A 57,671-nucleotide genomic window follows, 5' to 3' on the forward strand; every position below is an offset into this window, starting at 1 on the left:
AGAACGGACACATTTGTCACTTCGCCAGCCCAGGAGCGTTTAAGGACGATCCCATCCAGATAGACGTAAGGAAACTCTCCTTTGATCGGGCGGTTGCGCCATTCCTCGATCTTGGCGTAGACCTTCTTGTTGAGATTACTGATGGTGCCAGCACTGACCTTGGTTCCCCACAAGGTTTCTGTTATGTCCTCGACGCGGCGAACTGACACACCAGCTATATACATCTCGATCAATGCCTCTTCTACGGACGCTTCACGCCTGCGGTAGCGTTCGATGATCGCCGTCTCAAAGGTCTGTCGCCGAAGTTTAGGCATGTTCAGTGTCACTTCTCCGGCTTTTGTATGGAGTTTACGTTGGTAATGGCCGGCTCTGGTATCGGTTCTGGCTTGATGCCGCTGGTATTTCTCAGCGTTACATAAGCGATCTGCTTCGGCATCAAGCATACGGTTAAGGGTGTCTTCGACAGTGCTTCTGACCATTTCTCCCAAATGGTCACGGACAGCATTCTCATTCAGTTGGATGATTTGCGCCTTTGGTGTATTCTGTTCTTCCACGGCAGTGTACTCCTTTCGGGTCGAATTTTCGTTTGGCGACGCAATTCTAACCGGAATCAGGCACTGCCGTGTTGCTTTTTATAAAAGCGAAAAATATTTTACGTTATCATTCGCTCGCGTCTTTTGCTGCAAAGTGGCAGGGGTTGCGCAGTTTGCGGCATTTCTTGCGTAGGCACCGGATCAACGTTGTGCTGGATGTTGGCGCAAACGAGGGGCAATTTGCCGCCAAACTACGCCGACTCGGCTTTCGGGGAAAGATTTTTTCATTTGAGCCAGATCCGAGTGTTTACACCCAACTAGCGGCACGCTGTGACAAGGACCCCCAATGGCACAGTTTTCCAGTAGCTCTCGGGGATGCCGACACTAAAGCGAACTTCAACCTCGCTCCCCGTTCCACCCTGAACTCTTTCCCCTCCCCTGTATTCTCCAGCAATGTTTCTGGTCAGATTGATGTTACGGTGCGCCGCCTTGACGGAATGCTCCCTGAGGTGGTAAAGGAATGCCACCACCCGAGAATACTGCTGAAGACGGATACCCAGGGTTTTGACCTGCGGGTATTGGAGGGAGCCGCAGGATGCCTGGACAAAATAACCGGCATACTGGCTGAGCTTTCGGTCATCCCCATATATGAGCAGTCTCCACCCATTCACGAGGCACTGCAGGCATACAAGAAGGCTGGTTTCGACATGGTGGACCTGTCTCTGGTCAACCGCACCGTTGATGGCAGGGTTCTGGAGCTAGATGGCCTCTTCATCCGCGCGGCCGCGTGACTAGCAGTCTGAGTGGAAGTGTTGGATTAGTTAATTCGGCAAATATCCGGTATGGTAGGTGACGGTATTGGGAGCGCCGTCGATGAAGGCCTGGCGGTGCCCTTTTTCCCCACTTTTATCCATCAAGCTGATGTGCGGCAATTGCGAACCGGAAGCTGCAGCATCCAATATTGAAGAAAGAGGTGATGTGCTTGGAAAATTTAACGGAGCTCTTTGACCAGCTCTATCGGGACAACTATGCGAAGGTATACCGGCTGGCTCTCGGATTAACCCACAGTTTCAGCGATGCCGAGGATATCTCCCAAGAAGCTTTTGTGCGCGCTTTTAAAGCCTACGATACCTTTAGCGGTCAGAGTTCTTTTTTTACCTGGATCTACAGGATTACCATCAATGTTGCCCACGATTACATGAAGCAAAGGAGCAAACTGCCGGTCTACGAGATTGCCGAGGAAGCAGGCTGCTCTGTCGAAGATCTGGTCGATCCCCATCCCGATTGCGGTCCCGAAACAAAATTAATGGTCAATGAAGTGATGCGGGTCTGCATGGCTGCTTTCACTGAATGCCTCCCTGTTAACCAGAGAAAGGTTTTCTTCTTAACGATAGGGCTTGGTCTACCGTACAAAACCGCGGCTGAGGTCCTGGATTGTCCTGTGAGTTCGATAAAGACCGAGCTGCACCGTGCCAAGAATAGGCTGGTCGGCTACATGGAGAGTAGATGCCAGCTGATCAGGAAGTCGAATCCTTGCCATTGTGAACAGTGGGTTAAACGCGGTCTTGCACGCGGTTGGATAACCAGGGAGGCCGTAACCAACCCTTTGCCAAGGATTACCATTCCGGACAGCGTTAAAATCTACATGCGTGACCTGCGGGATATCTACAAAAACGTTTATCTGGCAGACAACGATGACGTATTGGTTAAGCTTTTTAAAGAAGGATTCGCCCAAAAGAAGTGGGCTACCTTTTCCTGAAGATTTTTTGAAACTTTTTGCTCTTTGATCAGTCTTACCAGCAAATAAATTCACTGGGAGGCTGATTTATGGGTAATGCAAAAGAGAGCATTTTCGTTGAACCTTGGGTAATCCGGGATCTGGTGGGAGTGCTCGATGGTGAGATGGCCTATGTGGACATGGGGGAGGGAGAGCCGATTGTTTTTTTGCATGGGAATCCCACTTCCTCATATCTATGGCGTAATGTGATCCCGCATGTGGAGAGCATCGGCCGTTGTTTGGCCCCCGACCTGATGGGGATGGGGGGCTCGGGCAGGATCCCCGAGGGGAGTTACCGCTTCGTGGATCAGGCACGCTACCTGGATGCCTGGTTCGATGCCCTGGGACTAAGGCGTAACGTCACCCTGGTGGTGCATGACTGGGGCTCGGCCCTGGGTTTTCATTGGGCTTGCCGCCACCCGGAGCGGGTAAAAGCCCTGGTCTACATGGAAGCCTTTGTTCAGCCGCTCCGTTGGGAGATGTGGCCCGAGCAAGCGCGGCCGGTCTTTCAGGCGCTGCGGTCGTCCGAGGGGGAGCGCCTGGTCCTGGAAGAGAACATCTTTATTGAACGTTTTCTGCCGGGCAGTCTTCTTCGAGGTCTGACGGAGCAAGAAATGGCTGCTTATCGCCGCCCGTTCCTTGAGCGTGGTGAGGTGCGCCGCCCCTTGCTGACCTGGCCGCGAGAGATTCCATTCAACGGCCAACCGGATGATGTGCATGCCATCATGGCACAGTATGCCGCATGGCTGGCGACGAGCCCTATCCCCAAGCTCTTTATCAACGCCGATCCTGGCGTAATGTTGATCGGATCGCAACGGGAGTTTTGCCGCACCTGGCCATGCCAGCAGGAAGTTACGGTCCTCGGGCGACACTTCCTCCAGGAGGACGCTCCGGCGGAAGTTGGCCGAGCCATTGCGGGTTTCTTGCAAGGATTACCGGTCAAGGCTTGATTTCTGCTCAGTAGTTGAACAGGGCGAAAAATGATGCCAGGCTTGCAATTACGACCTTAACTGCACAGTTGCAAGTCTGGCAAATTTGGCCTGAGGTGCCCAACAAGGTTTAAGACCAGAAGCATGCCAGCCCCTCAGCGACTTTTCTCCGCGTCGTTTCACCCTCATCCGGCCTTAGGCCATCTTCTCTCTTAGCAGGCTGTTGAAAAACTGTTGCGGGTCGACGTTTTTCAGCAACCCGTTAGTGAGAAGGACCAGCAAGAGCAGTTCCGCTTACTAATGCTGAAAATACCCTGCATGATCGACGACGGTATCTGGGGCGCCGTCGGTGATGGCCTGGCGGTGGCGCTCCAGGAGAGGGGTTTTCTCCATGGTCCGCTCGTCAATGAGGACCAGGACCGATTCCACCGTGGCGAGCACTTTTTCTTCACCGGCAAGGCGGAATTCGGTGGCGAGGGTGAAGGAGGTGTTGCCCACGTGGGTGGTGCGGATGGAGGCCTCGATGACGTCGTCGAAGCGGGCTGGCGCCTTCCATTCGGTGGTCTGCTTGACCCACTGGATGCCGTAGGTGCCGGTGGAAAATTCCTTGCGCAGGCCGATGGCGCGCATGAATTCGGAGATGGCTACCGCGGTGTATTCGCCGTAGCGGGCATTGAAGACTACCCGCTGCATGTCGCATTCTGCATAGCGCACCCGCAGATAGTAGCGAAACGGTTGGTTCATGGGGAATCCTTTTCTGTGGCCGCAACAGGGGTGGCGCTTGCCGTCTCCCACTTACGGCCCATGGCGTAATAGAGCAGGGCGCAGGCCAGGACCATCAGTCCCAGAGCACCATACACCCGTGCGTATCCCAGAGCAAGAATCATTCCCCCCAGAAGATAGGCCCCCAGGCCGACTCCCCCGTCGAGACAGGTGAAGACCGTGGCTGTTGCCTCACTGGTGCGATGTGTCGGCGAGAGTTGGATGGCCAGGGCCTGGATGGCGGGTACCGCCATGCCGTAGCCGATGCCGATCAAAGCCGCAGCGGAGAGCAGGCTCCCGTTGGACCGGGCCCACCCCAGGAGCAGCAGTCCTCCTGCCATGAGCAGAATGGCCGGATAAATGACCGCATGGGGCCCGAAACGGTCATACATCCGCCCTGTCAGCAACCGGGCAGCCACCGAGGCGACGGCCATGGTTACAAAGAAATAGCCCGCTATGGCCGACAGATGGAGCTCGGCAGCATAGACGGCGACAAAGGTCAGCACTCCGCCGTAAGCAACGGCGATCATCAGGAGGATCAGCGAGGCGGGAACGGCCTGCCGCTCGTAGAGCCCATGAAAGGAGAACGGTGGTACCTGAGGCCGCTCGTCCGGAACCTTCAGGGAGCAGAGGACGAGCATGCCAAGGAAACTCACCAGGGCGCTGACCATAAAAACGGCCTGGTAGCCGAAGGACCGGGACAGGCTCAGCCCCAGGTATGGACCGACGGCACTGCCGGCAAGGACCATGGTGGTGATGTAGGCCAGCCCCTCGCCAGTCCGCGAGTGGGGAATGAGACGGCTTCCCATGGCTTGGATCCCCGTATTGGCAATGGCGAAGCAGGCGCCGCTGAAAAATCTGACCAGCATGACGGCTGTGACGGTGGTGGCGGCGAGATAGAGGAGATTGGCCGCGACGAAGAGGAAACCACTGGCCAGATAGACGCGCCGCCTGCCGAAGCGTGCTTCCAGCCGGGCGGTCTGGGCGCGGAAGAGGGCCGCGGCAACGAGAAAAACGCCGTTGACTGCGCCGGCAGCCTCCATGGAGGCATTGAGTTTGTGCAGCAGGTAGACCGGCATGACAGGCAGGTAGAGGGCAAAGGGGGTGAAGAGCAGAAACATGCCCAATGTTGTCAGGGTGAATGGCCTGGTCCAGAGTGGCGGTGGTGCGGGGGAATGGGTCAATGGTCACCTCTCGTCTCAGCGGCTGCGGTCGATGATGCGGTCGGCCGAGGCCGCCAGTGAAAACATGCTGCGGATCATGGCCAGAAGCTCGTCCACCGTGCCGATGGCCGAGCGCAGTCGTTCCCGCTCTTCCCCGGGGAGCTCATGTGGGTTGAGATAGCAGGGGTCGTCGATGATCCTCTTGCGCACCTTGTTCTGCTGCGCCAGCCGCAGGCCGGTGAGAAGATGATAGGCCTCCGTCAGGTCGCTCGCCATCCGCTCCGTGAGCATCCCCCCACGCAGGCCTTCGATCCGTGCTTGGGTTGATGTCTCTCCGATACCGGCATGGACCGCCAAAAGCCTCACGGCCATGACCAGCGGCATCCAGGCCATGACCTTCAGGTTGAATTCCCCCCGGTGCGGTCCGGCAGCTTCGACGATGAAGCGCCGGAGGAAACCTCTTGAAAGCCGCATGGAACCGGCAACGCGGGCCATCTGCCCCACTGCCCGCGGCTCGTCGCGCACCATGGATCGGACAGTTTCGCAAAGGCTAGTGCCCAGGTCACGCTCGCCGCAGATGAAGCGGATATCCATCAGGGCAATGAGCATGACCATGTCCTGCTCCCAATCGCTCCGCCCGAAGCGGAGTAGCTGCTCAAGGCGCTCTTCCCACTGCTGAAGGCTGCCGCGCCAGGAGCCATTGGCCGGCATGATGCCGCCGCTGCATTTGGGAATCCCTGCCTCTGCCATCTTCACTGCGAACGTCGAGCCGAGGCGGGCGAAGTAGTCGTCTGGCTCCTCCCCCATCTCCACCGAGACAATTTCTCCCTTCCCATGGACAAAGAGGTAATCCTGATCGGAGAAGAGCAATTCTTCCCGCCTGCCGGCACTCCCCACCGCCAGGAGCGCCAGAGGAGCCTCGCAGTGGGAGCCGGCACAGTATAATTCCCGCCGGGCCAATTCCAGAGCCCGGCCGGCGATGGCGTCCCTGACGGTGCTGCACAACTCCTGGACCATGGGGACCGAACCCGTCGCCAGGAACAGCTCACCTGCCACGACGATCAAGCGGTCATTGATGGAGCGAAGGCGACTACTGTCTTCGGCAGCTCTCGCCATGACAAGCAGGGAACGGAGTTCGCCGCGGGCGGTGTGGATCGTTTCCAGGAGCGGGTCGATGCTTTTGCCGACCTTGACGAGAAACTCTCCTCCCCGGGAAAAGCCGAGGCGTGCCAGCTGTCCGCGGACGGTATGTCCCACCTCGTCAAGGGTTTGTTCCTCCCGGAGCCGGTCCACAGGTACCTCGTTTCTTACGCTCGCTCAACGGCAGGTCAATGGAGCAGTATGCAGGTGGTCGCTCCCCCATGACCGCGTAGATGGCCCAGAGGATGTCGGCAGCAAGGAGGGCCGATGCCGATTTATTGATGCGCAGGAGGTGTTCCAGGGCGATGGCGGCATAGGCGAGGACAAAGACAGTGACGAGCGCAGCGAGCATGGGTTGCCTCCAGAAAGCCCATGACGGGGCAGAGGGAAGGGCACGGGCGGGGACGAGGCCGCCGCCCGTATTCCGACAGGTGCAGATGCCGGGATTCGCCGCCCATCAGTTGTTGTACTTCTTCAGCAGTGCCCGGGCATCCTTCAACAGGGCGACGCCGTTAGCACCCTTGGTGTTCACCTCCCGTATCCACTCCTGGTCTACTTTGCTGCAGGCTTTCACCCAGCGCTTATATTCGGCATCGCTCAGGACATTGAAGGTGTTGTGGCGATCGACGGCGATTTTCCGTGCCGCTGGGGTGAAGCTGTCGAAGGTCCTTCCGGCCCATTTGGATGTTGCCAGGCCGCTGTTATTGTCGATAACCTTCTTCAGATCAGCAGGGAGCTTATTGTACTTGGCCGGATTCATGGCAAAGACGAAGATGGAGTAGGCGTGCTTTGCCTGGCCGGGGGCGGTTTCCGTGTGGGTCTTGCAGATTTCCTGAAGCTTGAAGGCGGTGGTCACCTCCCAGGGGATGCTGGCGCCGTCGACGACGCTCTTGGAGATGGATTCGGGGACTGCCGGAGCGGGCATCTGCACCGGCACCGCCCCCAAGGCTGTCAGGGTCTTGGAGCCGATGCGGCTTGGGGCGCGGAGTTTCAGCCCTTTCAGGTCTTCCAGGGTCTTGACCGATTTCTTGCCGAAGTGCATCTGGTTGCCGTCGTGGAGGTGGGTGAAGAGCAGCTTGGTTCCCTTGAACTCATCCTGGGAATTCTTCTGGATGTATTCCCAGAGGGCCTGGCTCCCCCCCTCGGAGGTCCTGGCCATGAAGGGGAGCTCGAATACCTCCGACTTGGTGAAGCGTCCTGCCTGATAGGTGGGGAGTGACCAGACGATATCGGCGACGCCGTCCCTGACCTGATCAAGGAGCTGGGCCGGGGTGCCACCCAGCTGCATGGAGGGGTAGATCTGGCACTTGAGCCTCCCCCCCGACTCTTTGCCGATCTTTTCGCACCAGGGAAGCAGGATCTTTTGGTGGAAGTTGGAGCTGGTCGGCAGGAAATGGGAGATCTTCAGGGTGACTACCTCGGGTGCTGCAAAGGCAGTGCCGGACAGAAGCAGGGTGGCGGCCAGGGCGGACAGGATCGTGTTTTTAAACTGTTTCATGTCATGCCTCCTCTTTAGTGCTCAGGGCTGGAAAATGTGTACGAAGTACAGTGAGATGATAGGGAAAAAGAGCAGCAGGGCGATGCGCACGAAGTCCGAGAGCAGGAACGGCATCACCCCCTTGAAGGTGTCTGTCAGGGGTACATCCTTGGCCAGGCGGTTGATGATGTAGACGTTCATTCCCACCGGCGGGTGGACCAGACCGATTTCCACCACCATCAGGGCGAGGATGCCGAACCAGATCGACTTGTCCACGGCTGCCAGCCCCCAGTAATCGAGCCCCATGACGATGGGATAGAAGATGGGGATGGTGAGGAGAATCATGGCCAGGGAGTCCATGACGCAGCCGAGGAAAATGTAGATCAGAAGGATCATGACCATGATGAGGATAGGCGATAGGCCGCTATGTTGCACCCAGGTGGCCAGTTCCGTGGGCATCTGCGAGACGGCCAGCCCGGTGTTGAGCATGTCGGCGCCGAGCAGCACCAGGAAGATCATGGCGGTGGCCTGGGCGGTGCCGACGGCGCTCTCGATCACCCCCTGCAAACGCATGCCGCCGGTGACGACGGCGAGAATGCCGCAGGCAGCGGCGCCGATAGCGGCGGCCTCCGTGGGATTGGTCCAGCCCCCGTAGATGCCGACGATGACAACGACGAAGACGAGCAGCACCGGCGTGACCAGGAAGAGGCTGCGCAGCCGTTCCGACCAGGGGACGCTGGGACCGGCCGGACCCGCTGCCGGATTGATGGTGGTAAGGACGCGGACGACGATCATGTAGCCGATCATGGCGATGATACCGGGGAGTACCGCCGCCATGAAGAGCTTGCCGATGGATTCCTGGGTGAGGATGGCGTAGATGACCAGGGGCACCGAGGGGGGGATCATGATGCCCAGGGTCCCCCCTGCCGCCAGGCAGCCGGTGGCCAGGGATCCGGAATAGTTGTAGCGGCGCAATTCAGGCAGGGCTACCTGCCCCATGGTGGCGGCGGTGGCCAGGGAAGAGCCGCAGATGGCCCCGAAACCGGCGCAGGCTCCGATGGCTGCCATGGCGATACCTCCCTTGCGGTGGCCGAGAAAGGCGCTGACGCAGCGGAAGAGGGCATTGCTAAGCCCGCCGTGGGTGGCGAACTGCCCCATGAGAAGAAAGAGCGGTATCACCACCAGGTCGTAGTTGGAGAGCCGGGCGTAGGCCAGGTTTTTCAGGGTGGCGAGGAGCGGCTGGAGATCGCATCCGGAAAGGTAGTAGTAGCCCCCTGCGCCGACGGTGAACATGGCGATGCCGATGGGGACACGGATCACCAGGAGCCCCATCATGATGGCGAACATGAGAAATCCGATCTGCGTTCCGCTCATAGGGGCCTCCAGAGGGCCAGGCGCAGCTGGTGCAGGCACATATAGAATCCGGCGACGGCAAGAAGGACGAAGCCCGGTACCATCAGCGCCTGGGGAATCCAGACCGGCCAGCTGAGGATTGCCGAGGTTTCCCCCACCTCCTTGAGTGCCAGGGCGCCGGCGGCGGTCCGCCAGGCGACCAGGGCACCGAAGAGCCCTACCATCAGCGAACCGAGGGCATCAAGCAGGGCAACCCTGTAAGGAGCCATCTTGTGCGTGAAGAAATCCACCTTGATGTCGCCGTGGATCAGGTGACAGTATGCAAAGAAGGTGGAAAGTGCCAGGGCGGCGCACATCTGCAGCACCTCCACGTCCCCGGGGACGGCGAAACTGAAGAGCTTGCGGCCGACAACAGAGACAAGCGACATCACCACCAGTCCCATGAAGATAATGCCGCCGGCCAGGGCAAAGCCACGCGACAGCTTCAGCAGCAGGTTGCCGAACGGGCCGAAGCTGTCGGAGGTGGTAAATGGAGCGTAGGATAGAGGTTCTTCGCGCATTGGTTCCTCCAGGAGTGCAGGGGGTCAGTGTTCCGCGGCCTCAGCTATGCCGAGGCCGGTATTCTGCCGCACATAGATTTCCGCGAACATCTCCTCCTCTTCCCGGTTGCGGAACAGGAGTGTGCCGAAAACGGCAGCCATGAAACCGATGGGGACCGAGACAATCCCCGGGTTTTTCAAGGGAAAGAGCGGCCCATCAAGACCCAGGAGCGACTTGCCGTCCCGGTTCAGGGCATAGTCACCCCGGGCCTTGATCAACAGCCCCTGCTCTTTGTCGCTGAGCCGTATCCCCCCAGCCTGTTTTTTCTCCAGGGCCAGCACGGTCTTCTGTGCCTCGGCGGCAACCTTTTTCGGATAGGTCATGTTTGGCGAGACGAGCACCAGAGCGATGGTTGTTGTCGCGCCGATGACCAGTCCGCAGGTTATTCCGGCAGTGTTGAAGCGCTTCCAGAAAAGGGAGAAGAGGATGACCGGGAAATTGCTGGAGGCGGCAACGGCAAAGGCCAGGGTGGCGAGCACCACCACGTTCTGTTTTTCGCAGGCGATGGCGAGGAGAATGGCAATGCTGCCGACCCAGAAAGATGCGAGCTTTGCAACCCGTACCTGCTGGTGCTGCTCGCAATCCCCCTTCTTGATGATGTTCACATAGAGATCGTGGGCGATGGCAGCGGAGGAGGCCAGTACCAGTCCGGAAACGACGGCGATGACCGTGGCAAAGGCGACGGCGCAGATGAACGCCAGGAGGAGGTCGCCACCGATGGTTCCCGGTCCGCCGCCGATGAACTGGGTCATCATCAGTGCCGCCATGTTACCCCCTTTGTCGATGGCCATGATCTGCTGGGGGGTGACGTAAAGTGCCGCACCCAGACCGAGGATGGTGACGGTCAACTGGAAGGTGGCGATCAGGGACATGGCAATGACCACGCTTTTGCGGGCCTGTTTGGCGTCGGGCACGGTGAAGAAGCGCATCATGATGTGGGGCAGTCCGGCAACGCCGAAGAGCATGGCGATTCCCACCGAGATCTGGTCCAGGGGATCCTTGAGGAACAGCCCCACTTCCAGAAAAGCCTGGCCGTAATCTTTGCCCTGGACCGCCACCGGTTGCTTGAGCAGTGCCCGCACGTGATCCTGGACGGCACTGCTTGCGGCGACCTGATCCAGCAAGTGCAACGGATTCATCCCGGATTTCCAGAGCACCACCAGCGAGAGAATAACGGTGGTGGAGAGGAGCAGTGCTGCCTTGATAATCTGCACCCAGGTGGTGGCCTTCATCCCGCCGAAACTGACGTAGACGACGATCATGGCACCGACGCCGACAACGGCCAGCTGATAGGGAATCCCCAGCAGGAGCTGCATCAGTTTCCCAGCTCCGACCATCTGCACCACCAGGTAAAAGGAGGAGATTACCACGGCCGAGAGGGCCGAAGCGCCCCTGACCATTTTGGAGCCGGAACGGAGGGAGAGGATATCTCCCAGGGTGTATTTCCCCGCATTACGGCACGGTTCGGCGATGATAAGCAGGATCGTGAGAAAACAGATGGTGGGGCCGACCGCATACATGAATCCATCGAGGCCGAAGAGGGAGATGAGCCCGGTGGTGCCGAGGAAGGTGGCGGCAGAGAGGGTATCTCCGGCAATGGCCCAGCCGTTCTGCATGCCGCTGATTCCTCCCCCCGCTGCGTAATAGTCGGCGGCTGTCTTGTTCTTGCTGCTCGACCAGATGAGGATCATTACCGTTGAGGCAATGATGGCCAGGAACATGCTGACGGTCAGCTTGCGGTTGGTCTTGAGGGTCTTTGCCGGTGCCGGCTGCTCCTTGATCAGGGCATGGGCAGACGCGGCCCCAGGTTGTGCCGCGGTGGCCGGAGCAACGGTTGTAGCTGCCGGGGATGGAACGCTTGTCGGTCCCGCTTCCGCAGCGTAGGCGACCACGGAGAAGATCAGCGCCAGGGTAATGATCAGCAGCAGTCGTTTCATCACGCTTCCCCTTTCCGGATACCGTCTAAAAGAGATTTGGTCAGCGGATCGAAATCCTTGCCGGTCCGGTAGGTGTAATAGATGCCGATGGCAATGGTCATGAAAAACTGGGAGATGCAGAAGAGATAGCCGATATTCATCCGCCCCAGCACTTTGAACCTGAAGAGCTCGGGAAAATATCCCGCCCCGATGGTGAGAAAGAAATAGGGGAGGGCCCCCAGTATCCAGAGGCTGAAGAGAAAGGTTGATTTCTTGCGCTGCAGCTTGATGAAGTCGGCGTTTTTGAGGATCGCGCTCCAGTCGTATTGTTGCGTTTTCATTGTCACTCCTTTGTCCCGTTTGCCTCAGGTGAAGATCGGATGCGGAACAAACCTCGGGCGTTCCTTCACCGCAACAGGGTGAAAGTAGGGCACCCAGGGAGGGTGCCCATGGTCATCACATGGCAAACCGGGAATCTGTTAAAAGAAATAGTAGGCGGAAAAACGGACGATGTTGTTCAGCCCCTTGTCGGAACCTGCCCCAGCCGGGCTTGCGCCATACTGGGTTTTGTTGTGCTCGAACTCGGTGGCGAGCCGGATCGCGGCATTGATGTCATAGGTGACGTTGCCGTAAGCCAGCTGGTTGTACTTTTCAAAGGTGGCGCTGGTCGCCCGGTAATTGGCATAGTTGACGGCATTGCGCCTCTCGTAACCGGCGGTGAGCCCCAGGTCCTGCGTCGGATAGAACTTGAACTGCCCGTAAAGGCCGTAGCCCTTTGCTGCGGTCTGATCAGGAATCTTGTTGAGGGTGGCCAGGGAGGTGGCCCCCTGGATGTCCAATCCTGCGGCAACATAAGCCTGGGTTTCGAAGGAGAGGGTCATCGCCCGGTTCTTGCCATCCTTGGATTTGAGGAGTGGTACAAAGCCGTAGAACCCATAGCCGTAGACATCCACCGCGTGGTTACCCGCGATCTTCTGGCTTCCGGCAAGGCCGAAGAGCCCCAGTTGGAGCGGGCTCATGCCCAAGCCCATGAAGCCGGGAGAGACGCCGAGGGCCTTGCTGGAGAAGACAATTTGTCCCGCTGCATTGACCAGACTGCCGTAACCGCCGGTCTTGGACATGGAATTATCGGCTGCCGTGGCATTGTCCTGGATGGGGTTTTGCAGACCGAGAACGAATTTGAGTGAACTGTCGGTGGTCAGGCCGACCTTGTGGGTCAGGCGGATCTGGGTAACCCTCGGGTTGTTAGGGGTACCGGTGGAGCCCCCTTGGGCGAAATCGAGTGTGTCGGCAGCAGCCGGACCGAAGATATCCCAGAACTGGCCGAAGAGGACCTGGGTGTCGGCCCAGTCGAGGCTGCCGTAGGCGTGGCGCATGCGCAGGTTGGCCGTCTCGTTGCTTGAAGCGCCGCCGCCGTAGAAGTCGGTTTCGATGAGGGCATTGGTCTTGGCTCCCAGGAAGGTGGGGCCGGCAACCTTCAACCAGAAGCGGGATTGCTTGGCGGTGAAGATCGACTCGTCCTTGCTCCCCCCTGCCGGGGCGCCTCCCGAACCGACAGGGCTGCGCGGGCCGACGGCATTGGTGTTATGGGTATAATCGAGCTTTACATAACCACCGATGGAAAGGTTGAATTTGCTTTTTACCGGCGAGGCCATGGCTCCGTAAACGCCAGGGGCCACTTCGCATGAGGGGCTGTAATCACAGTTGTAAGGTGCTGCCTCTTCTGCCATGGCGGTGGTTGCAACCAACACGAGTGCTGCCGCCAAAATCCCAATTTTTTTCATCACGTTGCCTCCCTCATTACATCAGTCGATAAGTCACAGTAGTGATGGACAATTCATCCATGTTTGCAGCTCTTCGTCATTCGCCAACGAGATCGTTCATCTGTGCAGGGCCTCCCTGCTTCATTACTCCATACCCTCCTTTGCTGCCGACAAAGCCGAGAACTTCCACGGTGCCCACCGTTTCGCCCGGTGCCAGTCCCAGCCCCTCGACAACCGTGCCTCCACGATAAACCTTCAGCGTATCGCCGATGGTTATGCCCGCCTCCTGGCCGATGTTGAAATAGACCCTGTCCTTGTCAACCGTCACCACCTGGCCGAAACGGGGGATCAAAGAGGCGGGTTTGCCACCCGGAGCGACGATGCCTGCCTGTCCGGCAACAGGTGCCGGGGCCTTGATAGCTTCGTAGCCCTTCTTTACCAGTTCCCCGCCGCGGGGTACGCCGTTGTCCACATAGCTGCGGGGGACCCAGATGGTTTCCGGGGCGTTGGGGGACATGGTGTAGGCAGGGTTGGCGATCTCCACGTATCCCTGCCGACCTGCGGAGCCGGGGTTGGTGGCGGCGCAGCCGACCGCTGCCAGCATGGCCACCGCAATGATCGTGCTCTTGAATTTGTGCATTGTCTCTCCTTTTGGCTGAGCCGTTCCTAGGCTGCCGGGTCGTACACCATGTTGCGCAGCTCGAAACGCTTGATCTTGCCTGTGGCGGTCTTGGGAAGTTCATCGAGGAACCGGATCCACCGTGGGTATTTGTACAGCGCAAGGGATGACTTGACGAAATCCTGCAGCTCCGTCTCCATGGCCTCCTGGGCAGGCTGCGGCGTCTTCAGCACGACAAAGGCCATGGGCTTGATGAGGTTATCTTCGTCGGGAGCACCGATGACTGCACATTCCAAAACTTCGGGATGCTGGATCAGGCAGGACTCCACTTCGTTGGGCGATACCCATATCCCCCCCACCTTGAGCATGTCGTCGGAGCGCCCGGCGCAGTAGAAATAGCCCTGCTCGTCCTGAAAGTACTTGTCGCCGGTGTTGATCCAGTGCCCCATCATGGTTTGACGGGACTTCTGGTGCTTGTTCCAATAGCAGGCGGCGGCGCTGTCCCCTTTCACCAGCAGGGTGCCGATTTCTCCCGGAACTACGTCGCTCAGATCTTCGGAGACGATACGCGCTTCATAGCCGGGAACGACCTTGCCGGAGCTGCCGGCACGGATGTCTCCGGGGAAATTGGAGATGAAGATATGGGCCATCTCTGTCGAGCCGATTCCGTCGAGGATATCCAGGCCGAAACGGGTCTTCCAGCGATTGATGTAGTCGCCGGGAAGAGCTTCACCTGCGGAGACGCACAGCCGCACGCTGCTCATCGTACCCTCCGCTTCCAGCATCTGCCCGTAAAGGGTCGGTACACCGAAGAACAGGGTGGGGCGATGGTGGCGGATGGTGGCGTAGACCTGGTCGGGGGTCGGCCGTTTGGGCAGGTAGATCGCGGTTGCGCCGACGCCGAAGGGGAAGTAGATGCCGTTGCCGAGCCCGTAGGCAAAGAAGAGCTTCGCTGCGGAAAAGCAGCGGTCATCTTCGCGGATGCCGAGCACCTGTTTGCCGTAGGTTTCGGTGGCGTAGACCATGTCGTGCTGGAGATGAATCGTCCCTTTCGGGGAGCCGGTGGAACCGGAGCTGTAAAGCCAGAAGCATGCGTCGTCGCAGTTGGTGGGGGCTGTCTCCAGGTCTGTGGACTGGGCTGCGGTCAACTCGGCAAGGTTAAGGTCACCGGCAGGGGCATCGCCGTTGGCGACAAGGATCTGTTTGACGAAACGCAGATTTTTGCGGATCGGTTCGATCAGCTCCAGCAGAGGGGCATCCACCACCAGCACGCGCGCCCTGCTGTCGTTGAGGTAGTATTCGAAATCTTTGGGACGGTTCATGGTATTCAGGCAGACGGGGACGGCGCCGATCTTGATGGCGCCGAAGAATGCCTGTGGGTAGATTTCCGTGTCCAGCAGCAGCAGGGCAACCCGCTCTTCCATGCGGATATCCAGGGCATGCAGTGCATTGCCGAAGCGATTGACACCATCCCGGAGTTGTCCATAGGTGAGAGCCCGCTCTTCACAGAGCACGGCCGTTTTGTCGGCGCGCCCCTCACGAATGTTGCGGTCGATGAAATAATCTGCTGCATTGAATGCTTCGGGGAGATTAAGATTATGGGGCATGGCAGCCTCCTGCGACTGTTTTGCATGGCGTGGTTTCATCAATAAAAAAACGTTTTGCAAAAACGTAACCGAATCCTTCTGTCTAGAATGCTTATTTTTATAACTTACTTGATTTAAAGCCTATAAATGGAATTTGAAAAATTGTTTCGTTGTTTTATTGAAGGCTGAGCTGTTGGCGGTGATGTAAAAAAATGAGCAGAAGTGTAAAAAATTGAGGGGAGATGAACAGGAGGATTATGGCCTGTTGAGGGATGAGTTTTGGTTATGGGGCTGTTTTTTCATTGCGTTGGCGAAGGGGGGAAAGTTGAATAACAATGTTTTATTCATGGGGCTGGAGCGTGATTTGGCTGGATGTGCCGGCGGTTGCCGGCCAGGGAGGCTGCATGTGTTTAGGGTGCGGGGAGGGGATAATCGGCGCCGGTGGTAATCGCTACCTGACGCCGGAGCCGGGGCACCTTCGCCCGGTCCGACGCCTGTGCCGGTTCGGTGGCAAACGGATCAGGACGAAGCACCGTTGTTTTTGGTGGCTTCACTGCGCAAATGCATGTTTTTCAGGGCAGCGGACAGGGTGATGGTTTCCAGTATCGCCTTGGTGACGTCGTCGATCTCGTTGGTGATGCTCTGCAGTTCGGAAATGATCGGATCGGCAGCCTTGCTCCAGTGGGGAAGATCGAGCTCCGATTCCATGGTTTCGAAGAGCTGGATGATGTCCAGGAGGGTCGTGCGGTTCGGATTGCCGGCAAAGCGGTAGCCCCCGCCGACGCCGCGCATGGCCTGCACCACCCCCTTGTGCACAAGGTTGCGCATGACCTTTGCCAGATGATGGGTGGAGATGTCGTATTTTTCGGCAATATCGGTCGTCGAAAGCTGTTGCTCCGGGTCGTCGGCCAGTTCAAGCACCGCTATAAGCCCCAACAGGCTGGCTTTATTGAGTTTCATATCAGGTGTGCTCCTGTTCAGACAAGATTGATGTTTGCTTCAGTCAAGCTGTTTTTCCAGTTCAATGTAACGACCGGTCCGCAGACCCATGGCGCGAAGGAAAGACAGGGTCAGCTTCTGGTCGAGGTTGGCCATGGTCCTGACGGTGGTAACGCCGGTCTTTTTCAAGCGTCTGCAGATTTCGTCCCACATCCGTTTACCCGTTCCATGCTCGCGCGCATCGGGGGAGACTGCCAGGGCAAAGACCCACCCGCACGGCGGCGACCCGAATTCCCAGGCCCGCACTTCACCGACGATGAACCCAATTACCGTACCCCTTTTTTCTGCGACGAGAAAAATCCGGTCGGCTCTTCCCTTTACTACGTAATGCTCGAAAATCCCCCGCCAGTAATCCGGCTTGTCCGCATCGGGAGTGGTCCGGTCAAGGGAGATGATGGCGTCGAGATCGGCGGGCAGCGCGTTTCTAATCACTAACTGGTTGCTCATGGTTCACTCGCTTCTGCAATGGCTGGCAGGCGTTGCGGCGATGGTTGTCATTGCTGGCAACCACGACGGAAACGCCGGCAGCAGAATGTGGTTCGTAACTTGGTAATTAGGTACCACAATTACCATTGAATGGCAAGCGATTTTGCCGAAATCAACGTGCAGCCTGCAACAGGACTTAAAAATAAAACTACATGTCATTACCCTGTGGCCCTCTATGCAGAGGGCTTTATAACTAGCGGGCAGGAGACTTTGTCCAGGGGGGGCAAATAAAAATAGAAACGAAGAGGTAAAAAAAGCTTGACACTATATTGGTATTGTAGTACCAATTTACATAAATAATGTAACAATGTTTGTAAATGCCGGCTACCGCATATAAATAAACACCAAGGGGGAATGCAAATGGCCACAACAGACGAGATAATTTCCAAAACTGCACCGGGGCACCTGAACGACCACAACCTGATCGACAAAGACGTTGAGAGCTTGTGCGACGGCATGGTCCGATACGAGAAGCGCCCCGCCAAGCGCCATGACGGCAGCGTTGCCGAGGGGATTTACAATGCCTGGATCATTCTGAACAACCCCAAGCAGTACAACTCCTATACCACGGATATGGTCAAGGCGATCATTTTGGCCTTCCGTCGCGCTTCGGTGGACCGCGCGGTAAACGCCGTGGTTTTTACCGGCATCGGCGACAAGGCGTTCTGTACCGGCGGCAACACCAAGGAGTATGCTGAGTATTATGCCGGCAATCCCCAGGAGTACCGGCAGTACATGCGCCTCTTCAACGACATGGTCTCGGCGATCCTTGGTTGTGACAAGGCGGTGATCAGCAGGGTGAACGGGATGAGGATCGGCGGCGGCCAGGAGATAGGCATGGCTTGCGACTTCTCCATCGCCCAGGACCTTGCCAACTTCGGCCAGGCCGGCCCCAAGCACGGCTCTGCCGCCATCGGCGGAGCTACCGATTTCCTCCCGCTGATGGTCGGCTGCGAGCAGGCCATGGTCTCCGGTACGCTCTGCGAGCCGTTCTCTGCCCACAAGGCAGCCCGTCTGGGAATCATCTGCGACGTTGTACCGGCTCTGAAGGTCGGCGGCAAGTTCGTCGCCAACCCCAGCGTCGTTACCGACAAGTTCCTTGATGAATACGGCCGTATAGTCCACGGTGAGTTCAAGACAGGAGCAGATTTCAAAGCTGGCCAAGCCCAGATTAAGGAAGGGGAGGTCGATCTTACCCTCCTCGATGAAAAGGTCGAGGCGCTTTGCACCAAGCTTCTGGAAACCTTCCCCGAGTGCATGACCAAGAGCCTGGAGGAACTGCGCAAGCCGAAGCTCCACGCCTGGAACCTGAACAAGGAAAACTCGCGCGCCTGGCTCGCCCTGAACATGATGAACGAGGCAAGGACCGGTTTCCGTGCCTTCAACGAGGGAACCAAGGAAACAGGTCGTGAAATTGACTTTGTCAAGTTGCGCCAAGGCTTGGCTAAAGGCGCTCCCTGGACCGAAGAGTTGATCGAGAGCCTGATGCCTGGGGCAAAGAAGTAGCAGGCTCGAATGGCCGGTATGCATGCCCAGATACCGGCCATTCTCAGGGATAAATAACAAAATAAAATAACGTTTGACAATAAATAAGCATTGTGGTACTAAATTACCTATAGGGAATGAGCGCAGCGCCGTTCCAGCCGGTGGAGCAAATGGGGCCATAAAGAAGCTCAATGGCCAAGGGCAGATAGACACTAAATGAAATCGCACCAGGTATGTCGGTGTCTTCCGGAAAAGCGGCACGGAATAACCAGTGGAAAAGGCGGCAGGCGGGGCGCATATCAAGGTAAACTTCGAGGGGTAATAATATGAGGTATGCAGAAACAGGGTTTGTTCTTGAAGTCGATCTGACCAAGGGAAGCATAGAGAGGGTGGCAACGGATCCGAAAGACACCGAGCTGTATCTCGGCGGGCTTGGGACAAATGCCAAACTGTTGTGGGATCGGGTCCCCCCCGAAGTTGATCCGTTTTCACCCGAGAATCTTCTCATCTTCGCTGCCGGCCTGCTCTGCGGCACGCCGGCCACTGGCTGCAACCGCACCATCGTCTCCACCATATCTCCCCAGACGAAGCTCATGGCCTTTTCCATGATGGGGGGCTTTTGGGCGCCGGAACTGAAGTATGCCGGCTACGACAAGGTGATCCTGCGCGGCAAGTCCCCCAGCCTGGTCTACCTCTATATCAACAATGACAAGGTCGAGATTCGCGACGCCTCCCATTTGAAGGGAAAAGGGGCCATCGAGACGGCGGAAATCATCAAGAAGGAACTGGATGAACCGCGGGCTCAAGTGGCCGCCATTGGCAAGGCTGGCGAGAACCGCGTCTTCTATGCCTCCATCGAGCAGGGGCGCTCCTCGGCATCCCGGGGGGGCATCGGGGCGGTCATGGGGGACAAAGGGGTCAAGGCGGTGGTGGTGCGCGGCACCAAGGACCTCTGTGTCGCCAAGCCGGAGGAATATATCGGCCTGTGCAACGAGGTGCTCGATTACATCAAGTTCCGGGAGGAGAACCCGGTTCCCGACGTCATGCCGATCCTTGCCGGACTTGGTTCGCCCCAGGAGATGAAGGTCCACGACGAGAAGTGGCATACGGAGAACTTCAACTGGGGCAACGCCCGCACCCGGCGCAAGGATTTCTGGACCGAAGAGGTGGAGCACGCCTGGGAAGAAACCATGGAGAAGGCCCGCACCCGGCTGATCAGTTGCTACAACTGTCCCATGAAGTGCGGCGCCACCATCTCCATGGAGGGGCTCCCCACCTACATGATGAAATGCTTCACCAAGCTCACTTACACCATGGCCGCGTTTTCGGATCTGGACTTCGGCCTGAGAATGGCCCAGAAGGCCACCGAGTACGGTTTGGATGGTTTTTCGGCGCCCCAGGTCATGGCCTTTGCCTTCGAATTGCTGGAAAACGGCATTTTGACCGAGAAGGACTTCCCCGGGCTGCCGGAAAATAACGAAGAGAAATTCTTTTATCTCCTGGACAAGATCGTCAATCGTGACGGCATCGGCGATATCCTGGCCAACGGCACCTATTGGGCGGCCAAGGAGATCGGCAACGGCGCCGAGGAGTATGCCCACAACAACATCAAGAAGCATGAGCAGCTGCCCCTCAAGCTCTCCATGCTTAATCCTATCTACTACCTCATGTACTGCACCGGAGAGAAGATCAACATTACCCAGATCGAAGGGCAGTTCCCCCAGGCACCGTATCCCACAGTCGAGCAGCGGGAGGCCTTCGTCAAGGACTGGTTCCAGGTACCGGACGAGAAGTTCAAGAAGATCTTCCTGGAGTGGGAGCCGCGGGGGGAGAAATCCATGCCCCATTTCCCCACCGTGGACATGTGCTGCGACATCGTCGACTGGCAGGAGATGATGCACTACATCGACGATGCCCTGGGTCAGTGTGCCGGACTGTCGTCCTTCCCCCTCAAACCGCCATACCACATCCATAACTATCCCAAGTTAATCGCGGCAGGTGCCGGCATCGAGATGGACGAGGAGAAGCTGAAAAAGGCGGCCAAGCGCTACCGGACCCTGGTTCGAGCCATCAATATCAGGCGAGGGATGAGAAGGGTCGATGAGCAGCCGCCGGCCAATCACTGGAAGAACCGGTTCCCCGAACTGGAAAAGGAGCTGCTCGATTCCTACTACAAGCTCAAAGGGTGGAACGATGACGGCATTCCCACCCGGGAAACCCTCGAAGAACTGGGGCTCGGGTACGTCAGCGAGGAATTCGTCAAACGCGGCATCCTGACCAATTGATGTCCGGTAACTCAAAGAGAACTTAGTGGAGGGCGCTACCTTGAACAGCGAGACGAAGAAGAGAATAGTCAAAACCATCAATATCGATGCAGACAAGTGCAATGGCTGCCGGGCCTGCGAGGTCATCTGCTCCGCCTTCCATGCCATGCCCAAATACAGCAGCAACAATCCGGCCCGCTCCCGCGTCCGGGTCGTGCGCGACCCCCTCAGGGACATCTATGTGCCGCTCTATGCAGGTGAGTACACCGAGTCCGAATGCATCGGCCGGGACAAGTACATCATCGACGGCAAGGAATATGATGAGTGCGGCTTCTGCCGGGCTTCCTGCCCTTCCCGCGATCTCTTCCGGGAGCCCGATTCAGGCCTGCCGCTCAAGTGCGACCTCTGTGACGGGGAGCCGGAGCCCCTCTGCGTCAAATGGTGCCTGGTCGGTGCCCTCAGCGTCACGGAGCGGGAAGTGGACGTCATCCCGGAAGAGGAGAAACTGGGCGAGATGGAAATAGGCCTGGAGTCGCTTATCAGCAGGTTCGGCGCGGACAAGGTGGCCGACACGGTCGCGCAGATTTCCAAAGCGAAACGCTAACCAGAACAGGATGGGTGCTATCGTGGAAACCGTTACTCCATATAAAGAGATCATCGATGTCATAAAAGAAAAAGGTGGCGATTCGCTCAAGTACTGTTACCAGTGCGGCTTGTGCGATTCGGTCTGCCCCTGGAACCGGGTGCGGAAGTTCAGCATGCGCAAGGTGGTCCGCCAGGGGACCTTCGGTCTGACGGAAATCGAACAGGAAGATATCTGGCGCTGCAGCACCTGCGGCACCTGTCCCAGCCGCTGCCCCAGAGGTGTCAACCAGATCGAGGCGGGAGTGGCCATGCGCCGGATCGGCGCCGAATACGACGTCTATCCCGGTCATGTGGGCACTATCCGTAACGTGGTGGCGAGCCTCACCTCCGAAGGGAATTCCCTGGGGGGCGAGCGGGCGAAAAGGACCGAGTGGGCCAAGGACCTGCCGGTCAAAGCATACAGCGAGGGAATGGAGCTCCTTTACTTCACCGGCTGCTACTTGAGCTATGACCCACGCATGCGCAAGGTGGCGGCGGCCACTGCCCAGATCCTCAACAAGGCGGGAGTCAACTTCGGCATCCTCGGCGAAAAGGAAAGCTGCTGCGGCGAGAGCATCCGCAAGACCGGCAACGAGGACCTCTTCAAGAAGCTGGCCAAGGAGAACATCCGCAACTTCATCGACAACGGCGTCAAGAAGGTGCTGGTTTCCTCCCCCCACTGCTACCACACCTTCAAGAACGAGTATCCCGAGTTCATGGTCCACTTCGAGGTGGTCTTCATCTCCCAGTACATCGGCGAGCTTATCAAGGATGGAAGGCTGACCATCAACAAGGAATATGCGAAGAAGGTCACCTACCACGACCCCTGCTACCTGGGACGCCACAACGGCATCTATGACGAGCCAAGGGCTGTATTGCAGCAGGTGCCAGGACTGGATCTCCTGGAGATGGCTGATAATCGGGAAAAAAGCCTCTGCTGCGGTGGCGGCGGCGGCAGGATCTGGATGGAGACCCCCAAGGAAGAGCGCTTCGCCGACCTGAGGCTCCGCCAGGCGGTGGATGTGGGGGCCGAAGTGCTGGCCACCTCCTGTCCCTACTGTATCACCAACTTTACCGACTCGAGCCTCGACTTGGCGGAACATGAAAAGGTCGAAGTGAAAGACCTGACCGAGATCATTCTTGAAGTGATTTAACTGCACTCAACTCGAAGGACAACTTCTATGAATACTGCAGAGAGAAATATTGGTGACGTACTGATAGTCGGTGGAGGGATCAGCGGTATCCAGGCCTCGTTGGACCTGGCCAACTCCGGATTCCGGGTCTTCCTGGTGGATAAATCCCCCGCCCTCGGCGGAAAGATGTCCCAGCTGGACAAGACCTTTCCCACCAACGACTGCTCCATGTGCATCGAGTCTCCGAAATTCATCGAATGTGCCAGGAACCCCAACATCGAGATAATCACCTATACCGAGGTGGAACGGGTCGACGGGGAGGCCGGCGATTTCAAGGTGACCCTGACCAAGAAGCCGCGCTACATCTCGGAAGAGAAGTGCACTGGCTGCAACATCTGCGTGGACTACTGCCCGGTCAAGATTAAGGACCCATTCAACCAGAACCTCTCGGAAAACAAGGCGGTCCATATCTACTTTTCCCAGGCGGTGCCCCTGGTCACCTACGTGGATCCGGAAACCTGCTTATATCTCAAGGAAGGGAAGTGCCAGATCTGTGTCGGCGCCTGTAAGACCAATGCCATAGATCTGCACCAGAAGCCGGAAACCATGGTGGTGGAGGTGGGGGCGATCATCCTCTCCCCAGGCTACGAGACCTTCAATCCCAAGCTGCGCGGCGACTTCGGCTATGGGCAGATGAAGAACGTGGTCACCAGTCTTGATTTCGAGCGGATCCTCTGCGCCACCGGCCCATACGAGGGTGAGATTCTGCGTCCTTCTGACGGCAAACACCCCCACAAGATTGCCTGGATCCAGTGCGTCGGCTCGCGGCAGGTGAACGAAGGGGGCAACAACTACTGCTCGGCAGTCTGCTGCGCCTACAGCCAAAAACAGGTGATCCTGGCCAAGGACCACGATGCCGACCTCAAGGCGACCATTTTCCATAACGACGTCCGCGCCTACGGCAAGGATTTCGAGCGTTTCCATCAGCGGGCGGAACGCCTGTCCGACGTGCGCTTCATCCGCAGCTACGTGACGGTGGGGCGTGAGATCGAGAGTACCAATAACGTTACCATCAGGTATTCCACTTTTGAAGACGGGGTCAAGGAAGAGGAATTCGACATGGTCGTCCTTTCGGTGGGACTGAATCCCCCCAAGGACGTGGAGCAGCTGGCCCAGCGGATCGGCATCGAGCTCACCGACCAAAAGTTCTGCAAGAATAACCCCTACAACCCCATCGAGACCTCCCGCAAGGGGATCTTCGTCAGTGGCGCCTTCCAGGGCCCCCTGGACATTCCAGAATCGGTCGTAACCGCCTCCGGTGCCGGTGCCCTCTGCGGACAGCTCCTCTCCTACCGGCGCCACCGGCTGGAGCGGGAAAGGGTCTACCCCCCAGAGAAGGATGTCTCCCAAGAGGAGCTGAAGATCGGGGTGGTCGTCTGCTACTGCGGCGCCAACATCGGCCGGGTCGTCAATATCCCCGAGGTGATCGAGTATGCCGCGACGCTCCCCAATGTGGCCTGGGCCGGCGAAAACCTCTTCGCCTGCTCCACGGAAAACGCCAAGCAGATCTCCGACGCCATTGTCGAGAAGGGGCTGAACCGGGTGGTATTGGCGGCCTGTACGCCGCGAACCCACGAACCGCTCTTCCGCGACACCTGCCGCGAAGCGGGGCTCAACCAGTACTACTTCGAATTCGCCAATATCCGCGAGCACTGCTCCTGGGTCCATTCCCGGGAGAAGGAGGCCGCAACCGAGAAGGCCAAGGAGATTGTCAGGATGTCGGTGGCCAGGGCCGCCCATCTGGAGCCGCTACAGGAGTTCCAGCTGCCGGTGGATCATACCGGCCTGGTGGTGGGCGGCGGGGTGGCCGGCATGACGGTGGCCTTGAACATGGCCGAGCAGGGCTTCGAGGTTTACCTGATCGAGAAGGACGACGATTTGGGGGGCATGGCGCGACGGCTCCACTACACCCTCGAGGGAATGGATGTCCAGTCCTACCTCAAGGACCTGGTGAAGAAGGTCTACCGGCATCCGCAGGTCCACGTCTGGACCGATGCTACCATCACCGACGTTTCCGGCTATGTGGGTAACTTCGTTACCAAGGTGGTCTCCCAAGGACGGGTCAGGGAGGTGAAGCACGGGGTGGCAGTGATTGCTACCGGCGCCCAGGAGTACAAACCCACCGAGTACCTCTACGGGGAGAATGAGAACGTCCTCACCCAGTTGGAACTGGAAGGGGAGATCGTTGCCGGAGCCGACCGGGTGAAAAATGCCCAGAGCGTGGTGATGATCCAGTGCGTCGGCTGCCGGCAGGCGGACCGCAACTACTGCAGCCGCGTCTGCTGCAGTCAGGCCATCAAAAACGCCCACAAGTTGAAAGAGATGAATCCGGAGATGGAGATCCAGGTCCTGTTCCGGGATATGCGCACCTACGGCCTCAAGGAGACCTATTACCGCCAGGCTTCGGAGAAGAACGTCAAGTTCATCCGCTACGAGGCGGACACCAAACCGGTGGTGGCGGCAAACGGCAACGGCTTCACGGTGACCGTGCCCGACCCGGTCCTGGGGCAGATGATGGAGCTGGAAGCAGACCTGGTGGTCCTGGCCGCGGCGGTCATTCCTGCCCCATCCAGTGCCGATGCAGGCAAGTTCTTCAAGGTCTCCAACAACCCGGACGGCTTCTTTCAGGAGGCCCATGTGAAGCTCAGGCCGGTGGATTTTGCCGCCGACGGCGTCTTCCTGGCCGGTACCGCCCACTATCCCAAGCACCTCACGGAAACCATCAGCCAGGCGTTTGGTGCTGCCGGGCGCGCCGTGGGAATCCTCTCCAAAGAGACAGTCACCGCTTCCGGAGCCGTCTGCGACGTGACCGAGAGCGACTGCGTCTCCTGCGGTGCCTGTATCACTGCCTGCAAGTACGGGGCAATCAGCTTTCACGATACGCCGAAAGGAAAAAAGGCCAGGGTCGAACCGATCCTCTGCAAGGGGGATGGTCTCTGCAACGCCAAGTGTCCCACTGGGGCGATCTATCTGAAGCATTACACCGATGATGAGATCTTTGCCCAAATCGACGCGGCCCTGCCGGATCGTAAGGCTGCGGATTAAATCAATGACAAGGCGTAACCGCCTGAAAGGAGGAAACAATGGCTACCGAAGATAAACCACGGGTTGTCGGCTTCCTGTGTACATGGTGAGCGTACGGCGCTGCCGACCTGGCTGGAGTTTCCAGACTGCAATATACAACCGAAACAAAGATTATCCGTATCATGTGCACCGGCAGGGTGGACCTGGCGTTCATAGCCCGGGCATTCGCGAAGGGGGCTGACGGGGTGTTCATCGGCGGCTGCTGGCCTGGTGAATGCCACTATGTGACCGAAGGAAACCTGGATGTGCTGAAGAACGTCCACATCGCCAAGAAGGTCCTGGAGCAGATCGGCATCAATCCCGATCGGCTGCGGCTCGAATGGATCTCTGCCTCCGAGGGGATGCGCTACGCCGAGGTGATGAACGACTTTGGCAAAAGGCTCAAGGAGCTGGGGCCGCTGGGCAAAGGGGAAGGGATCGAGGAGCATTCCCTGAAGATCAGGCTGGAAGCGGTGACGAAGCTGGTGCCGTACCTGAAACTGGTGGAGCGGGAACGGTTGAGAATGCGCTTCGATACCGAGGATGCTTATAGCGAGTTCTTTGCCGGCCCCGAAGTAAAGAAGCTCTTCGACGACCTGGTGGTGAACAAGCTGATGGTGAGCCAGATCACCCTACTCTTGCGGGAGAAGCCCCTTTCCACCGGCGAGATAGCAGAGAGTCTCGGACTCAATGCCTCCGAAGTATCGCGGCATCTGAAGAGCTCCACCATGCATGGACTGATCAGGTTCGACGAAGGGCTGAAGCGGTATGCCCTGCCTTAAAAAGCTGATTGTGGTTCAACAGCAGGAATAAGAAAAGGGATGCGACCATGGACATCAAAAGAATAGACGAGATCATCGAGAAGCATGACAGCGAAGAGAGTTCCCTGATCCAGATTCTCCTGGACATTCAGAGCGAACATCACTGGCTGCCCAAGGAGGCGCTCAACAGGGTTGCCGAAAAGCTGCAGGTCCCCCTGAGCCGCATCCAGCATATTGCCACCTTTTACAAGGCCTTCAGCCTGGTGCCCAAGGGGCGTCACGAGGTCCATGTCTGCATGGGGACAGCCTGCCATGTGCGCGGCGCCCAGCGGGTTTTGGATGCGGTTCAGGATGCGACGGGCATCAAACCGGGGGAAACGGACGCCGACCTGAAGTTTAGTCTGGAGACGGTCAACTGCCTCGGCTGCTGCGCCCTTGGACCAGTCATGGAGGTGGACGGCAAGCACCACGGCAACATCGCCCCGTCCCAGATTGCATCGGTGTTGAATAACTGCGATTAAGGGTCAAACTATGACAAGGTTGAGCTCACCAGAAAAATTGGAATGCGCGAGGAAAGAAATCGTCGCTAAAATCGACCCCTCCAAGCCCTGTATCTCCGTCTGCGCCGGTGCCGGGTGTCTTGCTTCCGGGGCGGCCGAGGTCATTGCCGCCTTCAAGACGGAGCTGGAATTCCATGGCCTGACGACTGAAGTGAACACCAGGGGAACGGGCTGCCCGGGCTTTTGCGAGCGGGGTCCCATCGTCATGATCTACCCGGGGGAAATCTGCTATCTGCAGGTGAAGCCGGCTGACGTTCCGGAGATCGTCTCCCACACCATCAAAGAGAAGAAGGTGGTGGAGCGCCTGCTCTATGTGAACCCGGCAACGGGGGAGAAGGTCACCCGGGAATCGGAGATTCCCTTTTACAAGAATCAGCAGCGCAACATCCTTAGTGAGAACATCCGGCTCGATTCCAAGAGCATCGACGACTACCTGGCCATCGGCGGCTACTCGGCGCTCTCCAAGGTCCTCTTCCAGATGAAGCCTGAGGATGTCATGGGGGAGATCAAGAAATCGAACCTGCGCGGCCGTGGTGGGGGAGGTTTCCCCGCCTGGCGCAAATGGGAGGAATCCCGCAATGCGCCCGACCCGATCAAGTATGTCATCGTCAATGCCGACGAGGGTGACCCGGGGGCATTCATGGACCGGGCGCTCATCGAGGGGAATCCCCACTCCATCCTGGAGGGGCTCATCATCGGTGCCTATGCGGTCGGTGCCCACGAAGGATTCATCTATGTCCGCCAGGAGTACCCGCTGGCGGTCGTCAACATCAACCTGGCCATCAGGCAGGCGGCGGAGCGCGGCCTGGTCGGCAAGGATATCCTTGGCTCCGGCTTCGACTTCACCGTCAAGGTCCACATGGGGGCGGGCGCCTTCGTCTGCGGCGAATCCAGTGCACTGATGACCGCCCTGGAGGGGAGGGCGGGCGAACCGCGCCCCAAATACATCCATACCGCCGTCAAGGGGGTCTGGGACCATCCGAGCGTTCTCAACAACGTGGAAACCTGGGCAAACGTCCCGCAGATCATCAACAAGGGGGCCGACTGGTTCACCCAGTACGGTACCGAGGGGAGCAAGGGGACGAAGATCTTCTCCCTGGTGGGTAAGATCAGCAATACCGGGCTCGTCGAGGTCCCCATGGGGGTTACCCTCCGGGAGATCATCGAGAAGATCGGCGGCGGCATTCCCGGAGGCAAGAAGTTTAAGGCGGTGCAGACCGGGGGGCCGTCAGGGGGCTGCATTCCCGAGGCCCAGCTGGACCTGGTGGTCGATTTCGACCAGCTGACCAAGGCCGGCTCCATGATGGGCTCGGGGGGGATGATCGTCATGGATGAAGACACCTGCATGGTGGACATCGCCCGCTACTTCATCGACTTCCTCAAGGACGAATCGTGCGGCAAGTGCACCCCGTGCCGGGAGGGGATCAGGCAGATGCTCCGGGTCCTGACCAACATCACCACCGGCAAGGGCAAGGAAGGGGATATTGAACTATTGGAGGAACTGGCGGAATCCATGGGGGCAGCACTCTGCGCCCTGGGCAAGAGTGCACCCAACCCGGTCCTGAGCACGATCCGTTATTTCCGGGACGAATACGAGGCCCATATCAGGCAGCAAAGATGCCCGGCGCTAGCCTGCAAGGAAATGATCGCTTTCCATATCGATCCGGCCAAGTGCAAGGCGTGTGGCACCTGTTTCAAACAATGCCCCGCCGAGGCCATCGAAGGGGGCAAGAAGCGGATCCATGTCATCGACCAGGAAAAATGCACCAAGTGCGGCACCTGCTTCGATGTCTGCCCGAAACAGTTCGGTGCGGTGGGGAAGATCTCCGGCGAACCGGTTCCGCCCCCCGTTCCTGAAGAAAAAAGAGCCCTGTGAGTCGGCAAAACCGAGACTTCCGGCATAAGAGAGAACCAACATGAGCGAAATCCACTTACAGATCGATGGAAAAGACGTAGTTGCCAGTGAAGGCATGACCCTGGTCGATGCGGCCAAAAGTGTCGGCATCACCATCCCGACCCTCTGCCACCATGAAAAGCTCGAACCATACGGCGGCTGCCGCATCTGCACCGTGGAGGTGGAAGTCCGCGGCTGGCCGAAACTGGTTGCCGGCTGTATCTACCCGGTGGAGAAAGACCTGGTGGTCAGGACCCGGTCGGAAAAGGTGGACAAGGTCCGCAAGGTGCTGGTAGAGGAGATGCTGGCCCACGCCCCCGACTCGGAGCAGTTGAAGGTCCTGGCCGAGGAGTATGGAGCCGACAAGGACCGTTTCGACAAGCATCCCTCCTTCTGCATCCACTGCGGCCTCTGCGTCAGGTACTGCGCCGAGATCAAGAAAAAGCATGCCGTCGGCTTCGTGGACCGGGGTTCCAACCGGGAGATCAGCTTCTTTCCGGAGATCGCCGGCAAGGAATGCTGGGACTGCAAGGAATGCTTTCCGTTATGTCCCACCTCGGCACTGCAGGCGGCCTATGTACTGGCCGAGTCACTGATGAGCCCTCCGGAAGAGGCTGGTGGTTGTGGCTGTTCCTGCAGCGGGCATAAAAAATAGGTCGACCCGAGACAGGCGGTCGCAGCAGCAAATTCTTTACCCGGCACGGTACCGGTCCGGCCTTGAAAGGAGCCACATGATGTGGTATCTCTTTCAAGGCCTTTTTTCGTCGAGGTCCGTCGCTGCAGCTCGGCCACCCGATCCAAAAGCCGCGGCAACTATGGATAAAGCGAGGGTGCACCGATGAGCGCAAACGAAGACACCGTTAAACCGGCCAGGGAAAACGATAAATATAATGTCCGTGCCGTTGAACGGGCACTATCGGTCCTGGAGGTCTTTGCCGCCGAGCGCCGCAGGCTCTCCCTCGACGAACTCACCAAACTGACCCGGCTTTCCAAGCCGACCGTTTTTCGCATCCTCTCCACCCTGCAGAGCAGAAAATTCGTCCTCCTGGACAAGAACGACGGCCGCTACCGGCTTGGATCCATATTTCTCACCCTTGCCTCCACGGTGCATGGATCGGTCGGTCTCGGTGCCATCGCCCGACCGCACCTCATCGCCCTGCGCAACGCCACCCAGGCGACGGTCCTTCTCGGAGCGCTACAGGAAGATCACCTTGTCTACCTGGACCGGAATGAAGGGCGGGGGCCGGTACGCCTGGCCAACGATATCGGCTGGCGGCGGGACCCGGCCAACTATGGCATGCTCGGCATGACCCTCATGGCCTGCCTCGATTCCGCCGAGGCCGAACGTCTTCTGGATGAATTTCCCCTTTCCCCGTACACGGAAAAATCACTTACCGACCGGGCCCGGTTTTTAAGCCGCCTTGCCGAGATCCGCCGGCTCGGCTATGCCCTGGAATTGGAGGAAGCCATCAACGGCGTCTGGGGCGTTGCCGCCCCGGTCCGCAATGCTGCAGGCGAGGCCGTTGCCGCCGTCGGTGCCGCCCTTCCCATGGCAGAACTGAACGATGAACGCATAACCGAAACTATCGCCCGGGTCACCGCCTGTGCCGGGGCAATTTCTTCCGATCTGGGCTACCGGGCCTGATCAGGCTCACTCCGCCGTAGTTCCCATTCTTCTTGCCGCACATCCCATTCCCTACTGAACTGACATCTTCAGCTGTGAACCCCTTTCTTGCAACGCCTGCTGAAAGACAATTTTTATTTCCAGTACACACTTCCCGGATTTTAGAAGGGCCAAAATTTTTATTGACAAGAATCACCCATAGTGGATAATAAATTTAAAAAATAAAATAACGTTTCATAGAATGAAATTTAAGGTAATTCAGGTAAAGGTAAAAGGGCACCACAGTGGTTCGAATCATTGTTATATTTCGCCAGACAGCAACAGGTAGCGAATTTTTTTGGGAGCAATAAGGTATTTTGGTACCAAGTTACGCAAAAGGAATGGCAGAGGGAGTAGCGTATGGGATATGCGGAAACGGGCTTTGAGCTGGAGGTGGATCTTACCAGCGGCAATATCGAGAAGTCGGCAACGGGTCCGAGGCAGCGGGATCTTTATTTGGGCGGGGACGGCATAGCCGCTGCCATTCTCAGGGAACGGGTCCCTCCTGAGGTTGAACCCTCTTCCCGGAAAAACCTGCTAATCTTCAGTGCCGGTCTGCTGGCCGCCACCCCGGTTCCCGGCGCCAGTCGGACCTGCGTCAGCAGCATTGATCCCCTGTCCAGCCGCCACGTGAGCGCCAATTTCGAGGGCTTTTTCGCCCCGGAACTGAAGCATGCCGGTTATGACCGGATCATCGTCCGTGGCAGGTCCGAAAACCTCGTCTATCTGCTGATTCACGACGACCGGGTGGAAATTCGCGATGCGGCCCATCTGCAGGGGAAAAGTCCCCTGGAAACCGCGGCCCTCATCCAGCGTGAGCAGAAAGATAGTAAAGTGCAGGTGGCGGCCATCGGTCCGGCGGGGGAAAACGGCGTTGCCCAGGCGAGCATCGGCCACGCCAACAGCAGCGCCTCTCAGGGAGTGGGGAAGATCATGGGGGACAAGGGGCTGAAGGCCATTGCCGTCCGCGGCACCAGGGACATTTCCATTGCGCGCCCCGCCGAGCTCTTTGCCTTATGTAATCCCCTCTATGGCGAGATTTACGACCATCCTTCCTGTGGTGACCTCTTCCTGGACGAGCGTGACGCGGCCTGGCAAACGGCCCCATTGGAGTCGGGCCGGGTCAAGGGGTTCAGGGAAAGTGACGCAGACTGGCAGGTGCGCGTGGAACGGGAGGAGATCAGCTACCAGTGGGAAAACTACAGCCAGGAGCTTGAGGAAGTGCGGGAGATCATCGTTGAACAGAGCGAGCTCGTACGAGGCACCGGCTGTTACAACTGTCCGCGGGATTGCCATCGGGCGGTCACTCTGCCGGGTGGGCGCCGGTATTACCTGAAGTCGTATGCCAGGCTTGCCTCTGCAATGGCAGCCCATGACGAGCTGCCCCTCAATTACGAGGTCCTCTTTGCCCTTCAGGAGCATGGTCTTGACGAGGCTGCCATGGTCGAACTATATGCCGGTGTCGAAAAACTGATCGAAGCCGGTATCCTCACCGGCAATGATCTTCCCGACTATCCCGCCGAGGGTGTCGGACGATTTCTCTACCTGGTGGAGAAAGTCTCGCAGCGCCGGGGAATCGGCGAGCTTTTGGCAGACGGCATTGGTGCCGCTGTAGCACGAATCGGCAAAGGGGCGGGAAAACATCTGCCGGTCGTAAACGATGTGCAGACTACTGATGCATCCCCTGCCCATGCCGACGATATCCTCGGGATCTGCTCCCTGCTGTCGTCTGCCCGTGCCCGGTTGGACTGCAATCCTCCCTACCATCTGCAGAACCTCTCCCGGCTCGCTTCGCTCGCTTCCGGCCAGGAGCTGGACAGTGAAGGCCTGCTGGAGATATGTCGCCGGAACAGGCAGTTGATACGGGAGATGGACGCCGAGAGGGATGAGCGGAAACGATCAAAGGAAGCGAGGTAACACATGAGGTACGCAGAGACCGGATACAATCTGGAAGTGGACCTGACCCGGGGGACCGTCAAGCGGGTGCAGTCCGACCCTCGACTGACCGAGCTTCATCTGGGGGGGCAGGGGACGGCGGCGAAGATACTCTGGGAGCGGGTGCCGCCGGAAACGGACCCCCTGACACCGGAAAACTTCCTCATCTTCAGTGCCGGTCTGCTCCACGGCACCCCGGTTCCCGGGGCCAACCGCACCTCGGTGAGCACTTTTTCTCCCCTGACCAACCTCTATGTCAATTCACTGATGGGGGGATGGTTCGGACCGGAGCTGAAGCATGCCGGCTATGACAAGATCGTCATCGGTGGCGAGTCCCCTGGTCTCGTTTATCTCTATATACACAACGACAAAGTGGAGATACGGGATGCAAGCCATCTGGCGGGGAAAGGATGTCAGGAAACGGCGACGCTTCTGCGAGAGGAGCTGAAGGACCCGCGCATCCAGGTGGCGGCCATCGGACTGGCAGGAGAGAACCGGGTCTTCCAGGCGACCATCGAGCATGCCAATTCTTCCGCCTCTCGCCACGGAGTTGGCGCGGTCATGGGGGCCAAGCGGCTCAAGGCCATAGCCGTGCGCGGCACCAAGGACCTGAACATCGCCAGCCCTGCCAAGCTGTGGGAGCTTTGCCGCAATAAGTACCAGGAGATCCATGATAACAAGAACTGCGGCGATCCCATGGCCCACGACCACAACGAAAGTTTCCACGTGGACAACTTCGCCTGGGGCAATGCCAGGACGAGGCGCAAGGGATACTGGAGCAAAGAGCGGGAGGAGAGGTGGGTGGCCCAGTGGAAGGAGGTCCGGACCCGGGATTCGGGCTGCTACAACTGCCCCAAGGACTGCCACTACACCATTTCCTATCCCGGGCGCCATCCCTATTTCCTCAAATGCTTCAATAAGCTCACTTACTGCATGGCAGCCTTCGAGGAGATCGACTTCAACTACGACATCCTGGGATTAACCAGCGCCTATGGGCTGGATGGCTTCTCCACCCCCCAAGTCCTGGCCTTTGCCGTGGAATTGTACGAGGCGGGTATTCTCACCGATAAGGAGCTTCCCGATTTTCCGGCCGACGGCGCAGGCAGGTTCTTTTATCTCCTGGAGAAGGTCGTTCGCCGCGAAGGCATCGGCGACGTGCTGGCCAACGGGGTTTCGCGGGCCGCCGCGGAAATCGGCAACGGTGCCGAGGCCTTCGACCACAACACGACGAAGAAGGTCGAGCAGGTGCCTCTCAAGCTGGGGGTGATCAATTACCCCTTCTTTCTCATGTACTGCACCGGTGAAAAGATGAACATCACCCAGATCGAGGGCTCCTTTCCCCAAGCTCCCATTGCCGACCGGGAGAAACGGCAGAAATTCGTCGAAAGCTGGAATGCAGCCCCTGAACGTTTCAAGAAGTGGTTTCTGGAATGGGAGCCGAAGGAGCATATGCCCATCGAGGCGGCGGTCAACGTCTGCGACTGGAACGAGTCCATGCATTATGTGGATGATGCCATCGGCACCTGCGCCTGGCTCTCCTCCTTCAGGGGCCAGTTTGGCGGCTCGCCCCCCTACCATCTCTTTAACCTGCCGGAGATCATCTCTCTGGCTACCGGAATGGAGCTGGATTCAGACCGGCTCATGGAGATTTCACGCAGGAACCGGCAGCTGGTGAGGGCCCTGAATATCCGGCGCGGGCTGAGAAGGGCCGAAGAAAAGCCGCCGGAGGACCACTGGAAGATCCGCGACCACGAGATGGAGCAGAAGCATCTGGATGCCTACTACGAGTTCAAGGGGTGGACCAGGGACGGCATCCCCACCAAAGAGACATTGGACGGTTTGGGATTGGGTTACGTCAGCGATGACTTCGTGAACAGGGGAATCTTGCCGGACTGCGACAGCGTTCCGGTCCGGAAAGCCGGTGAATCGAGATAGCAGGAATAACGATGGAGGTGGTGGCCGTGAGCAATCAGCTGAAAAAGAGAACAGTAAAAGAGATAAGGGTGAATCTGGACAAATGCATCGGTTGCCGGGCCTGCGAAGTGGCCTGCTCAGGATTTCACGCCAAACCGAAATACAGCAGCATCAATCCGGAACGCTCCCGGGTCAGGGTGGTGATGGATCTGTTGAGCGACGTCTATGTGCCGATCCGCGCCGGTGACTATACCCAGGCCGAGTGCAGCGGCCGCAACACCTATACCATCAACGGCAAGGAATATACCCAGTGCAGCTTCTGCAGCGTTTCCTGCCCGGCCAGGGATCTCTTCAGGGAGCCTGACTCGGGTTTGCCTCTCAAGTGCGACATGTGCGAGGACGATCCGACCCTTGCCGAGCCCATGTGCGTTCAGGTCTGCCGCTGTGGTGCCCTGACCTATGCCTCGTGGGAAGAGGATGTGGCAGAAGAGTCGGTTAGAAGAGGGGAGATGGAGATCGGCTTGGAATGCCTGGTGACCCGCTTTGGCAAGGACAAGGTGGCCGATGCCTTCGATCAGCTGATGGGAGAAAAACGTTAAGAATTGGGAGGCCAGAGGCTAGGGACTTTTCGGTGTTTTTTTCAGAGGCAGCTTGGACTGGAATTTCAGTCTGAGCTGCCTTTTTTGTTCATCCTGTTTTTGATTCGTCGGACCATGTCCAGGGAAGGCAGTCGTGGCATCGGGAGAGAGCGACGAGCTACAGCGGCGAGCGGACACCCGCCGAATGTGGAACGAAGGCAATCAACCACTTAAAGCATCGTGCGCCATTGCACGGGCGGCACCGCTAGGTCCGCAGCTGTGGCGACAGAGCGAATGGACGATGTCGCGACTGCCTTTACTTCGCTGGGATTTCCGGATGAGCTTTTTCACCATTAAAGGGTTCAACTCTTGGCAAAAGTGAGGGCGGTGCGTACGTTGCCGACCAGGTTGATGAGCCGCGGGCCAATATCGTTTTCGATCAGCTGCCGCGACAGCTGGAATGATGCACCACTGCAGCTGAAGCCCATGATGGTGCCGTCATCGAGGACCAGCGGGACGGCAACGGCATGCACTTCGGTGCGCCAGTTGCCGAGGCTCGTACAGTAGCCGAACTGCCGATACTCAGCCATTGCCTGGTCGAAGCCTGCCTTTACTGTCGGCCAGTTCTGCTCGTCGTTGGCCTTGATCTGCGCCATGAGCTCATTCCGCTCATCCTCGGGCATTACGCAGAGGTAGGCCCTGCCCATGGATGTGGTGGCGATGGGAATTTGCGAGCCCACATCCAGTTGCACCGTGAGGGTGGCGGTGTTGCGATAGGTATCGATGTAGATGAGATTCAGGTGATCGCGGATGCCCAGATTGACCGAGGCCTGGGTGTGCTCGGCCAGGGCCTGCATCAGGGGGCGGGAAATACGGCGGATGTCCATCTGCCCCAGTTTTGCGTAGCCGAGGGCAATGACCGCATTGCCCAGGGAGTATTTGTTGGTGGTTTGGGAGTAATTGAGGTAGCCCAACTCCGAGAGGGTGTAGGTCAGCCGCGAAACGGTCGATTTGGGGAGCTTCGTTCTCTTGGCAATATCCTGGTTTCCCAAATAGCGGTCACTGGGGTGAAAGCAACTCAGCACCTCAAGCCCTCGCGCCAGCGCTTCCACAAACTTGCGCGCCTCCGCCGGCTCCCTGTTGGTTTTCCGGTCCATGGTCATGCCGATTGTCTCCCTTGCTTGCAGATGTTTGTGCCGAGATCCTCGGTTCATAGGGTTGCACAATGGGGGGATGGTGTCAACTGTAATTCCTGTAAAATGGTAAAAAAATTCCGCATTATGGAATTGATCTTGCTGGTGAAACTGCCACACGCTGACTGCTCGATGGCGTATGACTGGCAGTTTAGGGGAAAATTTTGAACGTTTGATAAATACAAAGCTGGTGTAAAAATTTTACTTGCAATTTATATTTTTTCGAATATCATAAATTTCAGAACAAATGTTCTGCATAGTGGAATTTAAATCGAGAATAGAGCACCTTGCTGAAAAATGCAAGATAATGGGCTGAAAAATATTTCAGTAAAACATAAGTTTGTACGAGACAGGGCGTTGGACGCAATCGTTCATCGCCATTTACACTAGACAAAATGCGCAATTAACCTGTTTCGGTAATAGCGCTTGACAAAAAATAAGCATTGCGGTACTTATTTACCAAAAGGTAAAACTGAGATTACGTTTTAAAATTACCACATGGGCAGGCAGGATGGCCATGTGGTCCAGGTTCATAACCGGTAACTAACCATAGGCAAGGAGATCACCATGAGATTCGGACTTACGGATGAGCAGAAGATGATGCAGGACATGGCGCGGGATTTTGCCCAGAAGGAAATCTTGCCCACACTCAAGGAAGATGAGGCAAACCACACCTTTCGCCCTGAACTGGTGAAGAAGATGGCCGATCTCGGCTTTTTCGGCTGCGCGCTCCCCGAGGAATACGGCGGTAACGGCTGCGGATTCCTGGAATCGGTCATTATTGCTGAGCAGCTCGCCATGGTCAGCGGTTCATCCCGCCTGCCGCTCAACATGCAGAACATCGGCCCGGCCATCACCGTCAACAAGTTCGGCACCAAGGAGCAGAAGGAGCGCTTCATACCCAAGTGGGTGAGCGGCGAATACTTCGGCTTTTTTGCCATCACCGAACCCAATTCCGGCTCCGACGTCGTCAGCATGGGGACCACTGCCACCGACCGCGGCGACCACTGGGAGCTGAACGGCCAGAAGATGTGGATCTCCAATGCCCACGTGGGTGATTACGGCCTGGTCTACGCCATGACCGACAAGAGCGCCAAATACAAGGGTATGACCTGCTTCATCGTCAACCTGAAAGGGAACGACGGGATTATTACCGCGGCGATCGAGACCAAGGTGGGTCTCCACTGCGCCCCCACCGGCGAAATCTCCTTCAACCAGGCGAAGATTCCCAAGGACTCGGTCTTGGGCGAAGTGGGCCAGGGCTTCCAGATCTGCATGTTCCAGTTGAACAACACCCGTATCAGCTGCGCTGCCGGAGCGCTCGGCATCGGCGGGGGCGCCATTGAGGCCGCCATCGGCTACGCCAACGAGCGGACCCAGTTCGGCAAGAAGATCGGCTCCTACCAGATGATCCAGGCTTCCATCGCCGAGATGGTCGCCGAGCATGAAGCGGCGAAGCTCCTCGTCTACCAGGCCGCCTGGCTCAAGGACCAGGGACTCCCCAACCAGTATCAGACCTCCATGGCCAAGCTTTTCGCCTCCGAGGCAGCGGTGCATGCGGCCACCGAGACGATGAAGATTTTCGGCAGCTACGGCTTCTCCACCGAATATCCAGCTGAGCGCTGGCTGCGCGATTCCATGTCCCTGCGGACAGTGGAGGGGACAAGCAACATCCAGAAGACCATCATTGCCGGCTTTGCCTTGGGAGATGTGACCAACCGCTGAGAAAGTCGGGCTGTAAGCTGAAGTCTTCCACCCAGCTATTTAATTACCATTGAAAGGTGTCCACTATGTCACGAAAACAAACGCCGTTGCGTCCGTATTTCGAGAAAATGGCCGATATCGGCAAGGCACTCTCTGAGGCAGAAATCAAGCGTGCCCAGGAAAATATCGATCTTGTCCGGGAGCAGGAGAAAATTCTCGCCCAGGAGGCAGAGCGGGTGAAGAATGCAGGGATTCCCGCCAAGAAGATTCACGAGCGGGGTGGGATGACCATCTACGACCGCCTGGAATACCTGGTGGACCCGGGGACCTGGTCTCCCCTGCACTCCCTCTACAACCCGCGGGACAATGAAGAGGGCTGCACCGGGGTGGTGAACGGTATCGGCAAGATCGAGGGGAAATGGGCGGTCATCATCGGTTTTGACAACAAGGTCATGGCCGGCGCCTGGATCGCCGGGCAGTCGGAAAATATCCTCATGGTCACCGACATGGCCAAGCGGCTCAATGTACCGCTGGTCTGGCTGACCAACTGCAGCGGCGTCAAACTGATGGAGCAGGAGACCGTCTACGCCGGCCGACGCTCCAGCGGCGCCCCGTTCTACCGTCATGCCGATCTCAACCACCTGGGAATCCCGATCCTGAACGGCATCTACGGCACCAATCCTGCCGGCGGCGGCTATCAGGGAATCAGCCCGACCATCCTGCTGGCCCATGATGGTGCGAACATCGCCGTCGGCGGTGCCGGCATCGTCGGCGGCATGAATCCCAAAGGCTATATTGATGCCGAGGCGGCCCGTGCACTGATCGACGGGACCAAGAGCTTTAAGGCCAAGGATCCGGGGCGGGTGGAGACCCATTTCGACCAGACCGCCTACTTCCGCGAAGTCCATGACACGGAAACCGGCGTGCTGGACGGCATCAAGGAGTATATGCGCATGATGCCCGCCTATGATCCGACCATGTTCCGGGTCGCGGCTCCCGCACCCCCCAAATTCCCGGTCGAGGATCTCAACATGATCCTGCCGGCCAACCAGAAACGCCCCTATGATGCCATCCAGATCCTGGCGCGCCTCACCGACAACAGCGAGTTCATGGAATACCGCCCCGATTACGGCCGTGAGGTTTTTGCCGGCATCGGCAAGATCGACGGCTTCCCGGTGGCCTTCATCGGCAACCGGCAGGGTGTTTTCCCAGGCTATCCGGAATACGCCAATGGTGCCTATCCGGCGGTAGGGGGCAAGCACTACCGTCAGGGGCTTATCAAGCAGGGGGAGTTCGTCACCCTCTGCGGGCGTGATAACCTGCCGATAGTCTGGCTGCAGGACACCACCGGCATCGATGTGGGGGATCTGGCCGAAGAGGCCGAACTGCTCGCCTTGGGCCAATCGCTGGTCTACTCCATCGAGCAGACCGAGCTCTCCATGATGTGCGTGGTGCTGAGAAAGGGTACCGCTGCCGCCCACTACATCATGTGCGGCCCCCAGGCCAATAACAACAATGCCTTCACCCTCGGCACGCCGCTGACTGAAATCTACGTCATGCACGGCGAGACCGCTGCCGCTGCCTCCTATGCCCGGCGGCTGGTCAAGGAAGAGGAGGCGGGCAACGACCTTACCCCGGTCCTGGACAAGATGAACCAGATGATCCAGGACTACCAGGACAAGTCACGCCCGGCATACTGCGCTAAGACCGGTTTCGTCGATGAAATCGTCTCGCTCCCCGACCTGCGCAAATACATCCAGGCTTTTACCGGCGCCAACTATCAAAATCCCCGGTCGATCACGCCGGTGCATCAAATGCTGCTGCCTCGCATCATCAAGGGATAACGGCTTTACCAGAAAGGCCCCGGACGATACTGCCCGGGGCCTTTGTCTCTCCCCTCACCGTTGTCCCCATCCATGGGGCTGAAGTGTTCAGGAAATCGTCATCAAGCGCTTTGCCTATAAAAATGATTTGAAAGGAGTTGCACATGAGTAAAGGAAAGAAGCCATTGGGTATTACCGAGGTCGTCCTGAGGGACGCCCATCAGTCCCTTTTCGCCACCCGCCTCCGTCTGGACGACATGCTCCCCATCGCCCAAAAACTCGACCAGGTCGGCTACTGGTCCATCGAGATGTGGGGTGGAGCAACCTTCGACTCCTGCATCCGTTTTCTCGGCGAGGACCCGTGGGAGCGCCTGCGGGAACTGAAGAAGGCCATGCCGAATACCCCGCAGCAGATGTTGTTCCGTGGCCAGAACATCCTCGGTTACCGCCACTATGCCGATGACGTGGTGGAGAAGTTCGTGGAGCGGGCGGCGTTCAACGGCATCGATGTCTTCCGTGTTTTCGACGCCATGAACGACCCACGCAACCTGGATACGGCCATCAAGGCGGTCATCAAACATGGGAAGCATGCCCAAGGCACCATGTCCTACACCGTCAGCCCGGTGGATACCATTCCAAAATGGGTCGATCTGGCCAAGCGCATCGAGGACATGGGGTCCCACTCCCTGTGCATCAAGGATATGGCGGGGCTGATGGCTCCCTATGCCGCCTATGACCTGGTCAAGGCCCTGAAGAAGGCCATCAAGATCCCGATCCACATGCAGTGCCACGCCACTACCGGCATGTCCACCGCCGCCTATGTGAAGGCAATTGAGGCGGGTGTCGAGAACGTCGATACCTCCATCTCCTCCATGAGCATGACCTACGGCCATTCCCCCACCGAGACCCTGGCGGCGATCTTCGCCGATACCGACCAGGCGACCGGCCTCAACATGGAACTCTTGCAGGAGATCGCCGACTATTTTACGGTGGTGCGTAAGAAGTACGCCAAGTTCGAAGGTTCCCTCAAGGGGGTGGATGCCCGCATCATCTCCGCCCAGGTGCCGGGGGGGATGCTCACCAACATGGAGAGCCAGCTGAAGGAGCAGAACGCCGCCCACAAGATGGACCTGGTGCTGGCCGAGATCCCGAAGGTGCGTCAGGATCTGGGAATGATCCCGCTGGTCACCCCCACCTCGCAGATCGTCGGCACCCAGGCGGTTATTAACGTACTGACCGGGGAACGCTACAAGTCCATGACCAAGGAGACTGCAGCGGTCCTGAAGGGTGAATACGGCGCCACTTCCGCCCCAGTCAATAAAGAGCTGCAGCAGAAGGTCCTTGCAGGGGCCGAGCCGATCACCTGTCGTCCTGCCGATCTGCTCGATCACGAAATGGACCGCCTCACCGAGGAGCTGCGTGAACTGGCCAAGGGGAAAAACCTCAAGTTCGGCGATCACGAGGTGGAGGATGTGCTCACCTACGCACTCTTCCAGCAGGTCGGGCTCAAGTTCCTTGAGCACAGGGACAATCCCGACATGTTCGAGCCGGTTCCCACTGGGGAAGAGGCTGCTCCCAAGGCCGCAGCTCCTGCGGTAGCCGGGGGAGAAACCTTCACCGTTACCGGTGGTGGGCAGACCTTCGTGGTGCAGGTTGCCAAGGCGACCGGGGCGGCAGCAGCCGCAGCGGCAGCAGCCGCCAACGCCAATGCAGGAGCGCCTGCAGCTGTACAATCAGCCGGTCATGACATCGTCTCACCCCTTGCGGGCAATGTCTGGAAGATCGAGGTCGATCCCGGCCAGGAAGTGAAGGAAGGGGATCTCCTGCTGATTCTCGAAGCGATGAAGATGGAAAACGAAATCTTCGCCGACCGGGATGGGATCGTCGGCACCATCCATATCCAGGAAGGCAACGCCGTCGATATCGGTCAACCTCTCGTCACCCTGATCGGTGACGGAGCTGCACAGGTTGCTACCGCTGCAGCTCCGGCTGCTGCAGGAGCTGCAGCACCAAAGAACGGCGTTACCGCCCCCCTGGCCGGCAATGTCTGGAAGATCGAGGTGACGCCCGGCCAGCAGGTACAGGAGGGGGATCTCCTCCTGATTCTCGAAGCGATGAAGATGGAAAACGAGATCTTTGCCCACAAGGACGGGGTCATCAACCAGATCCTCATTCAGGAGGGGAATGCCGTTGACATTGGGCAGGTGCTCCTGACCCTGGACTAACAGACTATTGAAAACTATTGCGATCCCGAGCTGCTGCGTTACCGCTCGCTCAAAACCTCAACGTACAAAGTGTACGCCTCGGTTTTTCGCTCCTTGAGCCTTGCATCTCGGCATCCTCTTGACGTTTTCCAAAGCCTGTAAGTAATCAAATTGCAACCTTAAGTTCTGTCGGGAATCTTTTCCCGACAGAACCCCCAGTCGGAGGACAATAAATGAGCAAGAAATCCGCAGCACTTGAATACCACTCGACCGGCCGCAAAGGGAAGATCGAGGTCATTGCCACCAAGCCCTGCCAGACCGCGCAGGACCTTTCCCTGGCATATTCTCCCGGTGTGGCCGAACCGTGCCTGGCAATCGAGCAGACCCCCGAAGACGCCTACCAGTACACTGCCAAGGGGAACCTGGTGGCGGTCGTATCCAACGGCACTGCCGTCCTTGGTCTCGGCAACATCGGAGCCCTGGCGGGCAAGCCGGTCATGGAGGGGAAGGGGGTTCTCTTCAAGCGCTTTGCGGACGTGGATGTCTTCGACATCGAGCTGAACAGCGAGAATCCGGATGATATCATTCGCGCCGTTCAGCTTCTCGAACCGACCTTCGGCGGCATCAACCTTGAGGATATCAAGGCGCCGGAGTGCTTCTACATTGAGGAGGAACTGAAGAAGACCATGAACATCCCGGTCTTCCATGATGACCAGCACGGTACGGCCATCATCTCCGCAGCCGGTCTCATCAATGCCCTGACCCTGGTGGACAAAAAAATTGAAGAGGTCCGCCTCGTTGTCAACGGCGCCGGCGCCGCAGCCATCGCCTGTGCCAACCTGGTCGTCTCACTGGGGGTCAAGCGGGAAAACATCATCATGTGCGACACCAAGGGGGTCATATACAAAGGGCGCACCGAGGGGATGAACAAATACAAGGAGCGTTTCGCCGTCGAGACGCCCATGCGCACCCTGGAGGAGGCAGCAGTGGGGGCAGATGTCCTCTTTGGGCTTTCTTCCAAGGGGGCATTCACCCCGGAGATGGTCCGCACCATGGCCGCCAATCCCATTATCTTTGCCATGGCCAACCCCGACCCGGAGATCACCCCCGAGGAGGCCCGCAAGGTCCGGGGTGACGTGCTGATCGCCACCGGCCGCTCCGATTACCCGAACCAGATCAACAACGTCCTGGGCTTTCCCTTCATCTTCCGTGGAGCGCTGGACGTACGAGCCACCACCATCAACGAGGAGATGAAAAAGGCGGCGGTCTTCGCCCTGGCGGAACTGGCCCGCGAAGAATGTCCCGACTCGGTCTGCCGTGCCTACGGCAACGTCAAGTTCAGCTTCGGCCGGGATTACATCATTCCCAAGCCATTCGATCCCCGGGCGCTGATGCGGGTCGCCCCTGCCATTGCCAAGGCGGCCATGGACTCTAGGGTTGCGAGACAGCCCATTGCCGACATGGATAAATATGTGGAGATGCTGGAGTCGCTCCAGGGCAAGGCTAAAGAAACCCTGCGCATGATCATCAACAAGGCGAAGTGCGAGCCGAAAAGCATCGTCTTTCCCGAGGGGGAGAACGAAAAGATCCTCCGCGCCGCCCAGGTGCTGGTTGAGCAGGGTATCGCCCGTCCGATCCTGCTCGGCAACGAGAAGAAGATCCGCTGTACCCTGCAGGAGCTGGGCATCGACCTGAACGGCGGGGTGACGATCATCGATCCGGCCCATTCGGAGAAGGTGGACGCCTACGCCGAGGAATTGTATCGTCTGCGGCAGCGCAAAGGGCTTACCCGCTCAGAATCCCAGCGCCTCATGGCCCGCAAGTCCCGCACCCATTTCGGTTGCATGATGGTACGCCAGGGAGATGCAGACACGCTTCTCGCAGGTATCGACGCCAACTATGCCGAGACCATCCGCCCGGCCCTGCAGGTGATCGGCAAACAGGAGGGGCTCTCCAGCGTCCATGGTCTCTACATCATGGTCTTCAAAAAGGGGCTTTATTTCCTGGCCGATACCACGGTATGCATCGATCCCAATGCCCAGGAACTGGCCGAAACGGCCATTCTGACCGCGGAAATGGCCCGGATGCTGGAGGTGGAGCCGAGTATCGCCATGCTTTCCATGTCCAACTTCGGTTCCGTGCGCCATCCCCAGGCAGACAAGGTGAGAAGCGCTGTGGAACTGGTCAAGCAGAAGAAACCGGATTTGATCATAGACGGTGAAATGCAGGCGGATACGGCAGTGGTCACGGAAATTCTCCAGTCGAGCTTTCCCTTTTCCTCCCTGAAAAAAGCGGCGAACATCCTGGTCTTTCCCGAACTGACTTCCGGAAACATCGCCTACAAGCTCCTCCAAAAGCTGGGGGAGGCGGAAGCCATCGGGCCGATCCTGATGGGGATGAAGAAGCCGGTGCATATCCTGCAGCGCGGCGACGACGTAATGGACATCGTCAATATGGCTGCCATTGCCGTGGTGGATGCCCAGAACTGCAATCAGTCACGGGGATGATGGTTATCGGTAAAACAGGGGTCAGAGACATGCACTCGTCCAATAAAACACTCCATAAGGTCTATGCCCACTATGCTCACCTGAACCTGGAAGAGACGATCCTGGACGCCCTTGCAGCCGACGGCAAGAATCCCGATTCCCTTGAAATTGAGGATCTCGCTCCCATAGATCAATTCCATCTCCGCGGCCGTAAAGCCACCCACGACCTGGCCCGCGATCTCGGCCTCGACAGAAATATGCAGGTGCTGGATCTGGGGTGCGGTCTGGGTGGTGCATCCCGCCATCTTGCCAAAGAATTCGGCTGCCGTGTAACCGGCCTCGATCTGAGCGAAGACTACTGTCAGGTCGCTACCACCCTCACCCAGCGGCTCGGACTTGCCTCACGTGTCTCATTCATGCAGGGGAACGCCCTTGAGCTGCCGTTTGCCGATGGTTCATTCGACCTGGTCTGGACCCAGCACATGACCATGAACATTGCCGACAAACCGGGATTTTACCAGGAAGTATGGCGTGTGCTGAAGCCCGGAGGAAGGCTTGCCATGTATGACATCCTCGCCGGACCGGGGGGGGAAGTCTTGTTTCCCGTCCCCTGGGCGAGGGACCCTGCCACGAGTTTTCTGGTCGCCCCGCAGCTGTTGCTGGACCTGCTGGCCGAGACGGGGTTCGATATCCAGATTTGGCGGGATGTGACGGAATCGGCGCGTTTATGGACCCGTGCAACACAGGAAAGGCTGTACCTCGATCCCCCCCGAACGCTGGGCCTTCAATTGCTGCTGGGGCGGGATTTTCGCAAAATGGCCCACAACCAGTTTCTCAACCTGCAACAGGAGCGCATCACCCTGATCGAGGCTGTCGTCAGGCGCCCTTTGGTGGCAAAACCAGGGACGCATGCTATGATGTCTTGACAGCGAAAGCAGAATCGGGAGGCGTTATGAATGAGAAAGCAGAGGCAATGGTTGTTCCCATACTGAAGGACTCTTCTATCCATATGGATGGGCGGATAGCGGTCCTGACATTTCAACGCAACGATGTGCGCAATGCCCTGACCGGTACGGCGCTGATCGACGACATCGTCCGGACTGTGAACTGGGCCAATCGGGAGCCGGGTGTATCGGTTCTTGTCATCACCGGGGAGGGGAAGGCCTTTTCTTCGGGTGGCAACGTAAAAGAGATGCAGTCGCGAAGCGGCAGCTTTTCCGGCTCTCCCATGGAGATACAGGACAATTACCGACGGGGCATACAGCAGATTCCGCTGGTTCTGCACCAGGCGGAGATGCCGGTCATTGCCGCCGTCAACGGCCCAGCCATCGGTGCCGGGTTCGATCTGACCTGCATGTGCGATATCCGTATCGCCTCGACAAGGGCTCAGGTGGGCGAAGCCTTCATCAATCTCGGCATCACCCCGGGGGACGGGGGTGCCTGGTTCATGCAGAGGCTGATCGGCTATCAGCGGGCAGCCGAGCTGACCTTCACCGGCAGGATCGTCAAGGCCGACGAGGCGTTGCGGCTCGGCATCTTTCTAGAAGTGGTGGAGCCGGAGGCATTGATGCTGCGGGCATTGGAATTAGCCGGAGAGATTGCCGCCAAGCCCCCCCTTACGCTACGGCTGACCAAACGGATGATGAAACTGGCCCAGCGCAGTGAGCTCCCCGATTTTCTCGATCTCTGTGCCTGCTTCCAGACCATTGCCCATCATACCGATGACCATCTGGAAGCAGTAAACGCCTTTCTGGAAAAGAGACCGCCTTCCTACAAAGGGAAGTAAAAAGGATGGATTTTTTGCCCATCTGCATGGGGCAAAAACATGAACAGGCGGGGAGCAAGGGCTGATGCCGAAATTTATAGAATGTGGTTATAAAAAACCAGATTTTTTATTGACCATAATTCAGTATTGTGGTACCTATTTACTTAAAAGTTTGTATACTGAATATAAAAACATTGTTACAAAGGATTTTGAGACGTTTCCCTGGAGAAACTGTCCGGGACCGCACCTAAGCTGAGGAGGCTGATATGAGTGAAGTTTTTGTAGTTGAGTCGTTGCGGACGCCGTTGGGATCGTTCGGCGGGGTGCTTGCCGATGTGGATGGGCCTCATTTGGCTGCCACCGTCATCAAAGCGCTGCTGGAAAGAGCTGCCCTTAATCCTGAAGCGGTGGACGAGGTGATCCTTGGCCAGGTTCTATCCGGCGGCAGCGGCCAGGCCCCTGCCAGGCAGGCGCTCCGTTATGCCGGCCTTCCCGACTCCGTTCCGGCAATGACCATCAACAAGGTCTGCGGCAGCGGCCTGAAGGCGATCATGCTCGGGGCGGACGCCATTCGTCTGGGAGACGCCCATGTGGTGCTCGCCGGAGGCATGGAGAACATGTCTTTGGCTCCCTATGCGCTTCCCAAGGCGCGTAACGGCTACCGCATGGGGAACGGCGAGGTCATCGATCTCATGGTCAATGACGGCCTGATCGATCCCTACAGCAACAACCACATGGGGGTTATTGCCGAGGCGAATGCCGGCAACAACGGCCTGACCCGGGCGGAGCAGGATGAATTCGCCATTGCCTCTTACAAAAAAGCACAGGCTGCGGTCAACGATGGAATATTCAAGGACGAGATCGTGCCGGTAGTTAAAAAGGGGCGCCAGGGGGAGGTGGTCGTTGCCGAGGACGAAGAGCCGCTCAGGGGGGATACAGCCAAGCTGCCTGGACTTCGCGCCGCCTTCGCCAAAGAGGGAACCATCACCGCCGGCAATGCCTCGACCATTAACGATGGCGCCGGTGTGACCATGCTGGCCTCCGGCGCTGCGGTGAAGAAATACAACCTGAAACCGAAGGCGCGCCTGGTTGCCCATGCCACCAACAGTATCCATCCCGACCTCTTCACCGAGGCACCGGTGGGAGCCATTGAAAAGGCGGTGGCCAAGGCAGGGCTGAAGCTTGCAGATATCGACCTTTTCGAGCTCAACGAAGCATTTGCCACTGTGCCGATTCTGGCCATTAAGAAGCTGGGCATCGATCCGGCGAAGGTCAATGTCAACGGCGGCGCCTGTGCCATCGGTCACCCCCTCGGCGCCAGCGGCGCCCGCCTGGCGGCAACCCTGGTGCGGGAGCTGCACAAGCGGCAGGCACGCTATGGCCTGGCGACGCTTTGCATTGGCGGCGGCGAGGCGGTAGCAGCCATTTTCGAGAGGATATGAAAGGCCACTTTTACGCAATATCTGCGTAAGTCTCGGGATTCCTTGTGCGGCGTAGCGCATGCTACGCCTCCGCGCAATCCTTCGACAGCCTTGATCTTGCCAAAAATTGACCTTTCTGGTGATTAAACGAACGGGGGATGATCATGATCAAGAAGGTAGGAGTGCTAGGTGCGGGACAGATGGGAAGCGGCATCGCCCATGTTCTGGCTGTCCGGGAAATAGAGGTGGTTCTCTTCGATATCGCCGAAGAGCAGTTGACCAAGGCCGTTGCCGGCATCGAGAAAAACCTGGAGCGCCAGGCGAAAAAGGGTGAGGTGGACAGCGCTGCTATCCCAGCCATCGTCAAACGAATCCACACTACCAAGGTGATGGAGGATCTGGCCGACTGCGACATGGCCATCGAGGCGGTAACCGAAAGGGAAGCGCTCAAGCTGGAAATCTTTCGCAAGCTGGACGGCATCGTTAAAAAGGGGGCGATCCTTGCTTCCAACACTTCCTCCATCCCCATCACCCGTATCGCCGCCGTTACGTGGCGCCCTGAACTGGTCATCGGCATGCACTTCATGAACCCGGTGCCGGTGATGAAGCTGGTGGAGGTGATTCGCGGACTGGCCACCAGCGAGGCAACCTTCGATGCCACGGCAGCGCTCGTGGCAAGGCTGGGCAAGGAGATGGCAGTTTCCGCCGACTATCCCGGTTTCATCGTCAACCGCATCCTCATCCCCATGATCAACGAAGCAGCCTTTGCCCTCTTCGAGGGGGTGGCGAACGTGGAAGACATCGACAAGGCCATGAAACTGGGGACCAACCAGCCCATGGGTCCGTTGATCCTGGCTGATTTCATCGGCCTCGACACCTGTCTGGCCATCATGAACGTCCTCTACGAAGGCTTCAAAGATACGAAATACCGGCCCTGCCCGCTGCTGGTGAAGATGGTGGAGGCTGGCTACCTGGGCAAGAAAACCGGCAGGGGTTTTTACACCTACGCCTGATGGGGGAGATGATGAAATACACGAATCTGCTGGTGGAAAAACGGGACGCGGTGGCGGTCCTTACGGTCAACCGCCCCAAGGCGCTGAACAGTCTCAACAGTGAGGTCATAGAGGAGCTGCTGGCGGCCCTGACCGAAATCGAAGGCAATGCCGGGCTCAAGGTGGCCGTAATCACCGGCAGCGGCGAAAAAGCCTTTGTTGCCGGGGCGGATATCGCCGAGATGTCCGGCCTGAACGTCCAGCAGGCGCTGGCTTTTTCCCGGAAGGGGCAGCAGGTGGTCAACTTCATCGGCAGGATGACCAAGCCGGTCATTGCGGCAGTCAACGGTTTTGCCCTGGGGGGAGGCCTGGAATTGGCCCTTGCCTGTGACTTTGTCTATGCCGCCGAATCTGCAAAACTGGGCTTTCCGGAGGTGACCCTGGGGATCATGCCCGGTTTCGGCGGCACCCAGAAGCTCGGCAGGATCATCGGCCGTGGCCGGGCCAACGAGTTGATCTTTACCGGCAGGTTGGTTACGGCCGCCGAGGCGCTCGACTGGGGCATGGTCAACGGTGTCCTCCCCGGGGGGGAACTCCTCGACCGGGCGATTGAAATGGCGACAAAAATTGCCGGCAACGGCCTCCTCGGGGTAGCCGGTGCCAAGGATGCCATCAGAAGCGGCCTCGACATGGGAGAGGCGGATGGCTTGAATTACGAATCGGTGCTTTTTGCTTCCCTCTTTGCTTCGGCTGACCAGAAGGAAGGGATGCAGGCATTCCTGGATAAAAGAAAGGCCGCTTTTACCGGAGCGTGATCCAGAGGAGCGGAAGGAGAGGTGCATATGGAAGCGACAAGAGAATTATACTGGAACATCGGCCATGGCGCGGCTGTACTGCTGCCCATGTACCTCTTTACCTTTGTTGCTCTGGGGCTGTTGATCTGGAGCGGCATGAAACGCCTGGAGATATATCGACAGGGAAAACCGCTGGACCGGTTCGGCAACAGGGGAGAGCGCTTCGCCAATCTGCTGAAAAACGCCCTCCTGCAGAGCCGGGTGCTGCTGGTCAAGGGGCCTGGCTTTGCCCATGGTTTTTTCTTCTGGGGATTTTTCCTGCTCTTCATCGGCACCATTTTCGTTGCCCTCCAGGCTGATTTCACCGACCTCTTTTTCGGCTACCGCTTCCTGAACGGCGATCTTTACAAGGTCTTCTCCCTGGTGCTGGATCTGGCCGGGCTTGCCGCCGTCGCCATGCTGGCAGGGCTCTTCATCCGCCGCTACCTGGTGCGCCCCAAGGGGCTTGAAACCACCCGCGACGATGCCGTCATGCACGCCCTGCTCTTCGCCATCCTCATCACCGGTTTCGTCATCGAAGGTGCACGGATGGCGGTCAACGAGCTTCCCCACGATCCGGCCCTGGCGGCCTGGTCGCCGGTGGGGCTGATCTTTGCCAAAGCCCTGTCCGGCATGGGGGAAGCATCCCTGCTTGCCCTGCACAGGGGACTGTGGTGGCTCCATTTCTTCCTGGTCATCGGCTTCATCTGCGCCATTCCCTTTACCAAGTTCCGCCATATCTTCACCACCGCCGCCAATTACTTCTTTGCCGACCTGGGCCCCAAGGGGGCCTTGGTGACCCTGGATATGGAAGGGGATGCGGAGAGCTTCGGCACCGCCAACCTCAAGGACCTGACCTGGAAGGATATCTTCGATACCGATGCCTGCACCAAGTGCAAGCGCTGCCAGGACCGCTGCCCGGCCCACAATACAGATAAGCCCCTCTCCCCCATGAAGGTCATCAACCAATTGGGAGAAGTGGCCTGCACCAATCCGGAAGCCAACCTTGTCGAAACGGTGAGCAAGGATGCCCTCTGGTCCTGTACCACTTGCCGTGCCTGCCAGGAAATCTGTCCGGCAGCTATCGAACATGTCAACAAGGTGGTCGATATGCGCCGCAACATGGTGCTCATGGAAGGGGAATTCCCCGGTGAAGAGGTCATGGCGGCCATGGACAACACCGAGGTCAATGGCAACCCGCTGGGGATGGCCCTGGCTTCCCGGGGGGACTGGGCGGAGGGGCTGCCGGTGCAGATCATGGGCGAAAATGCCGACGTCGACATTCTCTACTTCGTCGGCTGCTACGCCTCCTTCGACAAGCGCAATATCAAGATTGCCACCAGCTTCATCCATCTCTGCGCGGCAGCTGGCATCAAGGTCGGCATCCTGGGCAAGGAAGAGAAGTGCTGCGGCGAGCCCATGCGCAAGATGGGCAACGAGTACCTCTATCAATCCATGGCCACCGAGAACATCGAGACCATCAAGGCCTACGGGGTGAAAAAGGTGGTCACCGCCTGCCCCCACTGCTTCAACACCCTGGCCAAAGATTACCGGGATCTGGGCTTCGACGTGGAAACCGAGCATTACACGGTCTTCCTCAATCGCCTGGTAGAGCAGGGCAGGCTTAAGTTCAAGAAGGAAAGTTTCGACTGCACCTACCATGATTCCTGCTACATCGGCCGCTACAACGATCTCTACCGCGAGCCGCGGGCGCTCATTGCTGCTGCCGGCGGTACCATCCGGGAGATGGAGCGAAGCGGCGCCGAAAGTTTCTGCTGCGGCGCCGGCGGCGGGCGGATCATGGCCGAGGAGAAGCTTGGCAGCAGGATCAGCGTCAGCAGGGCAAAAATGGCCGCCGGGACCGGCGCCGGGATGCTCGTCTCCAACTGCCCCTTCTGCATGACCATGTTTGAGGATGGCATCAAGGGGGCCGAGCTGGAAGGGCAGCTGGTACCCCGGGATATCGGCGAGATACTGTTGGAGAGGCTGACGCCATGAGCTGAAGGTGCTAAATCGGGACGGAGATACCATCCATGCGAGATTGCACGAAAAAGCGGTTGAAAATCGGCGGCAACGTCTGCCGGTGGGGCCATATCCTGTTACACATTCCACCATGAGAAGGCGCTGTTTCGGCCATGCGATGGGGGTACTTACAAGCGGGATGCCGCGATAAAGCGAGCTTTGCTCGCGGGGAGAGGATTGCATGAATATCCATGAGTATCAGGCAAAGGCGATTTTGAGGGAATTCGGGGTGCCGGTTCCCGACGGACATGTGTGTTACAACGGCGCCAGCGCCCGTGAATGGGCGAAACGGCTCGGTGAGGGGCCATGGGTGGTCAAGGCCCAGATCCATGCCGGCGGCCGCGGCAAGGGGGGTGGGGTCAAGCTGGCCCGCACCGCCGATGAGGTACGCAACACCGCCAGGGACATGCTTGGCATGATCCTGCGCACCCACCAGACCGGGCCGGAAGGAAAGGTCGTAACGAGGGTCCTGGTGGAAAACGGCTGCAATATCGGTAAAGAACTGTATGTAAGCCTCCTGGTGGACCGCGCCACCTCCAAGGTGACGGTCATGGCCTCCACCGAAGGGGGAATGGATATAGAAGAGGTGGCTGCAAAGACGCCGGAGAAGATTTTCCGCGAGGCGATCGACCCCCTGGTTGGGCTCACCCCCTTCCAGTGCCGTAACCTGGCCTTCAGCCTCGGGCTGACCGGCAAGCTGACCAACAAGGCGGTGAGCCTCTTGCAGGGTCTCTATGCCACCTTCCTCGGCTGCGACTGTTCTCTTCTGGAAATCAATCCCCTGGTGGTGACCAAGGAGGGGGACCTGCTCTGTCTGGATGCCAAGTTCGGCTTCGACGACAATGCCGTCTTCAGGCATCCGAAAATCGGCGACATGCGCGACTATGACGAGGAAGATCCCAACGAGGTGGAGGCATCGCAGCACGACTTGTCCTACGTCTCCCTGACCGGCAACATCGGCTGCCTGGTCAACGGCGCCGGTCTGGCCATGGCCACCATGGACATCATCAAGCATTCCGGCGGCAACCCGGCAAACTTCCTGGATGTGGGGGGCGGGGCCACCATCGAGCGCGTTACGGAAGCGTTCAAGATCATTCTCTCGGACAAGAACGTCAAGGGCATCCTGGTCAACATCTTCGGCGGCATCATGAAGTGCGACGTCATTGCCACCGGCGTCATCGAGGCGGCCAAGCAGGTCTCCCTCAAGGTGCCGCTGGTCGTAAGGCTGGAAGGGACCAATGTGGCGAAGGGCAAGGAAATCCTTGGCGCCAGCGGTCTCAACATCATCGCCGCCGACGGCATGGCCGACGCTGCCAAAAAGATCGTTGCCGCCGTCGCAGCCTGAACGGCCACTCCCTCCCCGGGGGGAACTTCACATGTCAATAAGGGAGAAATGATCCATGAGCATACTGATCGATAAAAATACCAAAGTCATTACCCAGGGGCTGGGTGCCACCGGCCTCTTCCATGCACACGGTGCCCGGGAATACGGCACCCAGATGGTCGGAGGGGTTACCCCCGGCAAAGGGGGCACCACCATCGAGGGTTTTCCCATTTACGACACGGTCAAGGAAGCGGTCCATAAGACCGGCGCCACCGCATCGGTCATCTACGTGCCGCCGCCATTCGCCGCCGATGCCATCATGGAGGCGGTTGACGCGGGCATCGAGCTGGCCATCTGCATCACCGAAGGAATTCCCGTTCTGGACATGGTCAAGGTCAAAGAATACATGAAGGGGAAAGGGACCCGGCTGGTAGGCCCCAACTGCCCCGGCGTCATCACTCCGGGACAGTGCAAGATCGGCATCATGCCCGGATATATCCACAAGCCGGGCAAGATCGGTGTCGTTTCCCGCTCCGGCACCCTAACCTATGAGGCGGTCTGGCAGCTGACCAACGTTGGGCTGGGACAATCCACCTGCGTCGGCATCGGCGGCGACCCGGTCAACGGCACCAACCACCTGGATGTCCTCAGGATGTTCGAAGAGGATCCTGGCACCGAGGCGGTGATCATGATCGGCGAGATCGGCGGTACCTCCGAGGAGGAGGGTGCCCGATTCGTCAAGGAGCACATGACCAAACCGGTTGCCGCCTACATCGCCGGCGTTACCGCCCCTCCGGGCAAGCGCATGGGACATGCGGGAGCGATCATTTCCGGGGGCAAGGGTACTGCGGCCGAGAAGGTGGCGGTGCTGGAAGACTGCGGCATATCCGTAGCCGCGAGCCCGGCCGATATGGCCCAGGCATTGCTGAAGGTATATAAACCCAAATAAAAGAAACGCAGGATCAGGTTTGTTACAGCGTGCCATGGGATGCCGTTTGTCGGGGTGATGACTGCATTGTTTCGCTGCTGTAACAGGGTCATCGGCCACCCCCGGCGGGGTGGCCGGTGGCTCGCAGGTAAAGGAGGTAATTCCAAATGGGACTCTATAAGGAAAATCCGCGGTATAAATGTGTTTCGGCGCGGCTGAGCGATGAGGAATGGGAAGACCTGATGATCGTCTGCGGCCAGAAGAGGACCAGCATGTCGGAATGCATCAGGGAAGCGCTGACCGCTCTCATCATGGAAAACGGCCTGCGTGGCGGGCGTGTTGAAACGACGGGCTGAACATAACTTATGCTTGACCTAAAATAAGCATTATGGTACCACTTTACAAGTAACAGTGTTTGTTTTTGCTGCTGCCGGCAATGATCCCCGATGGCTCTTCTTTTTTCGGGGGATCCATTCAATATGAGGAGTAGTTACATGCTTGTCATCTCCTGCATCAAACAGGTGCCCGACACGACCCAGGTGAAGATAGATCCGGTGACCAATACCTTGGTCCGCGAGGGAATTCCCTTCATCATCAACCCCTACGACACCCATGCCCTGGAAGAGAGCCTCAATCTGAAGGACCGTTTCGGACTCCGTGCCGTGGCGCTTTCCATGGGGCCGCCGAACACCGAGGCCACCCTGAGGAAGGCTGCCGCCCTGGGGGTCGATGAGGCGATTCTTCTTTCGGACCGCGCCTTCGGCGGAGCAGATACCCTGTCCACCAGCAAGGTCATCTCGGCGGCCATAGAGCGGCTCAATGATCAGGAGGAGGTGGGGATCGTCTTCTGCGGCAAGCAGACCATCGACGGTGATACCGCCCAGGTGGGGCCGGGCATTGCCACCCGTCTCGGCTATACACAGCTTACCCTGGTGGACCGGATCGAGAGCCTGGACCTGGTGAAGAAGCGGATCAGGGTCCGGCGCAAGCTAGAAGGGCGGCACGAGATCGTTGAAGCCCCCCTGCCGGTGATGATTACCGTTGTCCGGGAACTGAACCGCCCCCGTTACCCGACAGTCCCCATGCGCCTCATGGCCCTGGAGACCGAGATCAAGGTCTGGGACAACAGCGTGCTCAAGCTGGATGCGAACACGGTGGGGCTCAAGGGTTCGCCCACCTGGGTGAGCAAGATCTTTTCTCCGGAACGGGACAAGGGGGAGATCATCGGCGATGGGATCAACGACCCGGTGGGGACGGCGAATCTGCTCATCGACAAGATGCTCGACAAGGACCTGCTGGCCGTCTAGATCGTGAAGGGTGAGGGGTGAGGAGTGAAGGGAACAGCAAAGGAGGAGTCTGCCAATGACTGAGGCAAAGAAACCGATGAAGAAACCACGCGGCAAGGCGCGGGTCGTCGAGGGCAAATGCATTGCCTGCGGCGCACGCTGCGAAAGTTCCTGTCCGGTGAACTCAATAGAGATGAGTGCCGGAGGAGAACCGGCGGTTCTTGCCGAGAAGTGCATCGGTTGCGAAAAGTGCATCAAGGTCTGCCCCGCTGCCGCCCTGGAGATGTTCTACTCCCCCGAGGATCTGGAACTGCTCAAGGCCTGGGAAAAGGAGCATGCCGGCGCTGCCGAAGAGCTGAGCGACGAGGAGAAGCAGCTTCGGGAGATGCTGGCCCGCTACCGGGGGGTCTGGGTCTTCGTCGAGCAGTATGACGGCGAGGCGGCCAAGGTATCGTGGGAGCTTCTCGGCACTGGAGCCGAACTGGCCAAAAGCCTGGGGGTCGAGCTCTCGGCGGTGGTCATCGGCGACCACGTCGGGCATCTCTGCGGCGAGGCTTTTGCCTATGGCGCCGACCAGGCGATCCTGCTCGATGCGCCGGTCTATGCCCACTACCGCACCCAACCCTATACGGAGGCCATCTGTCACCTGATCGAGAAGCACCGCCCCGAGGTCATCCTCATGGGGGCCACCGGCCAGGGACGCGACCTGGCAGGGGCGGTGGCAACCATTGTCAAGACCGGCCTCACTGCGGACTGCACCGGGCTGGGCATCGACGACAAGCGTAACCTCATGCAGACCCGTCCCGCCTTTGGCGGCAACATCATGGCCACCATCATGTGCGACAAGTTCCGGCCGCAGATGTCCACGGTCAGGCCCCACGTCATGCAGATGCCCGAGCGCAAGGAGGGGCGGACCGGCCGGGTTGTCCGCGAGGATTTCGCCCCCCGGGAAGAGGATGTGCTGGTCAAGGTCATCGAGGTCTTGAACGACAAGGACGGCAAGGATCAGGTGGACGTGGCGGCGGCGGAGATCATCGTTTCCGGCGGGCGCGGCCTGATGAACAAGGAAAACTTCTACCTGCTCCAGGAGCTGGCCGATGAGCTCGGGGGGGTCGTCGGCGCCTCCCGTAGCGCCGTGGACGCGGGATGGATGCCCCACAGCCGCCAGGTGGGCCAGACCGGCAAGACGGTCAGGCCGAAGATCTACATCGCCTGCGGAATTTCCGGAGCCATCCAGCATATGGTCGGCATGCAGGATTCCGACGTGATCATCGCCATCAACCGTGATCCCGAGGCCCCCATTTTCCAGATTGCCACCTATGGCATTGTCGGCGACCTCTTCCAGGTCATTCCGGCACTGATCGGCAGGGTGCGCAGCATGAAGGCCCAACGCGGCGGTGCGGAACCCGAGCGGGTTGCCGTTTGATTTCCATTAGCTGAAGAGATTTTACGAGGTACGTCATGACCATCAACCACACGTTATTCATACCGCTCTTTATCCTTGCCGGGCTCACCTTCGTCTACAGCTGTTACCAGAGACTGCAGCTGGTGGCGGTCGGCAGCGGCGAAGAGCGCTTTGACAACCCGGCAGCCAGGCTGGCGGGGACCTTTGCCTATGCCTTCGGTCAAAAAAGGGTGCTGGCCCGCCCCTATGGGGTGAACCATTTCTTCCTCTTCTGGGCATTCATGTTCCTGCTCGTTGCCAATGTGGCGTTCCTGCTGGAGGGGCTTTTCCCCGGCGTGAGCCTGTCGGCCCTGCCAGCTCCCCTTTACCACGCCTTGGAGCTGATTTTCGACCTGGTTTCTCTGGTGGCTCTGGCAAGCGTGGCGGTGGCCTTCGTCCGGCGGTTGTTCTTTCCCCCCGCCTATCTGGAGAACGACTACACCAAGGCCCGAAGCGGCGAGGCGCTCTTGATCCTGGCCATGATCGCGGTCCTGATGCTCGCCTTCTTCATTCTCAACGGGGCCAGGATCGCCCTGGGCGCGGAAGGAAGCTGGCAACCCATCTCGGCGATCTTCGCCGGCTTGCTGGCGGGTAATGCACCCGCAACACTTGGAAGCGTCGCGAGCGGTGCCTGGTGGGTGCATGCCGTAATGCTGCTTGTCTTCCTCAACCTGCTGCCGCGCAGCAAGCACATGCACATCCTCACCGCCATCCCCAACTGTTACTTCAGGAGCCTTGAAAAACCCAACGTCCAGCCGCGGGAAACCTTCGAGAAGGGGGCGCGGTACGGGGTGAACCAGGTGGAACAATTCACCTGGAAAGATCTCTTCGACAGCCTGACCTGCACCGAGTGCGGCCGCTGCCAGGACCTCTGTCCGGCCCACAACACCGGCAAGCCGCTCAATCCCCGGCGTATCGTCCACGACATCAAGCAGAACCTTCTGGACAACGGCGAGGCCCTCAAGGCTTCCCACCATGGCGCGACCCCCCTCATCGGCAATGGAGGGGAAGGAAGCATCACCGAGGAGGCGCTCTGGTCGTGCACTACCTGCGGGGCCTGCCTCTCGGTCTGCCCCGTGCTCATCGAACACATGCCCAAGATCGTCAAGATGCGCCGGTACCTGGTGGAGGAGAAGGCGAAATTTCCCGAGGAACTGCTCAACCTCTTCGAGAACATGGAGCAGCGCAGCAACCCCTGGGGCATCGCCC

47 protein-coding genes and 1 pseudogene (1 of these 48 running past the window's edge) are annotated in these 57,671 nt (G+C 58.4%); 32 read left to right on the forward strand and 16 right to left on the reverse strand.

Features of this window, described 5'->3' with window-relative positions; translation table 11 throughout:
- Nucleotides 1-479 (reverse strand): transposase (locus ML541_RS17135; protein ID WP_243374880.1); only part of this gene is annotated, 479 nt, incomplete at its 3' end.
- A gap of 227 nt (nucleotides 480-706) precedes the next feature.
- Between ML541_RS17135 and ML541_RS17140 the strand changes: the two genes are divergently transcribed.
- The 3 genes from ML541_RS17140 to ML541_RS17150 all read left to right on the forward strand — a co-directional run bounded on the left by ML541_RS17140 (nucleotide 707) and on the right by ML541_RS17150 (nucleotide 3,260).
- Nucleotides 707-1,324, forward strand: coding sequence for an FkbM family methyltransferase (locus tag ML541_RS17140; protein ID WP_243374782.1), 618 nt, complete (start codon nucleotides 707-709; stop codon nucleotides 1,322-1,324).
- Nucleotides 1,325-1,494: 170 nt separating this feature from the next.
- Nucleotides 1,495-2,292, forward strand: a complete 798-nt coding sequence (locus ML541_RS17145) for an RNA polymerase sigma factor (RefSeq protein WP_243374784.1) — start codon at nucleotides 1,495-1,497, stop codon at nucleotides 2,290-2,292.
- Between the two features lie 68 nt (nucleotides 2,293-2,360).
- Nucleotides 2,361-3,260 (forward strand): haloalkane dehalogenase, encoded by a 900-nt coding sequence (locus tag ML541_RS17150; RefSeq protein ID WP_243374787.1) that lies wholly within the window; start codon nucleotides 2,361-2,363, stop codon nucleotides 3,258-3,260.
- Nucleotides 3,261-3,536: 276 nt separating this feature from the next.
- On the opposite strand, the gene ML541_RS17155 is transcribed toward ML541_RS17150, so the two are convergent.
- The 14 genes and pseudogenes from ML541_RS17155 to ML541_RS17220 all read right to left on the reverse strand — a co-directional run bounded on the left by ML541_RS17155 (nucleotide 3,537) and on the right by ML541_RS17220 (nucleotide 17,064).
- Entirely contained in the window at nucleotides 3,537-3,983 is a 447-nt protein-coding gene (locus ML541_RS17155) for a thioesterase family protein (RefSeq protein WP_243374788.1), read from the reverse strand.
- Nucleotides 3,980-5,185 carry an MFS transporter gene (locus tag ML541_RS17160; protein WP_243374790.1) on the reverse strand — a complete coding sequence of 402 codons (1,206 nt, stop codon included), beginning with the start codon at nucleotides 5,183-5,185 and terminating at the stop codon, nucleotides 3,980-3,982. Before ML541_RS17160 ends, ML541_RS17155 begins: the two co-directional genes overlap by 4 nt.
- Nucleotides 5,186-5,200: 15 nt before the next feature.
- Nucleotides 5,201-6,457: a putative nucleotidyltransferase substrate binding domain-containing protein gene (locus tag ML541_RS17165; RefSeq protein WP_243374792.1), complete on the reverse strand. Its 1,257-nt coding sequence runs from the start codon at nucleotides 6,455-6,457 to the stop codon at nucleotides 5,201-5,203.
- Nucleotides 6,458-6,524: 67 nt separating this feature from the next.
- Nucleotides 6,525-6,656, reverse strand: a pseudogene (locus tag ML541_RS19010) (sodium:proton antiporter); the annotation flags it as partial.
- Nucleotides 6,657-6,761: 105 nt separating this feature from the next.
- Nucleotides 6,762-7,802, reverse strand: coding sequence for a TRAP transporter substrate-binding protein (locus tag ML541_RS17175; RefSeq protein WP_243374794.1), 1,041 nt, complete (start codon nucleotides 7,800-7,802; stop codon nucleotides 6,762-6,764).
- Nucleotides 7,803-7,823: 21 nt separating this feature from the next.
- Nucleotides 7,824-9,155: a TRAP transporter large permease gene (locus ML541_RS17180; RefSeq protein WP_243374795.1), complete on the reverse strand. Its 1,332-nt coding sequence runs from the start codon at nucleotides 9,153-9,155 to the stop codon at nucleotides 7,824-7,826.
- Nucleotides 9,152-9,694, reverse strand: a complete 543-nt coding sequence (locus tag ML541_RS17185; protein ID WP_243374796.1) for a TRAP transporter small permease — start codon at nucleotides 9,692-9,694, stop codon at nucleotides 9,152-9,154. Before ML541_RS17185 ends, ML541_RS17180 begins: the two co-directional genes overlap by 4 nt.
- A 24-nt stretch (nucleotides 9,695-9,718) precedes the next feature.
- Nucleotides 9,719-11,671 (reverse strand): cation acetate symporter, encoded by a 1,953-nt coding sequence (locus tag ML541_RS17190; protein ID WP_243374797.1) that lies wholly within the window; start codon nucleotides 11,669-11,671, stop codon nucleotides 9,719-9,721.
- Nucleotides 11,671-11,991: a DUF485 domain-containing protein gene (locus ML541_RS17195; protein WP_243374798.1), complete on the reverse strand. Its 321-nt coding sequence runs from the start codon at nucleotides 11,989-11,991 to the stop codon at nucleotides 11,671-11,673. Before ML541_RS17195 ends, ML541_RS17190 begins: the two co-directional genes overlap by 1 nt.
- 138 nt (nucleotides 11,992-12,129) lie before the next feature.
- Nucleotides 12,130-13,434 carry a hypothetical protein gene (locus ML541_RS17200; protein ID WP_279342562.1) on the reverse strand — a complete coding sequence of 435 codons (1,305 nt, stop codon included), beginning with the start codon at nucleotides 13,432-13,434 and terminating at the stop codon, nucleotides 12,130-12,132.
- Nucleotides 13,435-13,510: 76 nt separating this feature from the next.
- The gene (locus ML541_RS17205; RefSeq protein ID WP_243374802.1) at nucleotides 13,511-14,053 is read right to left on the reverse strand and encodes a hypothetical protein; all 543 of its coding nucleotides are present in this window, start codon (nucleotides 14,051-14,053) and stop codon (nucleotides 13,511-13,513) included.
- Between the two features lie 26 nt (nucleotides 14,054-14,079).
- Nucleotides 14,080-15,639, reverse strand: a complete 1,560-nt coding sequence (locus ML541_RS17210; RefSeq protein WP_243374804.1) for a benzoate-CoA ligase family protein — start codon at nucleotides 15,637-15,639, stop codon at nucleotides 14,080-14,082.
- Nucleotides 15,640-16,137: 498 nt separating this feature from the next.
- Complete coding sequence (locus ML541_RS17215; RefSeq protein ID WP_243374806.1) at nucleotides 16,138-16,578, reverse strand: Rrf2 family transcriptional regulator; 441 nt, start codon at nucleotides 16,576-16,578, stop codon at nucleotides 16,138-16,140.
- A gap of 39 nt (nucleotides 16,579-16,617) precedes the next feature.
- On the reverse strand, nucleotides 16,618-17,064 hold the full coding sequence (locus ML541_RS17220) for a GNAT family N-acetyltransferase (protein WP_243374808.1): 447 nt from the start codon (nucleotides 17,062-17,064) through the stop codon (nucleotides 16,618-16,620).
- A gap of 399 nt (nucleotides 17,065-17,463) precedes the next feature.
- Between ML541_RS17220 and oah the strand changes: the two genes are divergently transcribed.
- The 13 genes from oah (at nucleotide 17,464) to ML541_RS17285 (ending at nucleotide 35,058) form a co-directional block, all read left to right on the forward strand.
- A complete protein-coding gene (oah, locus tag ML541_RS17225) occupies nucleotides 17,464-18,609 on the forward strand; it encodes a 6-oxocyclohex-1-ene-1-carbonyl-CoA hydratase (RefSeq protein WP_243374810.1) in 1,146 nt (381 codons plus the stop codon).
- A gap of 305 nt (nucleotides 18,610-18,914) precedes the next feature.
- Nucleotides 18,915-20,873 carry an aldehyde ferredoxin oxidoreductase N-terminal domain-containing protein gene (locus tag ML541_RS17230; protein ID WP_243374812.1) on the forward strand — a complete coding sequence of 653 codons (1,959 nt, stop codon included), beginning with the start codon at nucleotides 18,915-18,917 and terminating at the stop codon, nucleotides 20,871-20,873.
- 40 nt (nucleotides 20,874-20,913) lie between these two features.
- The gene (locus ML541_RS17235; protein WP_243374814.1) at nucleotides 20,914-21,456 is read left to right on the forward strand and encodes a (4Fe-4S)-binding protein; all 543 of its coding nucleotides are present in this window, start codon (nucleotides 20,914-20,916) and stop codon (nucleotides 21,454-21,456) included.
- A gap of 10 nt (nucleotides 21,457-21,466) precedes the next feature.
- Complete coding sequence (locus ML541_RS17240) at nucleotides 21,467-22,630, forward strand: (Fe-S)-binding protein (RefSeq protein WP_279342560.1); 1,164 nt, start codon at nucleotides 21,467-21,469, stop codon at nucleotides 22,628-22,630.
- A 27-nt stretch (nucleotides 22,631-22,657) separates the two neighbouring features.
- Nucleotides 22,658-25,714, forward strand: coding sequence for an FAD-dependent oxidoreductase (locus tag ML541_RS17245; RefSeq protein ID WP_243374818.1), 3,057 nt, complete (start codon nucleotides 22,658-22,660; stop codon nucleotides 25,712-25,714).
- 38 nt (nucleotides 25,715-25,752) lie between these two features.
- Nucleotides 25,753-26,514: a hydrogenase iron-sulfur subunit gene (locus tag ML541_RS17250; RefSeq protein ID WP_243374821.1), complete on the forward strand. Its 762-nt coding sequence runs from the start codon at nucleotides 25,753-25,755 to the stop codon at nucleotides 26,512-26,514.
- A gap of 47 nt (nucleotides 26,515-26,561) precedes the next feature.
- Nucleotides 26,562-27,014: an NADH-quinone oxidoreductase subunit NuoE gene (gene nuoE, locus ML541_RS17255; RefSeq protein WP_243374823.1), complete on the forward strand. Its 453-nt coding sequence runs from the start codon at nucleotides 26,562-26,564 to the stop codon at nucleotides 27,012-27,014.
- A 10-nt stretch (nucleotides 27,015-27,024) separates the two neighbouring features.
- Nucleotides 27,025-28,929 carry an NADH-ubiquinone oxidoreductase-F iron-sulfur binding region domain-containing protein gene (locus tag ML541_RS17260; protein WP_243374825.1) on the forward strand — a complete coding sequence of 635 codons (1,905 nt, stop codon included), beginning with the start codon at nucleotides 27,025-27,027 and terminating at the stop codon, nucleotides 28,927-28,929.
- Nucleotides 28,930-28,969: 40 nt separating this feature from the next.
- The gene (locus ML541_RS17265; RefSeq protein ID WP_243374827.1) at nucleotides 28,970-29,602 is read left to right on the forward strand and encodes a 2Fe-2S iron-sulfur cluster-binding protein; all 633 of its coding nucleotides are present in this window, start codon (nucleotides 28,970-28,972) and stop codon (nucleotides 29,600-29,602) included.
- A 183-nt stretch (nucleotides 29,603-29,785) separates the two neighbouring features.
- Entirely contained in the window at nucleotides 29,786-30,592 is an 807-nt protein-coding gene (locus ML541_RS17270) for an IclR family transcriptional regulator (RefSeq protein WP_243374829.1), read from the forward strand.
- 378 nt (nucleotides 30,593-30,970) lie between these two features.
- Nucleotides 30,971-32,527, forward strand: coding sequence for an aldehyde ferredoxin oxidoreductase N-terminal domain-containing protein (locus ML541_RS17275; protein ID WP_243374831.1), 1,557 nt, complete (start codon nucleotides 30,971-30,973; stop codon nucleotides 32,525-32,527).
- A gap of 3 nt (nucleotides 32,528-32,530) precedes the next feature.
- Nucleotides 32,531-34,480, forward strand: coding sequence for an aldehyde ferredoxin oxidoreductase N-terminal domain-containing protein (locus ML541_RS17280; RefSeq protein WP_243374832.1), 1,950 nt, complete (start codon nucleotides 32,531-32,533; stop codon nucleotides 34,478-34,480).
- A gap of 11 nt (nucleotides 34,481-34,491) precedes the next feature.
- Nucleotides 34,492-35,058: a (4Fe-4S)-binding protein gene (locus tag ML541_RS17285; RefSeq protein WP_243374834.1), complete on the forward strand. Its 567-nt coding sequence runs from the start codon at nucleotides 34,492-34,494 to the stop codon at nucleotides 35,056-35,058.
- 341 nt (nucleotides 35,059-35,399) lie between these two features.
- Here ML541_RS17285 and ML541_RS17290 read toward each other — a convergent pair whose 3' ends face one another.
- Entirely contained in the window at nucleotides 35,400-36,200 is an 801-nt protein-coding gene (locus tag ML541_RS17290; RefSeq protein ID WP_243374836.1) for an IclR family transcriptional regulator, read from the reverse strand.
- Nucleotides 36,201-36,797: 597 nt separating this feature from the next.
- Between ML541_RS17290 and ML541_RS17295 the strand changes: the two genes are divergently transcribed.
- The 16 genes from ML541_RS17295 to ML541_RS17370 form a co-directional block, all read left to right on the forward strand.
- Complete coding sequence (locus tag ML541_RS17295) at nucleotides 36,798-37,955, forward strand: acyl-CoA dehydrogenase family protein (RefSeq protein ID WP_243374838.1); 1,158 nt, start codon at nucleotides 36,798-36,800, stop codon at nucleotides 37,953-37,955.
- A 65-nt stretch (nucleotides 37,956-38,020) separates the two neighbouring features.
- Nucleotides 38,021-39,778, forward strand: a complete 1,758-nt coding sequence (locus tag ML541_RS17300) for a carboxyl transferase domain-containing protein (RefSeq protein ID WP_243374839.1) — start codon at nucleotides 38,021-38,023, stop codon at nucleotides 39,776-39,778.
- 143 nt (nucleotides 39,779-39,921) lie between these two features.
- Nucleotides 39,922-41,982 carry a sodium-extruding oxaloacetate decarboxylase subunit alpha gene (oadA, locus tag ML541_RS17305; protein WP_243374840.1) on the forward strand — a complete coding sequence of 687 codons (2,061 nt, stop codon included), beginning with the start codon at nucleotides 39,922-39,924 and terminating at the stop codon, nucleotides 41,980-41,982.
- A gap of 212 nt (nucleotides 41,983-42,194) precedes the next feature.
- The gene (locus tag ML541_RS17310; protein WP_243374841.1) at nucleotides 42,195-44,468 is read left to right on the forward strand and encodes an NADP-dependent malic enzyme; all 2,274 of its coding nucleotides are present in this window, start codon (nucleotides 42,195-42,197) and stop codon (nucleotides 44,466-44,468) included.
- A 29-nt stretch (nucleotides 44,469-44,497) separates the two neighbouring features.
- Nucleotides 44,498-45,373, forward strand: coding sequence for a methyltransferase domain-containing protein (locus ML541_RS17315; protein WP_243374842.1), 876 nt, complete (start codon nucleotides 44,498-44,500; stop codon nucleotides 45,371-45,373).
- A gap of 26 nt (nucleotides 45,374-45,399) precedes the next feature.
- The gene (locus ML541_RS17320; RefSeq protein ID WP_243374843.1) at nucleotides 45,400-46,233 is read left to right on the forward strand and encodes an enoyl-CoA hydratase-related protein; all 834 of its coding nucleotides are present in this window, start codon (nucleotides 45,400-45,402) and stop codon (nucleotides 46,231-46,233) included.
- A gap of 245 nt (nucleotides 46,234-46,478) precedes the next feature.
- Entirely contained in the window at nucleotides 46,479-47,654 is a 1,176-nt protein-coding gene (locus tag ML541_RS17325; protein WP_243374844.1) for a thiolase family protein, read from the forward strand.
- Between the two features lie 143 nt (nucleotides 47,655-47,797).
- Entirely contained in the window at nucleotides 47,798-48,646 is an 849-nt protein-coding gene (locus ML541_RS17330) for a 3-hydroxybutyryl-CoA dehydrogenase (protein WP_243374845.1), read from the forward strand.
- A gap of 11 nt (nucleotides 48,647-48,657) precedes the next feature.
- Nucleotides 48,658-49,440, forward strand: a complete 783-nt coding sequence (locus tag ML541_RS17335; protein WP_243374859.1) for an enoyl-CoA hydratase-related protein — start codon at nucleotides 48,658-48,660, stop codon at nucleotides 49,438-49,440.
- Between the two features lie 27 nt (nucleotides 49,441-49,467).
- Nucleotides 49,468-51,456 (forward strand): heterodisulfide reductase-related iron-sulfur binding cluster, encoded by a 1,989-nt coding sequence (locus tag ML541_RS17340; RefSeq protein WP_243374861.1) that lies wholly within the window; start codon nucleotides 49,468-49,470, stop codon nucleotides 51,454-51,456.
- A 205-nt stretch (nucleotides 51,457-51,661) separates the two neighbouring features.
- Nucleotides 51,662-52,825, forward strand: coding sequence for an ADP-forming succinate--CoA ligase subunit beta (sucC, locus tag ML541_RS17345; protein ID WP_243374863.1), 1,164 nt, complete (start codon nucleotides 51,662-51,664; stop codon nucleotides 52,823-52,825).
- A gap of 55 nt (nucleotides 52,826-52,880) precedes the next feature.
- A complete protein-coding gene (gene sucD, locus ML541_RS17350) occupies nucleotides 52,881-53,753 on the forward strand; it encodes a succinate--CoA ligase subunit alpha (RefSeq protein ID WP_243374865.1) in 873 nt (290 codons plus the stop codon).
- A gap of 146 nt (nucleotides 53,754-53,899) precedes the next feature.
- Nucleotides 53,900-54,088, forward strand: coding sequence for a ribbon-helix-helix protein, CopG family (locus ML541_RS17355; protein ID WP_243374867.1), 189 nt, complete (start codon nucleotides 53,900-53,902; stop codon nucleotides 54,086-54,088).
- Nucleotides 54,089-54,226: 138 nt separating this feature from the next.
- Nucleotides 54,227-55,039 carry an electron transfer flavoprotein subunit beta/FixA family protein gene (locus tag ML541_RS17360; RefSeq protein WP_243374869.1) on the forward strand — a complete coding sequence of 271 codons (813 nt, stop codon included), beginning with the start codon at nucleotides 54,227-54,229 and terminating at the stop codon, nucleotides 55,037-55,039.
- Between the two features lie 55 nt (nucleotides 55,040-55,094).
- Nucleotides 55,095-56,444: an electron transfer flavoprotein subunit alpha gene (locus ML541_RS17365; RefSeq protein ID WP_243374871.1), complete on the forward strand. Its 1,350-nt coding sequence runs from the start codon at nucleotides 55,095-55,097 to the stop codon at nucleotides 56,442-56,444.
- A gap of 35 nt (nucleotides 56,445-56,479) precedes the next feature.
- Nucleotides 56,480-57,671 carry the 5' portion of a (Fe-S)-binding protein gene (locus tag ML541_RS17370; RefSeq protein ID WP_243374872.1) on the forward strand. Its footprint extends 794 nt past the window's final position, so 1,192 of the gene's 1,986 nt are visible here — the first part of the coding sequence; it begins with the start codon at nucleotides 56,480-56,482; its stop codon lies beyond the right edge, outside the window.

It is taken from the genome of Geotalea sp. SG265, from assembly GCF_022808985.1.
Classification (GTDB): domain Bacteria; phylum Desulfobacterota; class Desulfuromonadia; order Geobacterales; family Geobacteraceae; genus Geotalea.

Excerpts from the sequence above, each read along its gene's own strand:
- ML541_RS17150 (WP_243374787.1), top strand. The coding sequence starts at position 2,361 with ATGGGTAATGCAAAAGAGAGCATTTTCGTTGAACCTTGGGTAATCCGG.
- ML541_RS17155 (WP_243374788.1), bottom strand. The coding sequence starts at position 3,983 with ATGAACCAACCGTTTCGCTACTATCTGCGGGTGCGCTATGCAGAATGC.
- ML541_RS17175 (WP_243374794.1), bottom strand. The coding sequence starts at position 7,802 with ATGAAACAGTTTAAAAACACGATCCTGTCCGCCCTGGCCGCCACCCTG.
- ML541_RS17180 (WP_243374795.1), bottom strand. The coding sequence starts at position 9,155 with ATGAGCGGAACGCAGATCGGATTTCTCATGTTCGCCATCATGATGGGG.
- ML541_RS17185 (WP_243374796.1), bottom strand. The coding sequence starts at position 9,694 with ATGCGCGAAGAACCTCTATCCTACGCTCCATTTACCACCTCCGACAGC.
- ML541_RS17190 (WP_243374797.1), bottom strand. The coding sequence starts at position 11,671 with ATGAAACGACTGCTGCTGATCATTACCCTGGCGCTGATCTTCTCCGTG.
- ML541_RS17195 (WP_243374798.1), bottom strand. The coding sequence starts at position 11,991 with ATGAAAACGCAACAATACGACTGGAGCGCGATCCTCAAAAACGCCGAC.
- ML541_RS17200 (WP_279342562.1), bottom strand. The coding sequence starts at position 13,434 with ATGAAAAAAATTGGGATTTTGGCGGCAGCACTCGTGTTGGTTGCAACC.
- ML541_RS17205 (WP_243374802.1), bottom strand. The coding sequence starts at position 14,053 with ATGCACAAATTCAAGAGCACGATCATTGCGGTGGCCATGCTGGCAGCG.
- ML541_RS17210 (WP_243374804.1), bottom strand. The coding sequence starts at position 15,639 with ATGCCCCATAATCTTAATCTCCCCGAAGCATTCAATGCAGCAGATTAT.
- ML541_RS17215 (WP_243374806.1), bottom strand. The coding sequence starts at position 16,578 with ATGAAACTCAATAAAGCCAGCCTGTTGGGGCTTATAGCGGTGCTTGAA.
- ML541_RS17220 (WP_243374808.1), bottom strand. The coding sequence starts at position 17,064 with ATGAGCAACCAGTTAGTGATTAGAAACGCGCTGCCCGCCGATCTCGAC.
- oah (WP_243374810.1), top strand. The coding sequence starts at position 17,464 with ATGGCCACAACAGACGAGATAATTTCCAAAACTGCACCGGGGCACCTG.
- ML541_RS17230 (WP_243374812.1), top strand. The coding sequence starts at position 18,915 with ATGAGGTATGCAGAAACAGGGTTTGTTCTTGAAGTCGATCTGACCAAG.
- ML541_RS17240 (WP_279342560.1), top strand. The coding sequence starts at position 21,467 with ATGGGTGCTATCGTGGAAACCGTTACTCCATATAAAGAGATCATCGAT.
- ML541_RS17245 (WP_243374818.1), top strand. The coding sequence starts at position 22,658 with ATGAATACTGCAGAGAGAAATATTGGTGACGTACTGATAGTCGGTGGA.
- nuoE (WP_243374823.1), top strand. The coding sequence starts at position 26,562 with ATGGACATCAAAAGAATAGACGAGATCATCGAGAAGCATGACAGCGAA.
- ML541_RS17260 (WP_243374825.1), top strand. The coding sequence starts at position 27,025 with ATGACAAGGTTGAGCTCACCAGAAAAATTGGAATGCGCGAGGAAAGAA.
- ML541_RS17265 (WP_243374827.1), top strand. The coding sequence starts at position 28,970 with ATGAGCGAAATCCACTTACAGATCGATGGAAAAGACGTAGTTGCCAGT.
- ML541_RS17270 (WP_243374829.1), top strand. The coding sequence starts at position 29,786 with ATGAGCGCAAACGAAGACACCGTTAAACCGGCCAGGGAAAACGATAAA.
- ML541_RS17275 (WP_243374831.1), top strand. The coding sequence starts at position 30,971 with ATGGGATATGCGGAAACGGGCTTTGAGCTGGAGGTGGATCTTACCAGC.
- ML541_RS17280 (WP_243374832.1), top strand. The coding sequence starts at position 32,531 with ATGAGGTACGCAGAGACCGGATACAATCTGGAAGTGGACCTGACCCGG.
- ML541_RS17285 (WP_243374834.1), top strand. The coding sequence starts at position 34,492 with ATGGAGGTGGTGGCCGTGAGCAATCAGCTGAAAAAGAGAACAGTAAAA.
- ML541_RS17290 (WP_243374836.1), bottom strand. The coding sequence starts at position 36,200 with ATGACCATGGACCGGAAAACCAACAGGGAGCCGGCGGAGGCGCGCAAG.
- ML541_RS17295 (WP_243374838.1), top strand. The coding sequence starts at position 36,798 with ATGAGATTCGGACTTACGGATGAGCAGAAGATGATGCAGGACATGGCG.
- ML541_RS17300 (WP_243374839.1), top strand. The coding sequence starts at position 38,021 with ATGTCACGAAAACAAACGCCGTTGCGTCCGTATTTCGAGAAAATGGCC.
- oadA (WP_243374840.1), top strand. The coding sequence starts at position 39,922 with ATGAGTAAAGGAAAGAAGCCATTGGGTATTACCGAGGTCGTCCTGAGG.
- ML541_RS17310 (WP_243374841.1), top strand. The coding sequence starts at position 42,195 with ATGAGCAAGAAATCCGCAGCACTTGAATACCACTCGACCGGCCGCAAA.
- ML541_RS17315 (WP_243374842.1), top strand. The coding sequence starts at position 44,498 with ATGCACTCGTCCAATAAAACACTCCATAAGGTCTATGCCCACTATGCT.
- ML541_RS17320 (WP_243374843.1), top strand. The coding sequence starts at position 45,400 with ATGAATGAGAAAGCAGAGGCAATGGTTGTTCCCATACTGAAGGACTCT.
- ML541_RS17325 (WP_243374844.1), top strand. The coding sequence starts at position 46,479 with ATGAGTGAAGTTTTTGTAGTTGAGTCGTTGCGGACGCCGTTGGGATCG.
- ML541_RS17330 (WP_243374845.1), top strand. The coding sequence starts at position 47,798 with ATGATCAAGAAGGTAGGAGTGCTAGGTGCGGGACAGATGGGAAGCGGC.
- ML541_RS17335 (WP_243374859.1), top strand. The coding sequence starts at position 48,658 with ATGAAATACACGAATCTGCTGGTGGAAAAACGGGACGCGGTGGCGGTC.
- ML541_RS17340 (WP_243374861.1), top strand. The coding sequence starts at position 49,468 with ATGGAAGCGACAAGAGAATTATACTGGAACATCGGCCATGGCGCGGCT.
- sucC (WP_243374863.1), top strand. The coding sequence starts at position 51,662 with ATGAATATCCATGAGTATCAGGCAAAGGCGATTTTGAGGGAATTCGGG.
- sucD (WP_243374865.1), top strand. The coding sequence starts at position 52,881 with ATGAGCATACTGATCGATAAAAATACCAAAGTCATTACCCAGGGGCTG.
- ML541_RS17355 (WP_243374867.1), top strand. The coding sequence starts at position 53,900 with ATGGGACTCTATAAGGAAAATCCGCGGTATAAATGTGTTTCGGCGCGG.
- ML541_RS17360 (WP_243374869.1), top strand. The coding sequence starts at position 54,227 with ATGCTTGTCATCTCCTGCATCAAACAGGTGCCCGACACGACCCAGGTG.
- ML541_RS17365 (WP_243374871.1), top strand. The coding sequence starts at position 55,095 with ATGACTGAGGCAAAGAAACCGATGAAGAAACCACGCGGCAAGGCGCGG.